54 protein-coding genes and 2 pseudogenes (1 of these 56 cut by a window edge) are annotated in these 56377 nt (G+C 72.3%); 35 read left to right on the forward strand and 21 right to left on the reverse strand.

What is annotated here, in order from left to right:
• Positions 1 to 16 precede the first annotated feature (16 nt).
• The gene (locus tag EAO72_RS06140) at positions 17 to 1654 is read right to left on the reverse strand and encodes a sulfite oxidase (RefSeq protein WP_148016161.1); all 1638 of its coding nucleotides are present in this window, start codon (positions 1652 to 1654) and stop codon (positions 17 to 19) included.
• A gap of 162 nt (positions 1655 to 1816) precedes the next feature.
• On the opposite strand from EAO72_RS06140, the gene EAO72_RS06145 reads away from it, so the two are divergent.
• Genes EAO72_RS06145 through EAO72_RS06165 form a run of 5 tightly spaced genes read left to right on the forward strand, consistent with a single transcriptional unit; the run spans position 1817 to position 7257 of the window.
• Entirely contained in the window at positions 1817 to 3091 is a 1275-nt protein-coding gene (locus EAO72_RS06145) for an NAD(P)/FAD-dependent oxidoreductase (protein WP_148016162.1), read from the forward strand.
• On the forward strand, positions 3085 to 3810 hold the full coding sequence (locus tag EAO72_RS06150; protein ID WP_148016448.1) for a DUF1365 domain-containing protein: 726 nt from the start codon (positions 3085 to 3087) through the stop codon (positions 3808 to 3810). The genes EAO72_RS06145 and EAO72_RS06150 overlap by 7 nt, the downstream gene beginning before the upstream one ends.
• A gap of 44 nt (positions 3811 to 3854) precedes the next feature.
• Entirely contained in the window at positions 3855 to 5096 is a 1242-nt protein-coding gene (locus EAO72_RS06155) for an SAM-dependent methyltransferase (RefSeq protein WP_261991356.1), read from the forward strand.
• Complete coding sequence (locus tag EAO72_RS06160; protein WP_148016164.1) at positions 5093 to 6460, forward strand: SAM-dependent methyltransferase; 1368 nt, start codon at positions 5093 to 5095, stop codon at positions 6458 to 6460. Before EAO72_RS06155 ends, EAO72_RS06160 begins: the two co-directional genes overlap by 4 nt.
• Positions 6457 to 7257 (forward strand): DUF1295 domain-containing protein, encoded by an 801-nt coding sequence (locus EAO72_RS06165; RefSeq protein ID WP_148016165.1) that lies wholly within the window; start codon positions 6457 to 6459, stop codon positions 7255 to 7257. Before EAO72_RS06160 ends, EAO72_RS06165 begins: the two co-directional genes overlap by 4 nt.
• Before the next feature lie 44 nt (positions 7258 to 7301).
• On the opposite strand, the gene EAO72_RS06170 is transcribed toward EAO72_RS06165, so the two are convergent.
• From EAO72_RS06170 to EAO72_RS06185, 4 genes are all read right to left on the reverse strand, one after another.
• Positions 7302 to 8075, reverse strand: coding sequence for an anti-sigma factor (locus tag EAO72_RS06170; protein ID WP_148016166.1), 774 nt, complete (start codon positions 8073 to 8075; stop codon positions 7302 to 7304).
• Positions 8072 to 8656 (reverse strand): sigma-70 family RNA polymerase sigma factor, encoded by a 585-nt coding sequence (locus tag EAO72_RS06175; protein WP_148016167.1) that lies wholly within the window; start codon positions 8654 to 8656, stop codon positions 8072 to 8074. The genes EAO72_RS06170 and EAO72_RS06175 overlap by 4 nt, the downstream gene beginning before the upstream one ends.
• Before the next feature lie 117 nt (positions 8657 to 8773).
• Positions 8774 to 9244, reverse strand: coding sequence for an ABA4-like family protein (locus tag EAO72_RS06180; RefSeq protein ID WP_148016168.1), 471 nt, complete (start codon positions 9242 to 9244; stop codon positions 8774 to 8776).
• Positions 9241 to 10203 carry a hypothetical protein gene (locus EAO72_RS06185; RefSeq protein ID WP_148016169.1) on the reverse strand — a complete coding sequence of 321 codons (963 nt, stop codon included), beginning with the start codon at positions 10201 to 10203 and terminating at the stop codon, positions 9241 to 9243. Before EAO72_RS06185 ends, EAO72_RS06180 begins: the two co-directional genes overlap by 4 nt.
• Before the next feature lie 106 nt (positions 10204 to 10309).
• Here EAO72_RS06185 and EAO72_RS06190 point away from each other — a divergent pair, with 106 nt between their 5' ends.
• Positions 10310 to 10948, forward strand: a complete 639-nt coding sequence (locus EAO72_RS06190; RefSeq protein ID WP_148016170.1) for a MerR family transcriptional regulator — start codon at positions 10310 to 10312, stop codon at positions 10946 to 10948.
• 230 nt (positions 10949 to 11178) lie between these two features.
• Here the strand turns inward: EAO72_RS06190 and EAO72_RS06195 are convergent, their stop codons facing one another.
• Both EAO72_RS06195 and EAO72_RS06200 read right to left on the reverse strand, forming a co-directional pair.
• Entirely contained in the window at positions 11179 to 12021 is an 843-nt protein-coding gene (locus EAO72_RS06195) for a siderophore-interacting protein (protein WP_148016171.1), read from the reverse strand.
• Positions 12022 to 12145: 124 nt separating this feature from the next.
• Positions 12146 to 13054, reverse strand: coding sequence for a 5'-3' exonuclease (locus EAO72_RS06200; protein ID WP_148016449.1), 909 nt, complete (start codon positions 13052 to 13054; stop codon positions 12146 to 12148).
• Between the two features lie 342 nt (positions 13055 to 13396).
• Here EAO72_RS06200 and EAO72_RS06205 point away from each other — a divergent pair, with 342 nt between their 5' ends.
• The 3 genes from EAO72_RS06205 (at position 13397) to EAO72_RS06215 (ending at position 17808) form a co-directional block, all read left to right on the forward strand.
• Positions 13397 to 14461, forward strand: a complete 1065-nt coding sequence (locus tag EAO72_RS06205) for a quaternary amine ABC transporter ATP-binding protein (RefSeq protein WP_148016172.1) — start codon at positions 13397 to 13399, stop codon at positions 14459 to 14461.
• A complete protein-coding gene (locus EAO72_RS06210) occupies positions 14454 to 17090 on the forward strand; it encodes an ABC transporter permease/substrate binding protein (RefSeq protein ID WP_148016173.1) in 2637 nt (878 codons plus the stop codon). Before EAO72_RS06205 ends, EAO72_RS06210 begins: the two co-directional genes overlap by 8 nt.
• A 172-nt stretch (positions 17091 to 17262) precedes the next feature.
• On the forward strand, positions 17263 to 17808 hold the full coding sequence (locus EAO72_RS06215; RefSeq protein ID WP_148016174.1) for a helix-turn-helix transcriptional regulator: 546 nt from the start codon (positions 17263 to 17265) through the stop codon (positions 17806 to 17808).
• Between the two features lie 13 nt (positions 17809 to 17821).
• Here EAO72_RS06215 and EAO72_RS06220 read toward each other — a convergent pair whose 3' ends face one another.
• The gene (locus EAO72_RS06220) at positions 17822 to 18958 is read right to left on the reverse strand and encodes a TDT family transporter (protein ID WP_148016175.1); all 1137 of its coding nucleotides are present in this window, start codon (positions 18956 to 18958) and stop codon (positions 17822 to 17824) included.
• A 70-nt stretch (positions 18959 to 19028) separates the two neighbouring features.
• Between EAO72_RS06220 and EAO72_RS06225 the strand changes: the two genes are divergently transcribed.
• A complete protein-coding gene (locus tag EAO72_RS06225; protein WP_148016176.1) occupies positions 19029 to 19961 on the forward strand; it encodes a LysR family transcriptional regulator in 933 nt (310 codons plus the stop codon).
• 65 nt (positions 19962 to 20026) lie between these two features.
• The gene (locus tag EAO72_RS06230; protein ID WP_148016177.1) at positions 20027 to 20986 is read left to right on the forward strand and encodes a phosphotransferase family protein; all 960 of its coding nucleotides are present in this window, start codon (positions 20027 to 20029) and stop codon (positions 20984 to 20986) included.
• 15 nt (positions 20987 to 21001) lie between these two features.
• On the opposite strand, the gene EAO72_RS06235 is transcribed toward EAO72_RS06230, so the two are convergent.
• Together EAO72_RS06235 and EAO72_RS06240 are read right to left on the reverse strand one after the other, a co-directional pair.
• Positions 21002 to 22066 carry a methyltransferase domain-containing protein gene (locus EAO72_RS06235; RefSeq protein ID WP_148016178.1) on the reverse strand — a complete coding sequence of 355 codons (1065 nt, stop codon included), beginning with the start codon at positions 22064 to 22066 and terminating at the stop codon, positions 21002 to 21004.
• 172 nt (positions 22067 to 22238) lie between these two features.
• Positions 22239 to 22931, reverse strand: coding sequence for a gamma-glutamyl-gamma-aminobutyrate hydrolase family protein (locus EAO72_RS06240; protein WP_148016179.1), 693 nt, complete (start codon positions 22929 to 22931; stop codon positions 22239 to 22241).
• A 114-nt stretch (positions 22932 to 23045) separates the two neighbouring features.
• On the opposite strand from EAO72_RS06240, the gene EAO72_RS06245 reads away from it, so the two are divergent.
• From EAO72_RS06245 to EAO72_RS06260, 5 genes and pseudogenes are all read left to right on the forward strand, one after another.
• Positions 23046 to 24413, forward strand: a complete 1368-nt coding sequence (locus tag EAO72_RS06245) for a glutamine synthetase family protein (RefSeq protein ID WP_148016180.1) — start codon at positions 23046 to 23048, stop codon at positions 24411 to 24413.
• Between the two features lie 8 nt (positions 24414 to 24421).
• The gene (locus EAO72_RS06250) at positions 24422 to 25786 is read left to right on the forward strand and encodes an aldehyde dehydrogenase family protein (protein WP_148016450.1); all 1365 of its coding nucleotides are present in this window, start codon (positions 24422 to 24424) and stop codon (positions 25784 to 25786) included.
• A gap of 6 nt (positions 25787 to 25792) precedes the next feature.
• Positions 25793 to 26581: a 3-oxoacyl-ACP reductase gene (locus tag EAO72_RS06255; protein ID WP_148016181.1), complete on the forward strand. Its 789-nt coding sequence runs from the start codon at positions 25793 to 25795 to the stop codon at positions 26579 to 26581.
• Positions 26582 to 26612: 31 nt separating this feature from the next.
• A pseudogene (locus tag EAO72_RS43995) lies at positions 26613 to 26678 on the forward strand (hypothetical protein); the annotation flags it as partial.
• The gene (locus EAO72_RS06260) at positions 26675 to 27115 is read left to right on the forward strand and encodes a hypothetical protein (RefSeq protein WP_410090078.1); all 441 of its coding nucleotides are present in this window, start codon (positions 26675 to 26677) and stop codon (positions 27113 to 27115) included. The pseudogene EAO72_RS43995 and the gene EAO72_RS06260, both read left to right, overlap by 4 nt.
• A gap of 16 nt (positions 27116 to 27131) precedes the next feature.
• Here the strand turns inward: EAO72_RS06260 and EAO72_RS06265 are convergent, their stop codons facing one another.
• Positions 27132 to 28334, reverse strand: a complete 1203-nt coding sequence (locus tag EAO72_RS06265; protein ID WP_148016182.1) for an amino acid deaminase/aldolase — start codon at positions 28332 to 28334, stop codon at positions 27132 to 27134.
• A gap of 183 nt (positions 28335 to 28517) precedes the next feature.
• On the opposite strand from EAO72_RS06265, the gene EAO72_RS06270 reads away from it, so the two are divergent.
• Entirely contained in the window at positions 28518 to 29399 is an 882-nt protein-coding gene (locus tag EAO72_RS06270; protein ID WP_261991339.1) for a hypothetical protein, read from the forward strand.
• Entirely contained in the window at positions 29396 to 30583 is a 1188-nt protein-coding gene (gene mycP, locus EAO72_RS06275) for a type VII secretion-associated serine protease mycosin (protein WP_148016183.1), read from the forward strand. The genes EAO72_RS06270 and mycP overlap by 4 nt, the downstream gene beginning before the upstream one ends.
• 12 nt (positions 30584 to 30595) lie before the next feature.
• Here mycP and EAO72_RS06280 read toward each other — a convergent pair whose 3' ends face one another.
• On the reverse strand, positions 30596 to 31522 hold the full coding sequence (locus EAO72_RS06280; RefSeq protein WP_148016184.1) for a serine hydrolase: 927 nt from the start codon (positions 31520 to 31522) through the stop codon (positions 30596 to 30598).
• Positions 31523 to 31608: 86 nt separating this feature from the next.
• On the opposite strand from EAO72_RS06280, the gene EAO72_RS06285 reads away from it, so the two are divergent.
• The gene (locus tag EAO72_RS06285) at positions 31609 to 32337 is read left to right on the forward strand and encodes an SseB family protein (RefSeq protein ID WP_148016185.1); all 729 of its coding nucleotides are present in this window, start codon (positions 31609 to 31611) and stop codon (positions 32335 to 32337) included.
• A 21-nt stretch (positions 32338 to 32358) separates the two neighbouring features.
• Positions 32359 to 32481: pseudogene (locus EAO72_RS42835) on the forward strand (aquaporin); the annotation flags it as partial.
• Between the two features lie 80 nt (positions 32482 to 32561).
• Here EAO72_RS42835 and EAO72_RS06295 read toward each other — a convergent pair.
• On the reverse strand, positions 32562 to 32924 hold the full coding sequence (locus EAO72_RS06295; RefSeq protein WP_148016186.1) for a DUF1844 domain-containing protein: 363 nt from the start codon (positions 32922 to 32924) through the stop codon (positions 32562 to 32564).
• A 341-nt stretch (positions 32925 to 33265) separates the two neighbouring features.
• Here EAO72_RS06295 and infC point away from each other — a divergent pair, with 341 nt between their 5' ends.
• From infC to EAO72_RS06340, 9 genes are all read left to right on the forward strand, one after another.
• Positions 33266 to 33982 carry a translation initiation factor IF-3 gene (gene infC, locus EAO72_RS06300; protein WP_222724066.1) on the forward strand — a complete coding sequence of 239 codons (717 nt, stop codon included), beginning with the start codon at positions 33266 to 33268 and terminating at the stop codon, positions 33980 to 33982.
• Between the two features lie 120 nt (positions 33983 to 34102).
• Positions 34103 to 34297, forward strand: coding sequence for a 50S ribosomal protein L35 (gene rpmI, locus EAO72_RS06305; RefSeq protein WP_003970213.1), 195 nt, complete (start codon positions 34103 to 34105; stop codon positions 34295 to 34297).
• A 107-nt stretch (positions 34298 to 34404) separates the two neighbouring features.
• Positions 34405 to 34788 (forward strand): 50S ribosomal protein L20, encoded by a 384-nt coding sequence (rplT, locus tag EAO72_RS06310; protein ID WP_003970214.1) that lies wholly within the window; start codon positions 34405 to 34407, stop codon positions 34786 to 34788.
• A 110-nt stretch (positions 34789 to 34898) separates the two neighbouring features.
• Positions 34899 to 35741 (forward strand): TrmH family RNA methyltransferase, encoded by an 843-nt coding sequence (locus tag EAO72_RS06315; RefSeq protein ID WP_148016188.1) that lies wholly within the window; start codon positions 34899 to 34901, stop codon positions 35739 to 35741.
• A 123-nt stretch (positions 35742 to 35864) separates the two neighbouring features.
• Entirely contained in the window at positions 35865 to 37016 is a 1152-nt protein-coding gene (locus EAO72_RS06320) for a sensor histidine kinase (RefSeq protein WP_148016189.1), read from the forward strand.
• Between the two features lie 126 nt (positions 37017 to 37142).
• Positions 37143 to 38270: a phenylalanine--tRNA ligase subunit alpha gene (gene pheS / locus EAO72_RS06325; protein ID WP_145762505.1), complete on the forward strand. Its 1128-nt coding sequence runs from the start codon at positions 37143 to 37145 to the stop codon at positions 38268 to 38270.
• On the forward strand, positions 38270 to 40780 hold the full coding sequence (pheT, locus tag EAO72_RS06330) for a phenylalanine--tRNA ligase subunit beta (RefSeq protein WP_148016190.1): 2511 nt from the start codon (positions 38270 to 38272) through the stop codon (positions 40778 to 40780). The genes pheS and pheT overlap by 1 nt, the downstream gene beginning before the upstream one ends.
• Before the next feature lie 428 nt (positions 40781 to 41208).
• Complete coding sequence (locus tag EAO72_RS06335) at positions 41209 to 42549, forward strand: transcriptional regulator (RefSeq protein WP_148016191.1); 1341 nt, start codon at positions 41209 to 41211, stop codon at positions 42547 to 42549.
• A 51-nt stretch (positions 42550 to 42600) separates the two neighbouring features.
• On the forward strand, positions 42601 to 43131 hold the full coding sequence (locus tag EAO72_RS06340) for an NUDIX domain-containing protein (RefSeq protein ID WP_148016192.1): 531 nt from the start codon (positions 42601 to 42603) through the stop codon (positions 43129 to 43131).
• Between the two features lie 57 nt (positions 43132 to 43188).
• Here the strand turns inward: EAO72_RS06340 and EAO72_RS06345 are convergent, their stop codons facing one another.
• Positions 43189 to 44049, reverse strand: coding sequence for a 3-hydroxybutyryl-CoA dehydrogenase (locus EAO72_RS06345; protein ID WP_148016193.1), 861 nt, complete (start codon positions 44047 to 44049; stop codon positions 43189 to 43191).
• Positions 44050 to 44236: 187 nt separating this feature from the next.
• On the opposite strand from EAO72_RS06345, the gene EAO72_RS06350 reads away from it, so the two are divergent.
• Positions 44237 to 45514, forward strand: coding sequence for a glycoside hydrolase family 10 protein (locus EAO72_RS06350; protein ID WP_187284942.1), 1278 nt, complete (start codon positions 44237 to 44239; stop codon positions 45512 to 45514).
• 10 nt (positions 45515 to 45524) lie between these two features.
• On the opposite strand, the gene EAO72_RS06355 is transcribed toward EAO72_RS06350, so the two are convergent.
• A complete protein-coding gene (locus tag EAO72_RS06355; RefSeq protein ID WP_148016194.1) occupies positions 45525 to 45731 on the reverse strand; it encodes a DUF1918 domain-containing protein in 207 nt (68 codons plus the stop codon).
• A 42-nt stretch (positions 45732 to 45773) separates the two neighbouring features.
• The gene (locus EAO72_RS06360) at positions 45774 to 46745 is read right to left on the reverse strand and encodes a DMT family transporter (RefSeq protein ID WP_148016195.1); all 972 of its coding nucleotides are present in this window, start codon (positions 46743 to 46745) and stop codon (positions 45774 to 45776) included.
• On the opposite strand from EAO72_RS06360, the gene EAO72_RS06365 reads away from it, so the two are divergent.
• The 4 genes from EAO72_RS06365 (at position 46744) to EAO72_RS06380 (ending at position 50549) form a co-directional block, all read left to right on the forward strand.
• Positions 46744 to 48213 (forward strand): aminotransferase-like domain-containing protein, encoded by a 1470-nt coding sequence (locus tag EAO72_RS06365; RefSeq protein ID WP_148016196.1) that lies wholly within the window; start codon positions 46744 to 46746, stop codon positions 48211 to 48213. The genes EAO72_RS06360 and EAO72_RS06365 overlap by 2 nt on opposite strands.
• The gene (locus EAO72_RS06370; RefSeq protein ID WP_148016197.1) at positions 48210 to 48641 is read left to right on the forward strand and encodes a GNAT family N-acetyltransferase; all 432 of its coding nucleotides are present in this window, start codon (positions 48210 to 48212) and stop codon (positions 48639 to 48641) included. Before EAO72_RS06365 ends, EAO72_RS06370 begins: the two co-directional genes overlap by 4 nt.
• Positions 48642 to 48702: 61 nt before the next feature.
• Complete coding sequence (locus EAO72_RS06375) at positions 48703 to 49278, forward strand: histidine phosphatase family protein (protein ID WP_148016198.1); 576 nt, start codon at positions 48703 to 48705, stop codon at positions 49276 to 49278.
• Positions 49279 to 49397: 119 nt separating this feature from the next.
• Entirely contained in the window at positions 49398 to 50549 is a 1152-nt protein-coding gene (locus tag EAO72_RS06380) for a serine hydrolase domain-containing protein (protein ID WP_261991340.1), read from the forward strand.
• 24 nt (positions 50550 to 50573) lie between these two features.
• On the opposite strand, the gene EAO72_RS06385 is transcribed toward EAO72_RS06380, so the two are convergent.
• The 5 genes from EAO72_RS06385 to EAO72_RS06405 all read right to left on the reverse strand — a co-directional run bounded on the left by EAO72_RS06385 (position 50574) and on the right by EAO72_RS06405 (position 55956).
• A complete protein-coding gene (locus tag EAO72_RS06385; RefSeq protein ID WP_148016200.1) occupies positions 50574 to 52817 on the reverse strand; it encodes an MMPL family transporter in 2244 nt (747 codons plus the stop codon).
• 190 nt (positions 52818 to 53007) lie between these two features.
• Positions 53008 to 53754 (reverse strand): Clp protease N-terminal domain-containing protein, encoded by a 747-nt coding sequence (locus EAO72_RS06390; RefSeq protein WP_148016201.1) that lies wholly within the window; start codon positions 53752 to 53754, stop codon positions 53008 to 53010.
• Between the two features lie 177 nt (positions 53755 to 53931).
• Entirely contained in the window at positions 53932 to 54429 is a 498-nt protein-coding gene (locus EAO72_RS06395; protein WP_148016202.1) for a peptidylprolyl isomerase, read from the reverse strand.
• Positions 54430 to 54558: 129 nt separating this feature from the next.
• Entirely contained in the window at positions 54559 to 55071 is a 513-nt protein-coding gene (locus tag EAO72_RS06400) for a DinB family protein (protein WP_148016203.1), read from the reverse strand.
• A gap of 66 nt (positions 55072 to 55137) precedes the next feature.
• Positions 55138 to 55956 carry a LysR family substrate-binding domain-containing protein gene (locus EAO72_RS06405; protein WP_148016204.1) on the reverse strand — a complete coding sequence of 273 codons (819 nt, stop codon included), beginning with the start codon at positions 55954 to 55956 and terminating at the stop codon, positions 55138 to 55140.
• A 58-nt stretch (positions 55957 to 56014) separates the two neighbouring features.
• Between EAO72_RS06405 and EAO72_RS06410 the strand changes: the two genes are divergently transcribed.
• Positions 56015 to 56377, forward strand: the 5' portion of a protein-coding gene (locus tag EAO72_RS06410) for a DUF5997 family protein (protein WP_148016205.1). The gene runs 27 nt beyond the window's last position; only the first 363 of its 390 coding nucleotides appear in the window; it begins with the start codon at positions 56015 to 56017; its stop codon lies off the right edge, out of view.

Genomic DNA, 56377 nt, shown 5'->3' on the forward strand with positions numbered 1-56377 from the left:
GGCCGGGAGGGCCCGTTCAGGACACGTCGACCACCACGGAGTGCCAGCCGGTCGCACCGTTGGGTACGGTGCCGACGCGTTCTTCGGTCTGGGTGGCGCCGGTGCGGTCCGTCGCGCGGACCTCCAGGGTGTGGCTGCCGGAGGTGGCCGGCCATTCCCACACCCACTGGCGCCAGGTGTCCCGGCTGTCCTCGGCGGCCAGCCGCGCGGTGTTCCACGGGCCGCCGTCGACCCGGACCTCGACCCGCTGGATGCCGCGGTGCTGGGCCCAGGCGACCCCGGCGACCGGGACGGTGCCGGCCTTCGGGGAGGCGAAGGGGCGGGGGGTGTCGATGCGGGACTCGGTCTTGACGGGCGCCTGCCGGGACCAGGACCGCTTGACCCAGTAGGCGTCGTAGTCGTCGAACGTGGTGAGCTCGATGTCCTTCAGCCACTTGCAGGCCGACACGTATCCGTACAGGCCGGGGACGACCATCCGGACCGGGAAGCCGTGCTCGAAGGGCAGCGGCTCACCGTTCATGCCGAGGGCGAGCATCGCGTCGCGGCCGTCCATGACGTCCTCGACCGGAGTGCCGATCGTCATGCCGTCCACCGAACGCGCCACGATCTGGTCGGCGGCTCCGCCCCGGGACGGGGGCTTCACCCCGGCCTCCCGCAGCAGATCGGCCAGCCGCACGCCGATCCACCGGGCGTTGCCGACGTACGGTCCGCCCACCTCGTTGGAGACGCAGGTCAGGGTGATGTCGCGCTCGATGATCTCCCGGCGCAGCAGATCCTGGAAGCTGAGCGTCAAGGGCCTCTTCACGCCCTTGCCGTGGATCCTCAGCCGCCACTCGCCGGCATCGACGCGTGGCACGACCAGCGCCGTGTCCACCCGGTAGAAGCTCTTGTTCGGCGTGACGAACGAGCTCAGCCCGCGGATCCCCAGATCCGCGCCCGCGGGCACGGCCGGCGCCGCTGAGGCGGGCACGGGCAGGACCAGGTCCCGCCGTGAGGCGGCGGCCCCGGCCTGCACGGCCGACGTGAGCCGCCGTCCCAGCAGCCCGGCTCCCGCCGAGGCCGCCGCAGCGGCGCTCGCCGCGATGACGAAGCGCCGCCGGTCGAAGGCGCCGTGGTCCGGCTCCGTGTCCCTCCCGCCAGCCGCGGGGGAGGGGCCCGGAACCGGGGCCAGCCGTCCCGCCAGGAGATACAGCACTCCCGCGGCCACCACGGCGCCCACCACCGAGGGCAGCGCGTCGGCCACCCGGCCCTCGGGCCGGGTGGTCGCCGCGACTGCCCCGACCACCCCGAAGACCAGGACGGCCGCCGAGCCGATCAGCCGGCGGTGCAGCGCCAGCACCCCGACCGCCATGGCGAAGACCGCCAGCAGGGCCAGGATGCCGAGTTGCAGCACCAGCTTGTCGTTCGTGCCGAAGTTCCGTACGGCGAAGTCCTTGAGCGCCGGGGGAGTGCGGTCGATCACCGCACCGCCCACCGCCGCGACCGGACCCGCCTCGGGACGTACGACCGCCGCGACGAGCTCGGCGACGGCCAGGGCACAGAACCCGGCGATCACACCGCTGAGCGCGGCGAAGGCCGCACGTGCCCAGCGGGACCGCCGGGACCCCCGGGCCCCGTTCCGCGTGTCGTTCTGATCTTCACTCACATCCGGCATTCGTTCCCCGAAGCCCGGCGGATTGGTCTCTCACTCGACCGAATGAGAATCGGCCCGGGCCAATCCGCGGCACGACCGGCAACGAACCACAGCCGAAAGGCATCGACGCTCCTCCGTGACGGCACGGGGAGCGGCCGGCGCCGGTGAGCCGAGGAGGGCACGATGACAGACAGGCGGCGACGCACGGCCGTCGTGGGAAGCGGGGTGGCGGGACTGACCGCCGCCCACATCCTGCGCAGGGCGCACGACGTGACGCTGTTCGAGGCGGACGACCGGGTGGGCGGCCACGCGCACACCCACGACCTGCCCGCGGCCGACGGCCGGGTCCACCGCGTGGACTCCGGTTTCATCGTGCACAACCGGCGCACCTATCCGCATCTGCTGCGGCTCTTCGCGGAACTCGCCGTCCCGACGCAGGAGTCGGAGATGAGCATGTCCGTACGGTGCGAGGAATGCGGCCTGGAGTACGCGGGCGCGCGCGGCCCGGCCGGTCTCCTCGCCCGGCCGGCGACGGTCCGCGACCCCGCCTATCTGCGGATGCTGGCCGCCGTGCCCCGCTTCCACCGGGCCGCCCGGCGCCTGCTGGCGGACGGCGGCCCGGACGCGGACTCGATGACGCTCGGCGACTTCGCGGCACGCGGCAGGTTCTCCCCGTACTTCACCGCCCATTTCCTCACCCCCGTGGTCTCCGCGGTCTGGTCCTGCGACCCGGCGACCGCGATGCGCTACCCCGCCCGCTACCTCTTCCGCTTCCTCGACCACCACGGGATGCTCAGCGTCGGCGGCTCCCCGGTGTGGCGGACCGTCACCGGCGGTTCGGCCGCCTACGTCGACCGGGTCACCAAGCAACTCGGCGCCGTCCGCACCTCGACCCCGGTCCGTACCGTGCGCCGACACGCGGACGGAGTCGACCTCGTCACCGCCGACGACACCACGGAGCCGTTCGACTCCGTCGTCATCGCCACCCACCCCGACCAGGCGCTGCGCATCCTCGCCGACCCGACCGACGAGGAGACCCGCACCCTGGGCGCCTTCCGCTACTCCCGCAACCCCACCCTGCTGCACACCGACACCCGGCTGCTGCCCGCCGCCCGCGGCGCCCGCGCCTCCTGGAACTACCTGATGCCGTCCTGCTCCGCCGACGCCGCCCACGTCACCGTCAGCTACGACATGAACCGGCTCCAGCGCCTCGACGCACCCGAGACCTTCGTCGTCACGCTGAACGGGGCCGACCGCGTCGCCCCCGGCCTGGTCCGCGCCCGCATGGTCTACGAGCACCCCGTCTTCACCCCCGGGTCCGTCGCCGCGCAGGCCGGACTGCCCGCCCTCTCGGGCCCCGTCACCGCCTACGCGGGGGCGTACCACGGCTGGGGCTTCCACGAGGACGGCTGCCGCTCGGGGGCCGAGGCGGCCGCCGCACTGGGGGTGGACTGGTGAACGCCCTCTACCCCTGCACGATCACGCACGTACGGACCGCGCCCGGCAGGTACGCCTTCCGGCACCGCACCTACCTGTGGCTGATCGACCCCGACCGGCCGCCACCGCTGCCCCGCGCCCTGCGCCCGCTGGCGGGCTTCGACCCGCGCGACCACTTCGGCGGTACGGCCCCGACCATCCGGGCCGGCCTCGACCGCTTCCTGGCCGCCCACGGCATCGACCTCGCCGACGGCTGCGTGCGGATGCTCACCCAGGCCCGGGTACTGGGCCACGTCTTCAACCCGCTGACCGTCTACTGGTGCCGCCGCGCCGACGGCACCCCGCTCTGCACGGTCGCCGAGGTCCACAACACCTACGGCGAACGCCACTGCTACCTGCTGCGGCCGGACGGCTCCGGACGGGCGGACACCGGCAAGGAGTTCTATGTGTCGCCGTTCTTCGGTACCGACGGCGCCTACCGGATGCGGCTGCCCGAACCCGGCCGGCGGCTCACCCTGACGGTCCATCTGGAACGGTCCGGAACCCGGCCCTTCACCGCCACCGTCCGGGGCGTACGAAGGCCCGCAGACCCGGCCGAACTGCTCCGCCTCGCCGTCCGCCACCCCTGGTCCACGGCCGTCGTGTCGGCCGCCATCCGGCTGCACGGCATCCGCCTCCTGCTCGGCGGACTGCGCGTACAGCCCCGTCCCCACCACCGCACCCAGGAAGGAATGCAGTGAGCGTGTCCACGTCCCACTCCCCGTCCCCCTCCGTCCCGCCTCCCGTGGACACCACCACGGGCACCGGCCCCGGCCGCCGGCCCGACGTCCTGCGGCCGCCGCGCGCCTCCCGGCTGCGCACCGCCGTCGCCGAACGGCTCGTCCGCCGCGCCCTGGCCCGCCTCCCGCTCCGGGTCCGCCTGGCGGGTCGCGGGGACCTCGGTCTCGGCGGTCCGCTGATGGACGTGACCGACCCCGCCACGTTCTTCCGCCGGATAGGGGCCGACGGCCTGATCGGCTTCGGGGAGTCCTACATGGCGGGTGAGTGGGACTCACCCGACCCGGTGGGGGTCCTGACCGTCCTCGCCGACCAGGTCGCCACCCTGATCCCGCCGCCCCTCCAGCGGCTGCGCGGACTCTGGGCCCGCCGCCGCCCCGCCGGACAGCTCGGCACGCAGGAAGGCGCCCGCGACAACATCAGCCACCACTACGACCTGTCCAACGAACTCTTCGCGCTCTTCCTCGACGAAACGCTCAGCTACTCCGCCGCCCTCTTCCGCGGCTTCCCCGCCGAACAGGCCCTGCTGCCCGCCGCCCAGCACCGCAAGATCGACCGGTTGCTCGACCTCGCCGAGGCCGGCCCCGGCACCTCACTCCTGGAGATCGGCACGGGATGGGGCGAACTCGCCATCCGTGCCGCCGCCCGGGGCGCCCGCGTCGTGTCCGTCACGCTCTCCCGGGAGCAGCGGGACCTGGCGCGCCACCGGATCAGGGACGCCGGATTCGAGGACCGCGTCGACGTCCGGCTCTGCGACTACCGGGACGTGGACGGGGTGTACGACGCGGTCGTCAGCGTCGAGATGATCGAGGCGGTCGGCGCGGAGTTCTGGCCCGTCTACTTCCGCACACTGGACCGGCTCCTGGCCCCCGGCGGACGGATCGCCCTCCAGGCCATCACCATGCCCGACGACCGGATGCGGGCGGCCCGGAACACCTACACCTGGATTCAGAAGTACATCTTCCCCGGCGGACTCCTCCCCTCGGTCGAGGCCATCGACGAGGTCACGGCCGCCCACACCGCCCTGCGCGTCGAGCGGTGCGACGACTTCGGCACGCACTACGCCGAGACCCTGCGCCTGTGGCGTGAACGGTTCACCGAACGGGCCGCCGACGTCGAGGCCCTCGGCTTCGACGCCACCTTCCGTCGCATGTGGACCTTCTATCTGGCCTACTCCGAAGCGGGATTCCGCTCCGGCTACCTCCATGTGCGGCAGATGCTGCTGACCCGTCAGGAATCGGCGCGATGACACTCACCGGCAAGCGGGTGGCCACCGGCGCCGCCCAGCGGCTCGAACCCCTCGTCGAGCAACTGCTCGGCGGTGAACTCCCGGTCAGGGCAAGGATGTGGGACGGCAGCGAGACGGGCGCCGCCGACGGCCCCGTGGTCCATGTCCGCTCCCGCCGGGCGCTGCGCCGGCTGCTCTGGGCACCGGGCGAACTCGGTCTCGCCGAGGCGTACATCACCGGGGACGTCGACATCGAGGGGGACCTCGCCGACGGGCTGCGGGCGATGCGCCACGCGGTGCGCGAGCGCGGCCTGCGCCCGCCGCGCGCCGGGGCCGGTGACCGGCTGCGGGCCGTCGGCACCGCGCTGCGCATGGGCGCCGTCGGCCCCCGGCCGCCGGTCCCCGCCGCCCGGGCCGGACTCCACGGCGTCCTGCACAGCAAGGCCCGCGACCGGGCCGCCATCAGCCACCACTACGACCTGTCCAACGACTTCTACGCGCTGCTCCTCGACGAGACCATGGCCTACTCGTGCGGCTACTGGACGAGCGACGCACCCGGTTACGGGCCCGCCGACGCGCAGCGCGACAAACTGGAGCTGATCTGCCGCAAGCTGGCTCTGCGTCCGGGCGCGCGGCTGCTGGACATCGGCTGCGGCTGGGGATCGCTGACGCTGTACACCGCGCGGCGGCACGGCGTCCGCGTCACCGCCGTCACCCTGGCCCGGGAACAGGCGGCGTACGTCCGGCAGCGGGTGGCCGAACAGCACCTGGAGGACCTGGTCGAGGTCCGCTGCTGCGACTACCGCGACATCGGCCGCGCGCCCGGCCACGAGGGCGGGTACGACGCGGTGTCCACCGTCGAGATGGGCGAGCACGTCGGCGACGCGCAGTACCCGGCCTTCGCCGGGACGCTGCACGGCATGGTGCGGCCGCGGGGCCGGGTACTCGTCCAGCAGATGTCGCGGGGGCGTCAGGCCCCGGGCGGCGGGGCGTTCATCGAGTCGTACATCGCCCCCGACATGCACATGCGGCCCCTCGGCGAGACCGTGGGGCTGCTGGAGGGCGCGGGACTCGAAGTGCGTGACGTGGAAGGACTGCGTGAGCACTACGTTCTTACCGTCGACGCGTGGCGGCGCACCCTGGAGGAGCGCCGGGCGGAGTTCGCCGCGCTCGTCGGCGAGGAGACCGTACGGGTGTGGCGACTCTATCTGGCGGGTGGCGCCCTGGCTTTCGAGGAGCGGCGCATGGGCGTGGACCAGATCCTCGCCGTGCGGCCGGACGCGACCGGTTCGGCCGGGATGCCGGCCACCCGGGCCGACTGGTACACGGGCGCGACCGAGGTCCCTGCCGCCCGTCACGGGGAGACGGCCGGAGCCGGCGGATGAGCGGCTTCTCGTGGGCGGCGTTCGCACAGGGCCTCGCGCCCTGCGCGGGCGCCGCGCTGGCCGTCATGCTCGCCACCTTCGCCGTCGGCCTGTACAAGGGCGTGCACCGGGTCGTCGACGTCGCGTGGGGGATCGGGTTCACCGTCGTCGCCGTCGTCTCGTACGTCCTGTCGGCGGGTGAGGGCGATGACGGCCGGCGGCTGCTGGCAGCGGTCCTCACGGCGGTCTGGGGGCTGCGTCTGGCCTGGCACATCGCCCGCCGGGGCCGGGGCCATGGCGAGGACCCGCGGTATGAGTCGATGCTCGCCAGGGCGCCGGGCAACCCCGACGTGTACGCCCTGCGGAAGGTCTACCTGCTCCAGGGCGCCCTGGTCTGGCTGATCTCGCTCCCGGTGCAGGCGGCCGGGTACCTCACGGGCCCGGTCGGCGCCTGGGCCTGGGCCGGGGCGGGGCTGTGGGCGGTCGGGCTGCTGTTCGAGGGTGTGGGCGACCGCCAGCTCGCCCGGTTCAAGTCCGATCCGGCCAACCGCGGGAAGATCATGGACCGGGGGCTGTGGGCGTGGACCCGGCACCCGAACTACTTCGGGGACTTCTGCGTGTGGTGGGGCCTGTTCCTGATCGTGTGCCAGGCGCCGGGACCGGCCGCCGCCACCGTGGTCTCGCCCGTCCTGATGAGCTTTCTGCTCATCGGCGGCAGCGGGAAGGCGCTCCTGGAACGGCACATGGCGCAGCGGCCCGGGTTCGCCGCCTACCGGGCCAGGACCAGTGGCTTCCTGCCCCGCCCGCCGCGCCGCTGAGCCGTTCCCCGCCCGGCCTCGTGCCACGAGGCCGGGCGGACCGCTCACGCCGGCAGGCTCATCAGGGCCAGCGGGGCCGATGTCGGCTGTGTCGAGCCGCCCGCGGGTTCGACGGTGACGCCCATGCCCGTGGCGCCGTCCACCGGCCCGTCGAGCAGGGTCGCGTATGTCGTGGGGGAGTCGCCCGACGCCCGCATCAGGCCCGCCGGGCGCATCGTGCCGCCGTCGTCGAACCACAGCTGATAGACCTTGCCGCCGGGCGCTTCGGCCAGTCCCGAGGCCAGGAACACGGCACGGTCCTGGCTCTCCGAGACCACCACGGTGCCCGTCGCGCCGTCCTTCAGCGTGCCGGACCGTGACTGCGCGTCGGGTGCGGCGAGGACCTGGGCGATCCGCGCGTTCTCCTCCTGTGCGGCGCGTGCCTCCTGCCGGGCGTCCTGCGCCACCCGGTTCTGCCAGACCGCCACGCCGCCGAAGCCCGCCGCCGCGGCCAGGCTCGCGGCGAGCGCGAACGCCGGCCAGCGCCGGGTCCGGCCCGCGCCACTGCGGCCGGTGGCCCCGTCGCGTGCCCGGCGGCCACCGGGCGGCGGCTCCTGGCGTACGGTCGCGATCTCCCGAAGCACCCGCTCGCGCAGCTCCCGCGGGGGCGCGGCGGACACGGCGAGCCCCAGCCGGGTCGCGGTCTCCGAGAGTTCGTGCACCTCCACGGAGCAGGCCTCGCAGTCGCCCAGATGCCTCTCGAAATCCCGCCGTTCCGGCTCCGGGAGGGCGTGCAGGGCGTAGGCCCCGGTCAGTGTGTGCAGTCCGGCGTCGCTCATGCGCTCACCCCGAGGCAGTCGCGCAGCCGGATCAGCCCGTCGCGCAGTCGAGTCTTGATCGTTCCGAGCGGTGCCGCGAGCAGCTCCGCCACCTCGCGATACGTCAGCCCCCGGTAGTACGCCAGGGTGACGGACTCCCGTTGCAGCTCGGAGAGCGTCCGCATGCAGCGGCGGACCTGCTCCCGCTCCAGCCGGGTCTCCACCTGTTCGGTGACGTCGTCGAACGCGGGGGTTCGGTCGAGCAGCGCGGCCTTGTGCTCACGGGCCGTCGTGGCCTCCACCGAGCGGACCCGGTCCACCGCCCGGTGATGGGCCAGCGTCAGCACCCAGTTCATGGCGCTCCCGCGGGCGGCCTGGAAGCGCGGCGCCGTACGCCACACCTCGACCAGGACCTCCTGGGCGACCTCCTCGGACTGGGCCGGGTCGCGCAGCACGCTGCGCACCAGTCCGAGTACGGGCCCGCACACCGCCTCGTACACCTGGGAGAAGGCGTCCTGATCGCCCCGGGCGACCCTCCCCAGGAGTTCCTGGAGATCGGGTCCCGCCGAGGCCAGTCCGCTGATGTGCACGGCTTCTTTCACGCGGGCGTCCTCCCAGGATGCTCATCGGTCTCGTGGGGTGATTCGGAGCCGAAGGCGGCGCGGATTGGTCAGGGACCGAAATCCTCGCACCCCGTACGAGACCGCCCGGCCCGTTCCTCAGCGGGCCGCCACCGCCCGGTCCGGGAGCCCGCTCCCGGACCGGGTCCCGCGTGTCCGGACCGCGCGCAGTCGCAGTACCAGGAAAAGCAGCAGTCCGAACGGTGACAGCAGGATCGTCAGCACCAGCAGCGGGCCCATCAGCCACGGAGAGATCCCCAGCCGGCGGCTCTCCAGGAACATCCACTGACCCAGCAGCAGGTCCCAGGCGATGACCTGCGCCCACACCGCTCCCGCCCCGTTCGCCAGCGCGGTCAGATCACGGAACGTGTCGATGTCCGGGCTGCTCACCGCCGTCCAGAGCTCGGGAAACACCGGAAGGGCCATCGCCAGGTACACGGCGAGCACCGGCAGGACGGTCAGCGGCGAGGTGGCGATCCGGGCCGTGACCGCCCGGCCCGGCAGGAAGATCATGAGCAGCCAGAACGGGGCCGCCAGGACGAACGCGATCTCGAACAGTGCACCGGTCATGACACGAGTTCCTTCGTGGTGGAGGCAGAGGGATGCGCTTCGGGGCGCCCCCGCAGCGCCCCGTACGTAGCGGCGGCGGTGGCGGCCACGACGGCCGCGGCGGCCGTGAGGGTCACGCCGTCGGGATGGACGAGCGGCTGGCCGCGCAGCGCCTGCCAGGTGACCAGGGCGGTGACCGCGGCATAGGAGCCGGAGGCCACCCGCACCAGGCGCAGCCGTACCGCGGGGTCACGCAGCCGGACGAAGCGCGGCGCCAGCGCCACCAGGGCGAGGAGGAAGAGCGGAAGCAGTTGGAGCGCGTGCATCCCCACGAAGTGCGGGATGCGCAGATCGCCGCCGGTCGTCGACCAGCCGGTCAGTGGCATCGAGGGCCCGCCGTCCGGCACGCCCACCGCGTGGGCGCCCACCACATCGGCCGTGTCGAGGTTTCCGGCCGCCCGTTGCTCCTTGGAGGGCTGCGTCATCAGGAAGCCGAAACCGGCTCCCACCAGGGCCAGCAGCACGCCCGAGCGGATGGCCCAGGCGGAGGCGCGGTCCGCGATGCGGGCGCGCAGCAGGAGGATCGCGATGACCAGCGTGCCGGCCCACAGGATGACCACGGTGACGCCCATCGCGGCGAACAGTGACGCGTCGAACGGAGTGGCGTTGTTGAAGTGGCTGCGCTTCCCGCGGACGACCTGCCCGACGATGACCGCCATCTCGACGACGCCGGCGAGCGCGACCACGGTCCCGGCCCACCAGCCGGTGCGCCGGCCCCGGGTGAGCAGCGTCAGCATCCAGGCGAGCGCGAGGGCGTACACCACGAACGAGACCGCGAACTTGAAGGGTTTGAACCAGATCGCCGAGCCCGCCAGGACCCGGTCGTCGACGAGCAGGCCCACGCCGGAGACCACGGTCGTCACGGCCATGGCGGCGGCGAAGAGAACTAATGGACGGTGCCAGGTACGCCAGTGCGGCATGAGATCCCCCTGAGGTGATTATGGATAGTGGCACTCCCCGCTATCCGATAGTGGAACTATCTAGGATGGGCGGCGGGTTGGCAAGCGGGATGAAGGAGAACGCGCGGTGCGCATCGGCGAGTTGAGCCGTAGGTCCGGGGTTCCGGTACCGACGATCAAGTTCTACGTACGGGAGGGGCTGCTGCCGGCCGGGCGGCTGACCAGCCCGAATCAGGCGAGCTACGACGACGGGCACGAGCGCAGGCTCCGGCTGATCCGCGCGCTGCTGGACGTCGGAGGGCTCCCGCTGGCGGCCATCGGGGAGGTGCTCCGGGTGATGGAGGACCCGCAGCAGCCGCTGTTCGACGTGCTGGGCGCGGCGGCGAAGAGCATCGCGCCGTCACGGGGCGGCGACCCCGGCCCCGACCTGGAGGACGCCCGTGAGGACGTCGCGGAACTGCTGAAGCGCAAGGGCTGGCTGTGCGAGGCGGGCAGCCCCGGTGGGGAGTCCCTGGCCGAGGTGCTGGTGGCGCTGCGCCGGGCCGGTCACGGCAGCTTCGTGGAACTGCTCGACCACTACGCGGCCGCCGCCGAACAGGTCGCGCGCGCCGATCTCGACTACGTCGGGCGCCGCGTGGCGCGGGAGGACCTGGTGGAAAGCGTGGTCGTCGGCACGGTGCTCGGTGAGGCCATGTTCGCCGCTTTGCGCCGGCTCGCGCATGTCGACGCGTCGGCGCGGGTGTTCGGCGAGGAGGCGCGCGGCTGAGTGCGCGGCGTGGTGGTGTTGCGGGGTGCGGGGCTGAGCTCGCGGCGCGGGGGAGGTGCCGCGGCGCGCGACCGGGTCAGCGGCGCGGTGGTGGTGTGACGGGGTGCGACCAGGCCTGCGGCGGGGCGGCGGCGCGCGACCGGCGGCGCGCGGCGGCCGACGTGATGGGCGGGCACGACTGTGCCCCGGTCCTGGAGGGGCCGGGGCACAGTGCTGTTCGTCTTCAGGCGCTACGCGGCGCTCTCCTGCTCGCGCTCCACCTGTGCGTTCCACTCGCGCTTGACGGAGCGCCAGGCGTCGTCGTTCTGGCCCAGCCGCCAGTAGCCGGAGATCGACAGCTGCGGCAGCGGGATCCCGCGGTCGAGCCGCAGATGGCGGCGGATCTCCTTGACGAAGCCGGCCTCGCCGTGGACGAAGGCCTGCACGTCGCCCGCGGGGAACTCCAGCTCCTTCACCGCGGCGGTGAGCGCCTCGCCCACCGGGCGTTCGCCCCGGTGCAGCCAAGTGACCTCGACGCCGTCCGGCGACGCGATCTTCTGCTCCTCCGAGGCGTCCGAGACCTCGATGAACGCGTGCACCACCGCGCCGGCGGGCATCTGCTCAAGTGCCGCGGCCACGGCCGGCAGCGCGCTCTCGTCGCCCACCAGAAGGTGCCAGTCGGCCGAGGCGTCGGGGCCGTAGCCGCCGCCGGGGCCCAGGAAGGTCACCTGGTCGCCCGCGGCCGCGCGGGCCGCCCACGGGCCTGCGAGGCCCTCGTCGCCGTGCACCACGAAGTCGATCGCGAGCTCCCGGCTGACCGGGTCCCAGGAGCGCACCGTGTACGTACGCGTCGTGGGCCAGAGCTCGCGCGGGTACTCCTCGCGGATGCGGGCCATGTCGAAGGGGTGGGCGTAGTCGGCGCCCTCGGGAGCGAAGCACAGCTTGACGTAGTGGTCGGTGTAGCCGGACAGCGCGAAGTCGGCGAGACCGTCGCCGCCGAGCACCACCCGGATCATGTGCGGGGTGATCTGCTCGGTGCGCAGGACCTGCGCACCCTGCGCCGTGGGTGCCTGCCGCGCCGGTCGTTCTGCCACGAGGTTGTCTCCCTGCTCCGGATGCCGGACCGATGGCCCATACACGCGACGATTGGTCTTAGGGTTACCTAACCTAACACCTCGGGCGGGCGGTGTGGAGACGATGGACCGCCCGGCGATGCGTTCAGGCGGCGAGGACGGAGAGCAGACGCGTCAGGGCCCCGCCCAGTCCCCACTGGTCCGCGAGCGCTTCGAGTGTCGCGGGGTCCCGGGGTTCGGCGGGCAGCGCGGGGTCGAATTCCGGCAGCGGTACGTCAGCGGCGACCCGGACCACGGTCGGTGCGACGGCCACGTAGTCACGGGCCTCGTCGAGCCGCTTGCGCTGCGAGGGCGTCAGCTTGGCGGCCGGATCGTCGACCGCCGCCATGATCCCGGCCAGATCGCCGAACGCGTCCAGCAGCTTCGCCGCGGTCTTCTCGCCGATCCCGGGAACGCCCGGCAGGCCGTCGCTCGGGTCGCCGCGCAGCAGCGCCAGGTCGACATAGCCGGAGCCGGCCACTCCGTACTTCTCGCGGAGCCAGGCCTCGTCCGTCATCTGGAGGGTGCCGACGCCCTTCAGGGGGTAGAGCACCCGCACTCCGCGGGCGTCGTCCACCAACTGGTAGAGGTCCCGGTCGCCGGTGACGATGTCGACCGGGCCGGTCGCCAGGCCGGTCAGCGTGCCGATCACGTCGTCGGCCTCGTATCCCGCGACGCCGACCCGGGCGATGCCCAGGGCGTCGAGGACGTCCGCGATCACCGGCACCTGCGGGGCCAGCGTGTCGGGCGTCTCCTCCTCGTCGGGCAGTCCCGCGCCCGTCTCCACGGCGACGCGGTGAGCCTTGTACGAGGGGATCAGGTCGACCCGCCACTGCGGCCGCCAGTCCGCGTCCCAGCAGGCGACCAGATCGTCCGGCCGGTGGTCGTGCACGAGGCGGCCGATGAAGTCCAGCAGTCCGCGCACGGCGTTGACGGGGGTCCCGTCCGGTGCGCGCACCGAGTCGGGCACCCCGAAGTAGGCGCGGAAGTAGAGGGAGGCGGTGTCGAGGAGCATCAGGCGTCGCGTCACACCCCGATGATGCCGCACCCCACTGACACCTGATGCCTTGCCGCACGGACGCCGGCCGCCGCGGGCGTGGTTCCCGAACCAGCGCCGCTCTTCTGTGACCTGGGTCACTCTTGTGTTTGCCCTGTGTAAGCGGGGGCAGGCGCGGCACCGGAGCGGACCACGTCGCATTTTCAACTGGTGCACGTGCCATGCGGACCGAATCCGCACCGCTCCACGGTCTGCCGGAGGGGGTGGCAGACCGTTTTCGGTTCAACGCGTGAGGTGTATGTGTCAAGGCTGCAAGCCGAACACTTGTACAAAGTATTCGGCAGACGACCCGATCAAGCCGTGCAGAAGCTGAAGAGCGGCACGGACCGCGAAGCGCTGCGCGCCGACGGAACGACCGCAGCGGTGATCGACGCATCGTTCACCGTGGAACCGGGCCAGATCTTCGTCGTGATGGGTCTGTCCGGATCCGGCAAGTCCACCTTGCTGCGCATGCTCAACGGGCTGCTGGAGCCCACCGCCGGCCAGGTGCTCTTCGACGGCCAGGACCTGACCGCCCTGAGCCCCGCCGAACTGCGCCATGTCCGCTCCACCAAGATCAGCATGGTGTTCCAGCACTTCGCGCTCTTCCCCCACCGGAGCGTTCTGGAGAACGCCGCGTACGGCCTCGAAGTGCAGGGTGTGCCGCGCGCCGAGCGCCACCGCCGGGCCACCGAGGCACTGGAGATGACCGGCCTCGCCGGCTGGGAGAAGTCCTGGCCCGACGAGCTCTCCGGCGGCATGCAGCAGCGCGTCGGCCTCGCCCGCGCGCTCGCCACCGACGCCGACCTGCTCCTCATGGACGAGTCCTTCAGCGCGCTCGACCCGCTGATCCGCCGCGATATGCAGGACCAGCTCCTGGAACTGCAGAAGCGGCTGAAGAAGACCATCGTCTTCATCACCCACGACCTCAACGAGGCCATGCGCCTCGGCGACCGCATCGCGGTGATGCGCGACGGCGAGATAGTCCAGCTCGGCACCGCCGAGGACATCCTCGTCACCCCGGCCAACGACTACGTCGCCTCCTTCACCCAGGACGTCGACCGCTCCCGGGTGCTGACCGCCGGCGCCATCATGGCCGAACCGCACACGGTGATGGGCACGAAGACGGACGACGGCAAGGAACTGCGTACCCCCGCCGACGTGCTGCGGGAGGCACCGGCCACCGTCGCCGAGTCCACCCCGATCATCGAGCTGTTCACCCCCTGCTCGCAGAGCGGGGTCGCGGTCGCCGTGACCGACGACAAGGGCAAGCTCGTCGGCGTCGTGCCGAGGGCCCGGCTGCTCGCCGTGCTCGGTGAGCCGATGACCCCCACCGAGGCTCCCCAGGACGCCGCTGCCCCGCTGAAGAAGGTGGCCAGTGTTTAGGCTCCATCTCGGCGACTGGGTCGACTCCGCCGTCGACTGGCTCCAGACCCACCTGGCCTGGCTCTTCGACGCCATCAGCTCCGTGGTGAGCGGCATGTTCGACGGCATCGCCGCCGTGCTCTCCGCTCCCGCACCCCTGCTCTTCGCGGGCATCGTCGCCGTCATCGCCTGGTGGCTGCGCGGCCTGCTCGCCGGTGTGCTCGCGTTCGTCGGCTTCGCCCTCATCGACTCGGTCGAGTTGTGGGACGAGGCGATGGACACCCTCACCCTGGTGCTCGTCGCGACCATCGTGACGCTGGTCCTGGCCATCCCTCTCGGTATCTGGGCGTCCCGCTCGAAGGCCGTCAGCGCGGTGACCCGGCCGGTCCTCGACTTCATGCAGACCATGCCCGCCATGGTCTACCTGATCCCGGGCGTCATCTTCTTCGGCGTCGGCGTCGTCCCCGGGATCATCGCCACCATCATCTTCGCGCTGCCCCCGGGCGTCCGGATGACCGAGCTCGGCATCCGCCAGGTCGACGGCGAACTCGTCGAGGCGGCCGAGGCCTTCGGCACCACCTCGCGCAACACCCTGATCCGGGTGCAGCTGCCGCTCGCGCTGCCCACGATCATGGCGGGCATCAACCAGGTCATCATGCTGGGCCTGTCCATGGTCGTCATCGCAGGCATGGTCGGCGGCGGCGGCCTCGGCGGCGCCGTCTACCGCGCCATCGGCAACGTCGACGTGGGCCTCGGCTTCGAAGCCGGCGTCTCCATCGTCGTCCTGGCGATGTACCTGGACCGCATGACCAGCGCCCTGGGCCGCGAGGTCTCCCCGCTCGCCCGCCGCGCGCTCGCCAAGGCACAGGCGGTGACCGGTGGGCTGAAGGTGTGGAACTACCGCCCGCAGCCCGTCGTCGCCCTGGTCGGCATCGTGGTCCTCGCCCTCGTCGCCGGCGGCATGGGCATGTTCGGTTCCTCGGACAAGGACAGCACCGCGGGCTCCGACTCCCAGAACATCGGGGCCGGCAAGAAGATCAGCATGGGCTACATCCCGTGGGACGAAGGCATCGCCTCCACCTTCCTGTGGAAGGAGATGCTGGAGCGGCGCGGCTTCGAGGTCGACGTCAAGCAGTACGAGGCCGGCGCGCTGTACACGGGTATGGCGGGCGGTCAGATCGACTTCGAGACCGACTCCTGGCTGCCGGTCACCCACGCCGCGTACTGGAAGAAGTACAAGGACCGCCTGGAGGACATGGGCTCCTGGTACGGCCCGACCTCCCTGGAGCTCGCCGTCCCCTCGTACGTGAAGGGCGTCGACTCGCTCGACGACCTGAAGGGCAAGGCGTCGGACTTCAAGGGCCGGATCGTCGGCATCGAGCCGAGCGCCGGTGAGACGGGCCTGCTCAAGGACAAGATCCTGCCGGGCTACGGCCTGGACAAGGAGTACAAGGTCGTCGACGGCTCCACGCCGTCCATGCTGGCCGAGCTGAAGCGCGCGTACGCCAAGAAGGAACCGATCGTCGTTCCCCTCTGGTCGCCGCACTGGGCCTACAACCAGTACGAGCTCACCAAGCTCAAGGACCCCAAGAACCTCTGGGGCCAGGGTGACGGGATCCACACGCTGACCCGCAAGGGTTTCGCGGCCGACAACCCCGAGGTCGGCAACTGGCTCAAGAACTTCAAGATGACCGAGGACCAGCTCACCAGTCTTGAGGCGCAGATCCAGAAGAGCGGCTCCGGCAAGGAGCAGGAGGCCGTCAAGACCTGGCTGAAGGCCAACCCGGGCGTCGCCGACAAGTGGACCCCCGTCAAGAAGGCCACCACCTCCAAGGGCGCCAACGGCAAGGACGAGCGCGACCGCGCCGTCGAGATGGCCTGGTTCCCCTGGGAGGAGGACATCGCCGCCACGTACCTGTGGAAGGCCGTCCTGGAGGACCGCGGTTACAAGATCAACCTCAAGCAGTTCGAGGTCGGACCGATGTACGCCGCGATGTCCCGCGGCCAGATCGACGTGCAGTTCGACGGCTGGCTGCCGTACACCCAGAAGAACTACTGGGACAAGTACGGCCCCAAGCTGACCGACATCGGTTCGTGGTACGGACCGACGTCTCTCGAGATCGCGGTGCCCGACTACGTCAAGGACGTGAAGTCCCTGGCGGACCTGAAGGGCAAGGCCTCGGAGTTCAAGGGCCGGATCGTCGGCATCGAACCGGGTACGGCCACGATGGAGAACCTCAAGAAGAACGTGCTGCCGGCCTACGGGCTCGACAAGGAGTACAAGGTCGTCGACGGCTCGACGCCGGCGATGCTGGCCGAGCTGAAGCGCGCGTACGCCAAGAAGGAGCCCATCGCCGTCATGCTGTGGACCCCGCACTGGGCCTACAGCGAGTACAGCATGACCAAGCTCCAGGACCCGAAGAAGGCCTTCGGTGACGGCGACCGGCTGCACACCATCGCCTCCAAGGAGTTCCCCCGGAACTACCCGCAGCTGACCAAGTGGTTCAAGGACTTCAAGCTCGGCGAGGACCAGCTCGCCGGCCTGGAGAACCAGATCCAGAAGCACGGCGCGGGTCACGAGGAGGAAGCCGTGAAGGCCTGGATGGACAAGAATCCGGGCATCGCGGACAAGATCGCTCCTCAGCAGTAGCCGCGGCCGGGCCCTCACGAAGGGGCGCGGCACGGAAAGGGGTGGGCACCGCCGGTGGCGGTGCCCACCCCTTTCGGGCTGTCGGAACGTCTCTTTACCGGCCTTCCTCGCCCAACGGTGTGCGTAAGGTGCTCGCAGCCGGAAGGATGGCGAGTCGGGAGGGAGCCGGACAATGGACGACAAGGAAACACTCCGGGTGGGTGCCGCGGTCCGCCGACAGCGCAGATCCCTGGGACTCACCCTGGCCGCGGTCGCCGCGCGCAGCGGCCTGTCCGTGCCGTTCCTCAGCCAGATCGAGAACGAGCGGGCCAGGCCCAGCGCCCGTTCCCTGGACCGGGTCGCCGAGGCCCTGGAGACCACTACCGCGCGCCTGCGCGCGGCGGCGGACTCGGCGCGCGCGGTCGACGTCGTGCGCGGCGGGCAGGAGGACGGCGTGCGCCGGGTGGTGCGCGGCCGCCATCAGCTCAGTGCCCTCGAATTCACCGGGGAGCTCGACCTGGGGCGCGAGTTCCAGCACCGCAACGACGAGGTCCTGTACGTCGCGGAGGGCGCCGCCGAGGTCGAGGCCGAGGGCCAGGCCTACCGGCTGGAGCGCGGCGACACCCTGTTCCTCTCGGGCGGGGTACGCCACCGCTGGCGCGCCACCGTTCCCGGCACCCGGCTGCTGTTCGTCGCCGTCGCCGAACACATCGACGCCACCTTCGACCCGCGGCGCTGAGGCCCGGAGCCTGTCACGCCGGGCTCGCGGCCACCCGCGGCGGCGCGAGCAGCGCCCCGCTGAGCAGCCCGCGCACGGTCCGCACCCCGGCCACCGCCCAGGCCGCCACCAGCAGCACGTACAGGGCCACCGCCAGCCAGGTGAACGCCACGAGACCGGTGTGCCGGGCCAGACCGGCTGCCCCCGTCACACACGTACCGACGGGGAAGGTGAAGCCCCACCACGTCATCGCGAACGTCATCCCGCCCCGCACCGCCCGCACCACGAGGGCGCCGGACAGGGCCAGCCACAACAGGGCGAACCCCATGACCGGCACCCCGTACAGCACCGCGAACGCGCCGAGCGCGGAGGCGTACGGTGCCTGGATCGCACCCGGCGCCACATCGGCCAGCGCGTTGACCGCGGTCGTCGACTGGCCCAGCGGCCCGAGCACCAGGAACAGCGTGGGCGTCAGCGCGAGCGGCAGCGGCCCCTGGTGGACCAGCCGGGCGAAGACCAGCGGCAGCATCACCAGCGTCGCCAGCAGGCTCATCCCGAACATCGCGTAGCAGGCGAGCAGCAGCGCCTCCCGCCACTGGCCCGCCGGAAGCTCCGGCACCAGCAGCGGCCCGAGCGCGGCCGAGACCATGGGTGCCACCACCGGCAGCAGCCACACCGGGGACGCGGTGCCCGGCTCCGTCCGGTGGCGCACGATCATCAGATACGGGATCGCCACGGCTGCGGCCAGCCCGGTCAGGGTGCCCGCGGTGTACAGCAGCACATCCAGGGCGAGTGCCGCCCGATGCCCGATCACGTCCTTGCCGACCACCATCCCGGACCCGCCGACGGCCAGCAGCGCCATCGGGAGGCAGCCGTAGAAGGGTGCGACCGCGGGGTCCATGAGGTGGGCGCGGGCCTGGTCGCGGTGGGCCGACCAGTGTCCGGCGCGGGCCGCGAGCACGGCGGCGAGCAGAACAGCGGAGAGCAGCCACACCGTCGCGCAGGCCGCCCGCAGCCCGGGTATGCGCACGGGCAGGGCGACGCCCGCACTCGCCACGATCGCGGTGCCCATGACGGTCGCGTACCAGTTGGGGCCGAAGTGCCGCAGGGCCGGCCGCCGGGCGGCGGCGGAGTACGGGGGCGCGGTGCGGGTCTGCGGAAAGGTGGCCATGCCACGATTCTCGGCACCCGGGCCGCCCCCCACCAGGGAGTCCCGCCCTATGAGGTCATAAGGTGGACTTATGACCAGCGACGCGCCCGCGCTCCTCTCCCACCGGGTACCCGACCTCGGCGCCCTGGAACTGCTCCTCGCCGTCGCCCGGCACGGCAGCCTGGGACGGGCCGCCCGGGACGTCGGCATCACCCAGCCCGCCGCCAGCAGCCGCATCCGCTCGATGGAACGACAGCTGGGCCTCGCCCTCCTCGACCGCTCGCCCCGCGGCTCCCGGCTCACCGACGCCGGAGCCCTCGTCACCGACTGGGCGCGCCGCGTCGTCGAGGCCGCCGAGGCGTTCGACGCGGGCGCCCAGGCGCTGCGGGACCGCCGCGACTCCCGGCTGCGGGTCGCCGCGTCCATGACCATCGCCGAATACCTGCTCCCGGGCTGGCTGATCGCGCTGCGCGGCGCACGCCCCGGCACCGCGGTCTCGCTGCTCGCCGGCAACTCCGCGGTGGTCGCGCAGCGCCTGCTCGCCGGTGAGGCCGACCTAGGCTTCGTCGAAGGGCTGTCCGTGCCCGAGGGTCTCGACGGCACCGTCATCGCGCACGACCGCCTCGTCGTCGTGGTCGCCCCCTCGCACGCCTGGGCCCGCCGCCGTACCCCGCTGACCCCGGGCGAGCTGGCCGCGACCCCGCTGATCCTGCGCGAGCGCGGCTCCGGCACCCGCCAGGTCCTGGACGCCGCCCTCGCCGTGCACGGGGGACTGGCCCAGCCGCTCCTGGAGCTCTCCTCCACCACGGCGGTGAAGGGCGCGGCGGAGAGCGGCGCCGGGCCCTGCGTCCTGAGCGAACTGGCCCTCGGCGAGGAACTCTCGGCCCGGCGGCTGGTCAAGATCCCGATCGCCGGGGTCCGCCTGCGCCGCCAGCTCCGCGCCGTCTGGCCCGCAGGCCACCGCCCCACGGGCCCGGCCCGCGACCTGCTCTCCCTGACACGGTCGGGCCCGTCGGGGGACTGAGCGGCACGGTCCGGCCTTCGGAAAAGCGCTGGCCCGCCCCTGCGCCGGACATGAAGGATGGGCCCATGACCGTGACCGCACCGCCCGCCACAGGCGTCCGCCATCACTGGGCCGATCTGCCCGGCACCGTGCGCGACGCCGTCCAGGACATCCTCGGGTCGCCGGTCGTCGAGGCCCGCAGCCAGAGCGGCGGCTTCTCGCCCGGGGTCGCCGCCCGGGTCAGGCTCGCGGACGGACGCCGTGCCTTCGTGAAGGCCGTGAGCGCCGAGGTCAACCCCGACAGCCCGGACCAGCACCGTGCCGAGGCCCGGAACACCGCGGCGCTCCCGCCGCACGCCCCCGTACCGGAACTGCTCGGCTCGTACGACGACGGCAGCTGCGTCGCCCTCGTCCTGGAGGACGTCGAGGGCCGCCAGCCCCGCGTCCCCTGGGACCCGGCCGAACTGGAGCGCGTCCTGTCGGCTGTCGGCGACCTGTCCCGCACCCTCACACCGGCCCCGGTCGACGCACCCTCCGCCGCCACCGGCAAGACCACGATGTTCACCGGCTGGCGGACCCTGCACGCGGCGGGTGACACCGCGCGGCTCGATCCCTGGGTGGCCCGCCGGCTGGGCGCACTCGCGGAACTGGAGTCCGGCTGGGAGGAGCCCGCGAGCGGCGACACCCTCGTCCACGGCGACCTGCGCGCCGACAACATCCTGCTCACCGAGGACCGCGTCGTCTTCGTCGACTGGCCCCACGCCCTGCGCGCGGCGCCCTGGTTCGACCTGGTGACGATGCTGCCGTGCGTGGCGGCCCAGGGCGGCCCGGACCCGGAAGCCACCTTCGCCGCCCACCCGCTCGGCCGGGACGCCGACCCCGCCGGGGTCACCGCCGTACTCGCCGCGCTGGCCGGCTACTTCGTCGCGCACTCGCTGCGCCCGGACCCGCCGGGCCTGCCGACGCTCAGGGCGTTCCAGGCGGCCCAGGGCGCGGCCGCGGTGGACTGGCTGCGGGCCCGGCCCGGCCACGGGCTCGACGGCTGACCGCGTGGACACCGTTCAGCGCCGCGCCACGTAATACACGTTCAGGATGTCGCCCTCGACCCGCTGGGCGTCGATCCGGCCGAACCCGGCCTCGCCGAGCATCTTCCGGGCCCTCTGCTCACCCCATACGGTGCCCAGACCCTCACCGCCCTCGCCCAGCGAGACGCTCATGCAGTAGAAGACCGAGAACGTGTACAGCGCCGGGCCCAGCGGGTGGTCGATGTTCTCCTCCAGACGGCTGGACGCCGCGATGTCCCCCATCAGGAAGACACCGTCCTCGGCCAGGGCCGCGGCGACGCAGGCCAGCGCGCGGGCCGGGCGGGCCAGGTCGTGGATGACGTCGAACGCCGTGATCAGGTCGTACGAGCCCGACACCTCGGCGCAGTCGCCGATGTCGAAGGCGGTGTTGGCAAGCCCCAGCGCGGCGGCCTCGGCACGCGCGGCGGCGATGCCCTCCTCGGACATGTCGAGCCCCTGGAAACGGCTCGCCGGGAAGGTCCTCGCCAGGACGTTGACCGCGTGACCGTGACCGGTACCGATGTCCAGCACCTCGATGCCCGCGCGCAGCCGCTCCGTGAGACCGGGCACCAGCGGAACGATGCCGTTCACGAGAGCCAGGTCGAAGACCTCGCCGGACTCCTCCGCCTGAAGGGACTGGAACCGCGGATACGCGGAGTACGGCAGCCCGTCCCCGGTGCGGAACGCCTCCAGCACCTGCTGCTCGACCTCGCCCATCATGCCGAAGTCCTGCGCGATCCTGGCCAGGTTGTCCGGCCCGGCCGCCCGCGTCAGCGAGGCGGCGTGCTCGGGCGGCAGCGCGTACGTCTCCTGCTCGGGCACGTAGTCCACGAAGCCGCCGACGACCATCGCGCCCAGCCACTCCCGGACGTATCGCTCGTTCAGACCGGCGGCCTGCGCGATCTCCGCACTCGTGGCCGGCGCCATCCCGGCCATCGTGTCGAACAGACCGCTCCGGTGGCCCAGGCCCGCCATCAGACCCAGGCAGGTGTCGTTCACCACCTGGACCATGCGGCCCGCGAACGCTTCCTGCTTCACCGCGTCCGGTGCTGTGACGGACATCGTTCCTCCTCTCGGCACCGGGCCACGGGGAGGAGGCGCACCATACGGGCGGCCGCGCTCACGGCGGGCGGCCCGACGAGACGGCGACGCATGCTCTTCTTCCCGTCACGCTACGCCGCACGGGCGCCGGCGGCCGCCCGGGCCGCAGGCCTTTTCCGCGGGTCCACCCGCCTCAGTCGGCCGCCGCCGCCACCAACGCCTCCATCACCCGCACGTCGTCGCCCATCTCCGGATGCCACTGCACCCCGAGCACCCACCCCGGCCCCGGCAGCTCGACCGCCTCCACCGTGCCGTCCGCCGCATGCGCCGACACCACCAGCCCCGCGCCGAGCCGGTCCACGGCCTGGTGGTGGTAGGTGGGTACGTCGCAGGGGCCGGGCGCCACCGAGGCGTACAGCGTTCCCGCGACCGGCGTCACCGTGTGCGTACCGAACACCCCTGCCGCCCCGCCCGGCCCCGTGTGCCCGTCCAGATGCTGCGTCAGCGTGCCGCCGAGCGCCACGTTCAGCAGTTGCAKCCCGCGGCAGATCCCGAGCAGCGGCGTGCCCGACTCCAGCGCCGCCCCGATCAGTGCCGCCTCCCAGCCGTCCCGCTCCGGCGCGGGCGGCCCGGTCCGCGGGTCGCGCTCCGCCCCGTACCGCGCGGGATCCACATCCGGCCCGCCCGCCACCACCACCGCGTCGAGCCGGGCCACCACCGACGCCGCGCACTCCGGCGCGTCCGGCGGCAGCAGCACCGCCAGCCCGCCCGCCTCCCGCACCAGCCGGGCGTAACCGGCGGGCAGGAGCGTCGCCGGAAGGTCCCAGACGCCCCAGCGCGCCGAAGCCACCAGATAGGTACTGATCCCGATCACAGGACGGTTCATCGGACGCCTCACTTCACTGGCACGGCACGCGGAACGAACCGGCACCGTATCCAAATCCCTTGCCCCGCCCGTAGATTTGGATCATCTGTCGGCCCGCGAGGAGAGGATCCATCCGTGTCCGACCGAACAGCCCCGCTCGCCGTCGAGGAACTCCGCCTCCTCGTCGACAGCGGTGAGATCGACACCGTGGTCCTGGCCTTCCCCGACATGCAGGGCCGCCTCCAGGGCAAACGCTTCGACGCCGCGTTCTTCCTCGACGAAGTCGTCGCACACGGCACCGAGGGCTGCAACTACCTCCTCGCCGTCGACACCGACATGAACACCGTCGACGGGTACGCCATGTCCTCGTGGGACCGCGGCTACGGCGACTTCGCCATGCGCCCCGACCTCACCACCCTGCGCATCGTGCCGTGGAACGAGGCCACCGCGATGGTCACCGCCGACCTCGCCTGGGCCGACGGCTCACCCGTCACCGCCGCGCCCCGCCAGATCCTGCGCCGCCAGCTGGAGCGCCTGGCCGAGCACGGCTACACGGCCCACGCCGGCACCGAGCTCGAGTTCATCGTCTTCAAGGACACCTACGAACAGGCCTGGGACCGCGGCTACCGCGACCTGACCCCCGTCAACCAGTACAACGTCGACTACTCCGTCCTCGGTACCGGCCGCGTCGAGCCGCTGCTGCGCCGCATCCGCAACGAGATGACGGGCGCGGGACTCACCGTCGAGTCCGCGAAGGGCGAGTGCAACCCCGGCCAGCACGAGATCGTGTTCCGCTACGACGAGGCCCTGGTCACCTGCGACCAGCACGCCGTCTACAAGACGGGCGCCAAGGAGATCGCCGCGCAGGAGGGCGTCGCGCTCACCTTCATGGCCAAGTTCAACGAGCGCGAGGGCAACTCCTGCCACATCCACCTCTCGCTCCGGCCCACCGCCGAACCCGGCCGCAGCGCCATGGCGGACACCGACGGCACCATGGCCCCGGTGATGCGCCACTTCCTGGCCGGCCAGCTCGCCGCCCTGCGCGACTTCTCGCTCCTGTACGCGCCGAACATCAACTCCTACAAGCGCTTCCAGCCGGGCTCCTTCGCGCCGACCGCCGTCGCCTGGGGCCACGACAACCGCACCTGCGCGCTGCGCGTCGTCGGCCACGGTCCGTCCCTGCGCCTGGAGAACCGCCTTCCCGGCGGCGACGTCAACCCGTACCTCGCCGTCGCCGGACTCGTCGCCGCGGGCCTGTACGGCATCGAACACGCGCTGGAACTCCCCGAACCGTGCGAGGGCAACGCCTACGCCGCCGCGTACGACCACGTCCCCACCACTCTGCGCGAGGCGGCCGGACTCTGGGAGCACAGCGAGATCGCCCGCGAGGCCTTCGGCGACGAAGTCGTCGCCCACTACCGCAACATGGCACGTGTCGAACTCGACGCCTTCGACGCAGCGGTGACCGACTGGGAGCTCCGACGCTCCTTCGAACGCCTGTGAGGACCCTCTTGATCCGCGAGCACCAGGTACTGAACCCGGCGACGGAGGAACTCCTCGCCACCGTCCCCGCGACCACGGCGGCCGAGGTGGACGCAGCCGTCACCCGTGCCGCCGCGGCCCAGCACGTCTGGGCCGCCCTCGCCCCCGCCGACCGGGCCCGGCTGCTGCGCCGGTTCGCTGCCGCCGTCGACTCCCACACCGAGGAACTGGCCGGGCTGGAGGTCCGCGAGGCCGGGCACACGATCGGCAACGCGCGCTGGGAGGCGGGCAACGTCCGCGATCTGCTCGACTTCGCCGCGGGGGGAGTCGAGCGGCTCAGCGGGCGGCAGATCCCCGTCCCCGGCGGCATCGACCTCACCCTGCTCGAACCCCTCGGCGTCATCGGGGTGATCGCCCCGTGGAACTTCCCCATGCCGATCGCCGCCTGGGGCACGGCCCCCGCCCTCGCGGCGGGCAACGCCGTGATCCTCAAACCCGCCGAGACCACGCCGCTGACCGCGCTCCGGCTCGCGGAACTCGCCCGGGAGGCGGGCCTTCCCGAGAACCTCTTCCAGGTACTGCCGGGTGCCGGAGACGAGGCCGGCAACGCCCTCGTCGAGCACCCCCACGTAGCCAAGATCGTCTTCACGGGCTCCACCCGCGTCGGCAAACAGATCATGGCCAAGTGCGCCGGACACGTGAAACGGATCACCCTCGAACTCGGCGGCAAGAGTCCCAACATCGTCTTCGCCGACGCCGACCTCGAAACCGCCGCTGCCGCCGCCCCGCTGTCCTTCCTGGACAACGCCGGCCAGGACTGCTGCGCCCGCACCCGGATCCTCGTCCAGCGCTCCGCCTACGACCGCTTCCTGGAACTGCTCGCCCCGGCCCTCGCCGCGGTCGTCGTCGGCGACCCCGCCGACGAGAAGACACAGATGGGCCCGCTCATCTCCCGTACCCAGCTGGAACGAGTACGGGGTTACGTTCCCGAGGACGCCGCCGCGCTCCGTGGCAGCGCGCCCGAGGGCCCCGGCTTCTGGTTCCCGCCGACCGTCCTCACCGGCGTGCCCGCACACGCGCCCGTCGCCACCGAGGAGGTCTTCGGACCGGTCGCCGTCGTCCTGCCCTTCGAGGACGAGGCGGACGCCGTCCGGCTCGCCAACGCCACCGAGTACGGTCTCGCTGGCTCTCTCTGGACCCGTGACGTGGGACGCGCCCTGCGCGTCGCGCAAGCCGTCCGGGCGGGCAACCTCTCCGTCAACTCCCACTCCGCCGTCCGCTACTGGACCCCGTTCGGCGGCTTCAAACAGTCCGGACTCGGCCGCGAACTGGGCCCGGACGCCCTCACCGCCTTCACCGAAACCAAGAACGTCTTCCTCAGTACGGAGGCCTGAACCGGTATGACCACGGACCACGGGAACATCTGCCGCCGCCTCGTAGGCCGCACCGCCGTCATCACCGGCGCCGGCAGCGGTATCGGCCTCGCCACCGCCCACCGGCTCGCCTCCGAGGGGGCGCACGTGGTCTGCGGCGACATCGACGAGACCGCGGGCAAGGCGGCCGCCGAAGCGGTCGGCGGCCTCTTCGTACGGGTGGACGTCACCGAGCCCGAACAGGTCGAGGCCCTGTTCAAGGCGGCGTACGACACCTACGGCTCCGTCGACATCGCCTTCAACAACGCGGGCATCTCACCGCCCGACGACGACTCCATCCTCACCACCGGACTGGAGGCGTGGAAGCGCGTCCAGGACGTCAACCTCACCTCCGTCTACCTGTGCTGCAAGGCGGCCCTGCCCTACATGCGGCGCCAGGGCCGGGGCTCGATCATCAACACCGCCTCCTTCGTCGCCAGGATGGGGGCCGCGACCTCCCAGATCTCGTACACCGCCTCCAAGGGCGGCGTGCTGGCGATGTCGCGCGAACTGGGCGTCCAGTTCGCCCGCGAGGGCATCCGGGTCAACGCCGTGTGCCCGGGGCCGGTGAACACCCCGCTGCTCCAGGAACTCTTCGCCAAGGACCCGGAGCGCGCGGCCCGCCGGCTCGTGCACATCCCGCTCGGCCGGTTCGCCGAGGCGACCGAGATCGCGGCCGCCGTCGCGTTCCTGGCGAGCGACGACTCCTCGTTCGTCAACGCCACCGACTTCCTCGTCGACGGCGGGATCTCCGGGGCGTACGTCACACCGCTGTAGGGCCCCGGCGCCGGGAACCCAAGGTGGGGCGATGAGCAACGCGACACCGCCCGGCTGGTACCCGGACACGGCCGCTCCCGGCAACGAGCGGTGGTGGGACGGGACCGCCTGGACCGCCCACACGCGCCCGTCCGCCACCGTGATCCAGCGGAACGTGTCCGGCCGGGGCGACGGCGGGGGCAGGACATCGGAGCCGCCGCCGACCGGGCGTACGAGGAGGACGCCGTCGGCCGGCGGATCCACGGCGGCATCGTCTCCCACCGGGAGATGGCCGCAGGCCCGGTCAGCGTCGCCGGACGCACCGGCTACCGGGTGCGCCGGCGGGTCGTCACCGCCAAGGGGCCGGGCGGCTACGTGCAGTCGCTCGTCTTCCCGTCGGCCGTCGGCAGCGAGTCGCCCGTCGTCGTCCGCTACGCCTTCGACGCCGGCCCCGACGGTCCGCCGCTCGCCCTCATGGACACCCTCACCCAGGGCATCCGGCCGATCGGCGACAGCGGGACGGGCGGGGGTGTCGGCAGCTCCGTCGGCCCCTGAGGAACCGGCGGGCGGCTCAGAGGAACGTGCGGCCCTCGCCGCGGTACGTCGGCACGGTCGCCGTCACCCGGTCCCCCTCGATCAGCTGGAGCTCGTCGAACCGCTCGCACAGCTCACCGGCCTTCGCGTGCCGGAACCACACCTTGTCGCCGATCAGCAGATCGTCGGCCGCGGCGCCGAGCAGCGGGGTCTGCACCTCGCCGGGGCCCTCCTGCGGGTCGTAACGCAGGCCCTCCGGCAGATACGGGACCGGCAGCCGGTCCGCGCCCGCTGCCCCGGACGCCGGATAGCCGCCACCGAGCACCGTCACCACGCCCACCCCGGGCCGGCGCACCACGGGCTGGGCGAACAGGGCCGCCGGACGCGCCGTGAACGAGGTGTAGTTGTCGAACAGCCGCGGCACGTACAGGCCGGAACCGGCCGCGATCTCCGTGACCGCGGCCTCCGCCGCGGTGTGCTGCACGCTCCCGGTGCCACCGCCGTTCACGAACTCCAGGTCCGGCGCCACGGCCCGTACCGCCCGCACCACCTCGGCCCGCCGGGCCGCCAGCTCCCGGCGGCCCGTGGCCTGCATCAGCCGGATCGCACGCGAGCGCAGCGGCCGTCCCGCGAGCGAGTCGCCGACCCCGGCGATATGCCCCTCGTACGCCATCAGCCCCACCAGCCGGAAACCGGGCCGGCGGGCGACGGACCTGGCCAGCTCCGCCAGTTGGGCGGGGGAGCGCAGCGGCGAACGCAGCGCCCCGATCCTGACCCGGCCGCCGAGCATCCGCAACGAGGTGTCCAGCTCCAGACAGACCCGGATCTCCTCCGTGCCCCCGGCCCGCGCCGCGTCGATCAGCTCCAGCTGGGAGTGGTCGTCCACCATCACGGTCACGGCGGCGGCCAGTTTCGGATCGGCGGCCAGTTCCGCGAAGGCCGAGCGGTCGGCCGAGGGATAGGCGAGCAGGACGTCCTCGAACCCGGCCCGCGCCAGCCACAGCGACTCGGCGAGGGTGAAGGACATGATCCCGGCGAATCCGGGACGGGCCAGCACCCGCTCCAACAGGGCGCGGCAGCGCACCGACTTGCTCGCCACCCGGATCGGCTTCCCCGCCGCACGCCGGACGAGGTCGTCGGCGTTGGCGTCGAACGCCTCCAGATCGACGACGGCGATCGGGGCGTCGAGATGGGCGGTGGCCCGGTTGTAACGGGTCCGGTCAGCGGCACGGGCAGTCATGGCCGCAGCTTGCCAGACGGCTGTACCGCTGGGTAGGGGGACGATCTGTGCAGATCGCTCGCCGGCCCGGCGGCCCGCTCCCACCACGGCCTGCGCAGCCCGTAGAGTGACGGACACGCGGCGAGCAACAGGCCTGCCGGTGCAGCCGATCCGCGTGCGGTACGGAACGGACCAGGGGGGCGGATGAGTACCGAGGCGCAGCGCGCTCCCGTCCCGCCACGCCCGACGTACCCGTACCGGCCCCCGCACACCCACCCGCCGGCCGAGACGCCCGCCGAGACCACCGCCCGGCTCCGGCCCGTACGCACCCGGCACCCCTTCAGGACGGCGGCCGCCGCGGTCTGCGTCGTGCTGGGCCTCGGGCTGATCGGCGGGGCCGCCACGGGCAGCTGGCTCATCAGCGACTCCTCGGCCGATCCCGCGGCCGACAGCGCCTACACCGTGGGCCGCGAGGCCTGGCACAGCGTCCCGGTCGACACGCTCTTCCCCCGCACGCTCAAGGGCGACGGCGCGGGTCCCGGCGGCGCCGACCGGGTCTGGACCAGGATCGCCGTGGCCCCGGACAGCGGATGCACGGGCGCACTGGACCCGCTGCTGCTCAAGGCCCTCCGACCGGTCGGTTGCGCCCGCCTGCTCCGCGCCACGTACACCGACGCGACGAGCAGCAGCGTCACCACGGTCGGACTCGTCTTCACCGAGGGCGACACCGGCGCGATGCGCGCGCTCGGTTCCCGGTACGCCGCAGAACACCTCGACGCCCGCACCGACCTGATGCCGCGCGCGTACCCGGTGAAGAACAGCCCCGCTGCCGGATTCGGCGACCGGCAGCGTGCCAGCTGGACCGTGCACGTACTGACCGAGGTACCCGTCGTGGTGTTCGCCGTGTCCGGTTTCGCCGACGGGCGCAAGGTCGCCGATCCGCAGCCGGCCGAGAAGGCCATGGCGGCGAACGCGACGACGGCGGCGGCCCAGGCCGGACTCGGGCACGAGGCCAAGGGCGTGGCCGACCGCGTCGAGCGGGGACTGCGCAGAACCGTCGCCGACCTCACGGAGAAGCCCGAATGACCCGCCGCGTCCGCCCCCGCAGACTCCTCGGCGCGGTCTGTGCCGCCACCGCGTTCGCGCTGCTGCCCGCCGCCCCGGCCGGAGCGGACACCATCCGGGCCCAGCAGTGGGGCCTGGACGCCCTTCACACGGACCGGGCCTGGCAGACCACCCGCGGCAAGGGCATCACCGTCGCCGTCGTCGACACCGGGGTCGACGGCAGCCTGCCCGATCTGGCGGGCCAGGTGCTCCCCGGCAAGGACCTGATCGGATTCGGCGCCGGACGCGGCGACCGGTCATGGGCCAGGCACGGCACCGCGATGGCCGGGATCATCGCAGGCCGGGGCCACGGCAGCGGCGACGGCGAGGGCGTCATCGGCATCGCGCCCGAGGCGAGGATCCTCCCCGTCCGGGTCATCCTCGAAGCGAGCGACCCGGCCCGCGCCAAGGCCCGCAAGACCCGTGGCACCGCCCTCGCCGACGGCATCCGCTGGGCCGCCGACCACGGCGCCGACGTCATCAACCTCTCCCTCGGCGACGACAGCGAGTCCGCCCACCCCGAACCCGGCGAGGACGCCGCCATCCAGTACGCGCTGAAGAAGGGCGCGGTCGTCGTCGCCTCCTCCGGCAACGGGGGCGAGAAGGGCGACCACATCTCCTACCCGGCCGCCTACCCGGGCGTGATCGCGGTCGCCGCGGTCGACCGGTACGGCACCCACGCCTCGTTCTCCACCCGCCGCTGGTACGCCACCGTGAGCGCGCCCGGGGTCGACATCGTCGTCCCCGCACCCGACCGCAAGTACTACGTGGAGTGGGGCACCTCCGCGGCCTCGGCGTTCGTCTCGGGCGCGGTCGCGCTGGTGCGTGCCGCGCACCCCGGCCTGACGCCCGCCCAGATCAAGAAGCTCCTCACGGACACCGCCCGCAACTCCCCGTCCGCCGGCCGGGACGACGCCCGGGGCTACGGCATCGTCGACCCGGCCGCGGCCATCAAGGCGGGTGGCTCGCTGCCCCGCGCCGCGCTGCGTACCGACTCCGCCGCGGCCGGCTACCGCGAGCGGTACTTCGGTGCCGGCCCCACCCCGGCCCGCGCGGACGGCGGCCCCGCCGGCTGGTTCGCCCCGGCGGCCGGCGGACTCGGCGCGGTCCTGCTGGCCCTGGCCGTCGTCCTGTGGCGCGGCCGTTTCCGAGCCTTCCGACGCTGACCGGGCCGGGCCTCACCCGGCGGCGCGGGTCCGCACCACGTCCACAGCCGCCTTGGCCACCGACTCCACGAGCGCGACGCCCGCCTCCTTGGACGGCTGACCGCCGGACAGCACCGCCACCAGGTAGGTCCGCCCGTCCGCCGTCACCTGCCCGATGCTGTTGATGTTCCACAGCCCGGTGGCGGTACGCGGCATCCAGCCGTTCTTGAGCGCCCAGGCACTGCCCGCCGCCGACACCCCCCACTGCTGGTCGGCCTCGACCTGCGTCATCAGCCCCCGCAGATACGTCCGGGACGCCTGACTCAGCTCCGTGTCCGGGGCCGTGCCGAACACCGCCTCCAGCAGCGTCAGCTGATCGGCCGCGGTCGTCCGGGTCAGCCCCCAGGCCTGCGCGGCGGTCGTCGCGGTGAGACCGAGCCGCTCGTTGGCCGCGTCCAGGGCGGACGCCCCGCCCACGGCCGCCAGCAGCGCGGTGGCGGCTTCGTTGTCGCTCCGCTCGATCATCGCGACCGCGTGGGCGCGTTCGCCGGCCGTCAGCACCCGGTCCTCGTCCTGGGCCCGGAGCAGCAGCGCCGCGAGGATGTCGACCTTGACGATGCTCGCGGTGTCGTACGTCGCGTCCTCGCCCCCGTACACCGCCCGCGTTCCGCTGTCACCGTCCAGGACGGCCACCGACACGGCCGCCGTGCCCGAACCGGCCAGCAGCGGCTCGACGGCCCCGGCCAGTTCCGCGTCGAGTTCCACCACCGGCTCCTCGTTCGCCGCCGCGACCGGAGCGGTCGCGGCCGAGGGGACGGACGATACGGAAGTGGCGGCGGCGGGCGCGTGATCCGGCGACCGGCCGGCCAGAAAGGCGCCTCCGGCGGCCGAACCGGCGAGCACGACCGTGGCCGCCGCGGTCGCGGACAGGGCGGATCTGCGGATTCTGTGTCGGGGCATGACCCGGACGCTAGGAACCGCAGCTGAGAGCGGGCTGAGTCCGACCTGTCGGCGGGATGAGAATGCCCAGGCACTACGCTCGCCCTGTGGCGCAGAAGAACATTCCGGACCCCGGATACTCCGACGACGACGGCACGGCCGACCCCGCCCTCACCGCGGCGCTCGCCGCCTGGGCCGAGGACCGCAAGGCCGTGGGCCCGGTACTCGAAGCCCTCAAGGGGGCCCGCCTCCTCGTTCCCGTGGTGGCCGTCCTCGGTGAGGTGGAGGAGGACGAGAAGGGGCTGCGCCGGGAGAAGACCAGCGACATGGCGGTCCCCACCCTCCAGGCCGGTGACCGCCGCGCCCTGCCCGCCTTCACCTCCACCGCCTCGCTGGCCCGCTGGGACCCGCAGGCCCGCCCCGTCGCCGTACCCCTGCACCAGGCGCTCCAGGCCGCCGCGCACGAGAAGGCCGACACGGTGGTGCTCGACCTCGCCGGGCCGGTCGCCTTCGAGCTGGCCGGATCCGCCCTGCGCGCCCTCGCCGAGGGCCGTACCAGTGCCGACCCGCTCGACGACCCCGCCGTCACGGAGGCGGTGCGTGACGCCGTCGCCGCGGAGCCGGCGGTGCTGCGCGCCCACCTCGGACCGGGCCGTGCCGACGGCACCCTCGCCCTGGTGCTGGCGGCGGACGCCGATCCCGCGGAGGCGGCCGGCCGGGTCGCGCGGTCGCTGGCGGCGAACGAGGTGCTGCGTGCCCGGCTGGTCCGCGGCCTGGACCTCGCGCTGCTCCCGGCCGACACGCACACGCCCGGTGAGGCACTCTTCACGCGCTGATCTCCCGGCCGGCCCCACGCGACCCACGAGGCCGCCGTCATGGGGCTCGACGGCCGGCCCATCGGCATCGCGCTCGCCGTGAACCGGCCGGCCGGCATCCCGCTCACCGGCATTCCGGTCAATCCGGCGCGGAGTCCGGTCCCGACCCCGCCGCGGACGCCGTGAGCCCCCTGCCCGGATCGGGCAGGGGGCTCACGGGGTGGAAGAGGCGGAACGGAGCAGGATCAGCCGAAGACCGGGCCGGTGTACTTCTCGCCGGGGCCGTGGCCGGGCTCGTCCGGTACGAGCGAGGCCTCGCGGAACGCGAGCTGCAGGGACTTCAGGCCGTCACGCAGCGGTGCCGCGTGGAAGGAGCTGATCTCGGTCGTGCTGGCGTCCAGCAGGCCGGCCAGCGCGTGGACCAGCTTGCGGGCCTCGTCGAGGTCCTTGTGGTCGTCGCCGTCCTCGGTCAGTCCGAGTTTCACGGCGGCGGCGCTCATCAGATTGACCGCGACCGTCACGATCACCTCGACCGCCGGCACCTCCGCGATGTCGCGGGCCATCTCGTCGAAGCCGGGGGAATCACTGGTGGGGGTCGCGTCGCTCATGCGCCATACGATAGGCCCACGGCAGACCCGTTCCGTCCGCGGGAGTGCCGTACCACCACTGGTTAGCGCACGCCCGGCGGAGCTGCTAACCTTGTGTAACGACCGGCTGGGCATCTATGTGCCCGGCCCACAAGTGGAGGCTCCGATCTCCCACCTGACCGTCCCCAGGACGGCGGGTCATCCGGTCAGGTGGCGCCCATCGTTCCGTACGGACGATGGAGCCGCCCGATGCGCCCCGCGGTTGACCGCGGCGGTGTTCCGGTTGTTCAGGAGCCCCGCCTGTGTCCCGGTGGGGCTTTTTTCATGGTCCTGCACGGTTGGTCTGTCGAAACAGACGTTACGTGGCTGTCCGCCAGGCGGCCGCGTGGTGCTACCGAGGAGGATCCATCAGCGCCGAGCCCCGCATCAACGACCGGATTCGCGTACCCGAGGTGCGACTTGTCGGTCCCAGCGGCGAGCAGGTCGGGATTGTTCCGCTTGCCAAGGCCCTGGAACTCGCACAGGAGTACGACCTCGACCTGGTCGAGGTGGCGGCTACCGCCCGTCCGCCCGTGTGCAAGCTCATGGACTACGGGAAGTTCAAGTACGAGTCGGCCATGAAGGCCCGTGAGGCGCGCAAGAACCAGGCGCACACGGTCATCAAGGAGATGAAGCTCCGGCCGAAGATCGACCCGCACGACTATGACACCAAGAAGGGTCACGTCGTTCGGTTCCTCAAGCAGGGCGACAAGGTCAAGATCACGATCATGTTCCGTGGTCGTGAGCAGTCCCGCCCCGAGCTTGGCTTCCGACTGCTTCAGCGTCTGGCTTCGGACGTGGAGGAACTCGGCTTCATCGAGTCCAACCCGAAGCAGGACGGCCGGAACATGATCATGGTTCTGGGCCCGCACAAGAAGAAGACCGAAGCCATGGCCGAGGCCCGCGAGGCCCAGGCCGCCCGCAAGGCGGAGCGTCAGGGATACACCCCCGACGCCGATGCCGAAGCTGCGGACGAGGCAGTCGAGGCTCCGGCCGAGACGACCTCCGAGGCTCCGGCCGAGACACCTTCCGAGGCGTGACCTCAGGGGGCTGCCATCCAGGCGCCCCCGGGTCCCCCCGGAATCCCACCAAGATCTGACGCCCCTGCAGTCCGGTGCCCGCACCGAGAGGGGCGCCACTGACGAGGAGAGAACGGCGCGATGCCGAAGAACAAGACGCACAGCGGTGCCAGCAAGCGCTTCAAGATCACCGGCTCCGGCAAGGTGCTCCGTGAGAGGGCCGGCAAGCGCCACCTTCTCGAGCACAAGTCGTCCAAGAAGACCCGCTCGCTGACCGGCACGGTCGTCGTGGCTCCGGCCGACGCCAAGAAGATCAAGAAGCTTCTCGGCAAGTGAGGCCGTCGTCCCCGGTGACACCGGGGACGCGCCCTCGATCCGACCGGGACCAATTCGTTTCCGGGCCGTGTGAGTACGACCACGGCCCCGCTACAAGGAGTTAACAAGTGGCACGCGTCAAGCGGGCAGTCAACGCCCACAAGAAGCGCCGGGCAATCCTCGAGGCCGCCAGCGGTTACCGCGGTCAGCGCTCGCGCCTGTACCGCAAGGCCAAGGAGCAGGTCACCCACTCCCTGGTCTACAACTACAACGACCGCAAGAAGCGCAAGGGCGACTTCCGTCAGCTGTGGATCCAGCGCATCAACGCCGCTGCCCGCCAGAACGGCATGACGTACAACCGCCTCATCCAGGGTCTGAAGGCCGCCAACATCGAGGTGGACCGCAAGATCCTGGCCGAGCTCGCGGTCAACGACGCCAACGCGTTCGCCGCTCTCGTCGAGGTTGCCCAGAAGGCCCTCCCGAGCGACGTCAACGCCCCGAAGGCCGCCTGATCCAGGCTGCACTTCCTGGCTTTCGATCCGGACCCGCAGGCGCACGCCGCCTGCGGGTCCGGTGCGTTGCAGATCCAGCACCTTCGTACGCAGAGAGGCTCGCCGCCGACATGGGCACCCCCGAACTGATCTCCCCGCGATCGCCACGGGTCGCCGCCGCCCGGCGGCTGGCCAGGCGCAACTTCCGCGGCAAGGAGCGCAGGTTCATCGCCGAGGGGCCGCAGGCCGTACGCGAGGCCGCGGACCACCGCGGCAGCGACGGCGCGCCGACCCTCATCGAGCTCTTCGTCACCGTCGAGGCCGCCGAGCGGTACGAAGCCATCGTCGACGCCGCCCACGCGGCCGGCGCCCGGATCCACCTCGCCGACAGCGAGGTCCTGGCCGACGTGTCCCAGACCGTCACCCCGCAGGGCCTGATCGGAGTCTGCCGCTTCCTGGACACGCCCTTCGAGGCGGTCATCGCCGCCCGGCCGAAGCTGGTGGCCGTCCTGGCGAACGTCCGCGACCCCGGGAACGCCGGCACGGTGCTGCGCTGCGCCGACGCCGCGGGCGCCGACGCGGTCGTCCTCACCGACGCCTCCGTGGACCTGTACAACCCGAAGTCCGTGCGCGCGTCCGTCGGCTCGCTCTTCCATCTGCCGGTCGCCGTCGGTGTGCCCGTCGAGCAGGCCGTGCAGGGGCTGCGGGACGCGGGTGTCCGGATCCTCGCCGCCGACGGCGCGGGCGAGGACGACCTCGACGACGAGCTCGACGCCGGCACCATGGGCGGGCCCACCGCCTGGGTCTTCGGCAACGAGGCCTGGGGGCTGCCCGAGGAGACCCGGGCGCTGGCCGACGCCGTCGTACGCGTACCGATCCACGGCAAGGCGGAGAGCCTCAACCTCGCCACCGCAGCCGCCGTCTGCCTGTACGCCTCCGCACGCGCCCAGCGCACCCGCCCCGGCGCCGTCTGAACCGTCCCGCGCCCACGCCACCGGCCCACGGTCCCCCGCAGGGTGTCGCTCCGTCACCGGCGACTAGTAGGGTGACGAACTCGGGGGCCCACTGCACCGGTTCGAGAGGTGGGGTACGGGAATATGGCTGTCGGCATGAGCGGGCCGAGGGCGCGCGCGGAGGCCGTCGTGCGCCCCGTCGAGGAGCCGGACGGGGACACCGTCGCGGGCATCGGATCCGGTGGCCAGGCCGTGGATCCGGACGACCTGCCCGACGGACTCGTCGTCGCGGACGAGACCGGCCGGGTCATCTGTTTCAACTCCGCCGCCGCGCGGATCACCGCCGTGCCCCGGGCCGCCGCACTCGGCCGCCCACTGGAACACGCCCTCCCGTTGGAGGACCTCAAGGGCCGGCGCTGGTGGGAGCTGACCGACCCCTACGGCGGCCTCGCCACCCGCGTCGGCCAGCCCGAACGCAATCTGCTGCTGCCCGGCGGCCGCGAGGTCCTCGTCTCCGCCCGCTACGTACGCGAGAGCCCGACCGGCCCCGTACGGCGGCTGGTGGTCAGCCTGCGCGGCACCGAGGCCCGCCGCCGCAACGAACGCAGCGACGCCGAACTCATCGCGACCGTCGCCCATGAACTGCGCTCGCCCCTGACGTCCGTGAAGGGCTTCACCGCCACGCTGCTGGCCAAGTGGGAGCGGTTCACCGACGACCAGAAGCGGCTGATGCTGGAGACCGTCTACGCGGACGCCAACCGGGTCACCCGCCTGATCACCGAACTCCTGGACATCTCCCGGATCGACTCGGGGCGCCTGGAGCTGCGCCGCCAGCCCGTGGACCTCTCCGCCGCCGTGGAACGCCACGTCCAGGCGCTCACCGCCGCCGGTCAGGACCCCGGCCGGTTCCTCGTCCGCACCTGCCAGCCGCTGCCCGTCGTGTGGGCGGACCCGGACAAGGTCGACCAGGTCCTCGGCAACCTGCTGGAAAACGCGGTGCGCCACGGCGAGGGAACCGTCACCATCGAGGTGGCACCCGCACCGGCCAAGAGCGACGAGAAGGGAACGGCGGTCACCGTGAGCGACGAAGGCCCCGGCATCCCCGAGGAGTCGATGGCCCGTGTCTTCACCCGTTTCTGGCGGGGGAGCAAGCGCGGCGGCACCGGCCTCGGCCTCTACATCGTCAAGGGCATCGTCGAGGCGCACGGCGGCACCATCACGGTCGGCCGCGGCCCCGGGGGCGGCGCCGAGTTCCGATTTATTCTGCCCGTGAGCACGCCGGCCTACATGAAGTAGCGGGGCCTGAGCGGACCACGGGCGGCCCACACATCCTGTGGCCCTTAGACTCGACCTTTGGCACCTTTGCGTCCTCCAGTCGTCGAGCGGGGCCGCGCCACCAGCCAATCGGAAGTACGGGAAGAGATGTCGGCACCGAACAAGTCGTACGACCCAGTCGAGGTCGAGGCACTGAAACCGGAAGAGATCGAGCGCATCCGGGACGAGGCGTTCGCCGCCTTCGCCGCCGCGGGCGACCTCGACGCGCTCGCCCAGGCGAAGACCGCGCACACCGGTGGAACCTCGCCCCTGTCACTCGCCAACCGCGAGATCGGCGCGCTGCCGCCGCAGGCCAAGGCCGAGGCCGGCAAGCGCGTGGGCCAGGCCCGCGCCGCCGTGGGCAGGGCGCTCGCCGCCCGCCAGACGGAGCTGGAGGCCGAGCGGGACGCCCGGGTCCTGGTCGAGGAGGCGGTGGACGTCACGCTGCCGTACGACCGCACCCCGGCCGGCGCACGCCACCCGCTGACGACGATCATGGAGCGCGTCGCCGACGTCTTCGTGGCCATGGGCTACGAGGTCGCCGAGGGCCCCGAGGCCGAGGCCGAGTGGTTCAACTTCGACGCCCTGAACTTCGTGCCCGACCACCCGGCCCGGCAGATGCAGGACACCTTCTTCGTCGAGGGCGCCGACGGCGCGAAGAACGACGAGTCCGGTGTCGTACTGCGTACGCACACCTCGCCGGTCCAGGCCCGCACCCTGCTCGACCGCGAGCCCCCCGTGTACGTAGTCTGCCCCGGCCGGGTCTACCGGACCGACGAGCTCGACGCCACGCACACCCCGGTCTTCCACCAGATCGAGCTGCTCGCCGTGGACGAGGGCCTCACCATGGCCGACCTGAAGGGCACCCTCGACCACATGGTCCAGGCACTCTTCGGCCCGGACATGAAGACCCGGCTGCGACCGAACTTCTTCCCGTTCACCGAGCCGTCCGCCGAGATGGACATGGTCTGCTACGTCTGCCGCGGCGAGTCCGTCGGCAACCCGGACCGTCCCTGCCGCACCTGCGGCAGCGAGGGCTGGATCGAGCTCGGCGGCTGCGGCATGGTCAACCCCAAGGTGCTCATCGCCTGCGGCGTGGACCCCCAGAAGTACAGCGGATTCGCCTTCGGGTTCGGCATCGAGCGGATGCTGATGTTCCGCCACAACGTAGAAGACATGCGAGACATGGTCGAAGGCGACGTCCGGTTCACCCGGCCCTTCGGGATGGAGATCTGATGCGCGTCCCGCTTTCCTGGCTGCGGGAGTACGTCGACCTGCCGCCCACCGAGACCGGCCGTGACGTACAGGCCAAGCTCGTCGCGGTCGGCCTGGAGGTCGAGACCGTCGAGCAGATCGGCGCCGGCCTCAAGGGCCCGCTCGTCGTCGGCAAGGTACTGACCATCGAGGAGCTGGAGGGCTTCAAGAAGCCCATCCGCTTCTGCACGGTCGACGTCGGCTCCGCCAACGGCACCGGTGAGCCGCAGGAGATCGTCTGCGGCGCCCGTAACTTCGCCGTCGGCGACAAGGTCGTCGTGGTCCTGCCCGGCGCCGTGCTGCCCGGCGACTTCGCGATCGCCGCTCGCAAGACGTACGGCCGGACCTCGCACGGCATGATCTGCTCCACCGACGAGCTCGGCATGGGCGACGACGGCACGCACGGCATCATCGTGCTGCCGCCGGAGCACGAGGCCGGCACCGACGCGATCGAGCTGCTCGAGCTCGTCGACGAGGTCCTCGACATCGCCGTCACGCCCGACCGCGGCTACTGCCTGTCGATGCGCGGCGTCGCCCGCGAGACCGCCATCGCCTACGGCCTGCCGCTGCGCGACCCGGCGCTCCTGGACGTGCCCGCGCCCAACGCGTACGGCTACCCGGTCAAGGTCGCCGACCCGATCGGCTGCGACCGCTTCACCGCGCGCACCGTCGTCGGTCTCCAGCCCGAGGCCCGGTCCCCGATCTGGATGCAGCGCCGGCTCCAGAAGGCCGGAATGCGCCCGATCTCGCTCGCCGTCGACGTCACCAACTACGTGATGCTCGAACTCGGCCAGCCGCTGCACGCCTACGACCGGACCCGGATCGACGGTCCGATCGGGGTGCGCCGCGCCGAGCAGGGCGAGAAGCTCACCACGCTCGACGGCACGGTCCGCGTCCTGGACGCCGCCGACCTCGTCATCACCGACAACCGCGGTCCGATCGGCCTCGCTGGTGTCATGGGCGGTGCCAACACCGAGATCGCCGATGCCTCCGAGGACGCGCACACCACCGAGGTCGTCATCGAGGCCGCGCACTTCGACGCGATCTCGATCGCCCGGACCGCGCGCCGCCACAAGCTGGCCTCCGAGGCGTCCAAGCGCTTCGAGCGCGGCGTCGACCCGCAGGCCGCGGCAGCGGCGGCGCAGCGCACCGTCGACCTGCTGGTGCTGCTCGCCGGCGGCACCGCCGAGGCGGGCGTCACCGAGGTGAGCGCCCCGTCCGGCCCCCGCACCATCACGATGGCCGCCGACCACCCGGACAGGGTGGCGGGTGTCGCGTACGGCCGCGAGACCGTCGTACGCCGCCTCCAGGAGGTCGGCTGCGACGTCTACGGGCAGGACGAGCTCCTCGTCACCGCCCCGTCCTGGCGGCCCGACCTGAACGAGCCGAACGACCTCGCCGAAGAGGTCATCCGGCTGGAGGGTTACGAGAACCTCCCGTCCACGCTCCCGACCCCGCCGTCGGGCCGCGGGCTCACCGACCGCCAGCGGCTCCACCGCCGCGTCGGCCGGGCCCTCGCGGGCGCGGGCTACGTCGAGGCGCTGAACTACCCGTTCACCGGCGAGGCGGTCCTGGACCAGCTGGGCCTGGAGGCGGACGACGCCCGCCGCCGCACGGTCAGGCTCGTCAACCCGCTCTCCGACGAGGAGCCGTCGCTGCGCACCACGCTGCTGCCGGGCCTCCTCGGCGCACTGCGGCGCAACGACGGCCGCGGCAGCCACGACCTCGCGCTCTTCGAGACCGGCCTGGTCTTCCGGCCCACCGGCCAGGAGACGAAGCCCGTCCGGCTGCCCGTCGACCGGCGCCCCTCCGACGAGGAGATCGCCGCGCTCGACGCCGCGCTGCCGCGTCAGCCGCGCCGCGCCGCCGTCGTCCTCGCGGGCGCCCGCGAGCAGGCCGGCTGGTGGGGCAAGGGCCGCCCGGCCGACTGGGCGGACTCCGTCGAGGCCGCCCGGACCATCGCCCGTGAGGCCGGTGTCGACCTCACGGTCCGCGCCGACCAGCACGCGCCCTGGCACCCGGGCCGCTGCGCCGCGCTGTATGTGACGGTCGCCGGCGAGGAGACCCTCTTCGGGCACGCCGGCGAGCTGCATCCGCGCGTCATCAAGGAGCTCCACCTGCCCGAGCGCACCTGCGCCATGGAGGTCGAGCTCGACGTCCTGGAGCAGGCCGTGGACGGCGCGCTCCAGGCGCCGCGGATCTCCACCTTCCCGGTGGCGACCCAGGACGTCGCGCTCGTCGTCGACGCGCGCGTACCCGCCGCAGAGGTGGAGCAGGCGCTCCGCGAAGGCGCCGGGGAACTCCTGGAGTCGCTGCGCCTGTTCGACGTGTTCACCGGCGAGCAGATCGGCGAGGGCCGCAAGTCCCTGGCGTACGCGCTGCGGTTCCGTGCCGCGGACCGCACGCTGACCGTCGACGAGGCGAGCGCCGCCCGTGACGCGGCGGTGGCGCTGGCCGCCGAGCGTACGGGCGCGGTGCTGCGCGGCGCGTAACGGCGCATCCGCACACTGAGGAGGGGCGTATCCGGCCACCGGATACGCCCCTCCTGTGTGCTCGCCCAGAGGCGGTGGACCGCACGCGGGCTCCGGCCCGGCCCGGGAGAACCCGGATCCCGGCCGGCCCCGCAACAACCCTCCGATCCGTGGGCAGTGGGTCGTGCGATCCGGCGCCGTCCGTTCTGCCACGGAGTGTCGGGCAGGTCGGCAGAGCGGACGGCGCGGGAGCGGGTCGTCGTGCTGTACGAGGGGGAGCAGACGACCCGGCCGCCTCTTGCGAGGGACTCATTCAAGCGATTCGCGGACCGGTGCGGCAGGGTGCGCAGCGGGACGGTTCGGGCATTCCGTTCACACCCCGTGTGAATCGTGCTCCACTGGGGCGACACGTCCTGGCGTGCCGAACCGTCGGAGGGGCAATGGGGGCAATGGAGCCCAACACGATGCTGGAGGCTCTGATCGACGAGGCGGGTGTCTCCCGGGCCGGGCTCGCCGCGCATGTGAACCAGGCCGGCCGTGCCCGGGGGCTGTGCCTGCGGTACGAACACACCGCCGTCGCCCGCTGGCTGAAGGGCCAGCGGCCGCGCGGCCAGGTGCCCGACCTGATCTGTGAGGTGCTGGGGAACCGGCTGCGCAGGGCGCTCTCGCTCGACGACATCGGCATGACGGCCCTCGGCGGTCACCCGGCCGTGCGGAGCTCCTCGCTCACCGGATTCGTGGAGCGGGCCACCGCTCTGTGGCGCTCCGACGAACAGCAGCGCCCCCATGTCGTCGCCGCCCCGGCCGTCACCGGGACCACCGCGGTGATGCCCGTCTGGGAGTGGGAGAACCCGCCGGAGGACACGGATGTGTCCCGTACCGGCCCGCAGCGCGTCGGTCCGGCGGACATAGCAACGTTGCGTGCCGCCCGTGCCCACTACGAACTGATGTATCGCAGGGCGGGCGGAATCGCGACGCGTTCGCGCATCGTCGGCTTCCTCAACGCGGAGACGGCCCCGCTGCTGCGCGGCGGCTACAGCGACGCGATGGGGCGTCAACTGCACCGCGCCACGGGCGGTCTGGTGGCCGTGGCCGGTATCTGCGCGTACGACTCCGACGCGCACGGCCTGGCCCAGCGCTACTTCCACCAGGCGCTGCGGCTGGCCAAGGCGAGCGGGGACCGGGGCCTCGGGGGCTATGTGATCGCCCTGCTGGTGAACCAGTCGCTCTTTCTCGCCGACTTCCGGCAGTCCGTCGCCTTCGCCGAAGCGGCGCTGCGGGCCGCCGGGCGCGACATCACGCCCGCGCTCGCGGCCGACCTCCACGCGATGCAGGCCAAGGCGTACGCCCATCTCGGCGACGGGCCGAGCGCCCTGCGGTGCATCCGGCGTGCGGAGTGCGAGGCGGATCGGATCCGTCCCGGTCAGGAGCCGGACGAGACGGGGTACGTCCAGCCCGGACTGGTCAACGTCCAGGTGGCGGAGGCGCTGCTTCGTCTCGGGGACCTGCCGGCCGCCAGGGAGCACGCCGCGGCGGCGGTGCGGACCCCCGCGCACGACCGGGGCAGGGTGCACCGGCTGGCGATGCTGACCACGATCGAGCTGCGGCAGGGCGAGGCCGACCGGGCCGCGGTCACGGCGGCGGAGATGGCGGAGTGCGCCCGGGGGATGGAGTCGCAGCGGCTGCGTGACCGGCTGCGGACCGTACGCGAACGCCTGGTCGCGAGCGGCAGCGCGGAGGCGGCACGCGCCGCGGATCTCGTCGACGGCGCTCTGCGCGTACCGCTGTGAGCCTCGGTCTGCTGCGATATGGCCACCTACTAGTCAGAAGGTGGCAGAACTGTGCAGTGGACGAATATGAACGAACAAACTGTGTATGAGAACCGCTGGTTCCGGGTCAATCTGGCGGACGTCGCGCTGCCGGACGGTCACCACCTCGACCACTTCGTGATCCGGCTCCGCGCCGTCGCGGCGGCCACCGTGGTCAACGAGGCGAACGAGGTCCTGCTCCTGTGGCGGCACCGGTTCATCACGGACAGCTGGGGCTGGGAGATCGCCGCGGGAGTGGTCGAGGACGGTGAGCAGCCGGCGGCCGCGGCCGCCCGGGAGATGGAGGAGGAGACCGGCTGGCGTCCCGGCCCGCTCCAGCCGCTGCTGACCGTGGAGCCGTCGAACGGCCTCACCGACGCCCGGCACCACTTCTACTGGGGCGAGGAGGCCGACTGGACCGGTGACCCGGTCGACGGCTTCGAGTCCTCGCGCCGTGAGTGGATACCGCTGAAGCTGGTGCCCGACATGATCGCCCGCGGCGAGGTCCCGGCCGCGGGGATGGCCGCCGGGCTGATGATGCTGCACCACTTACGGCTGGGCTGAGACCGTCCCGCTCGTGTGCGAGGGGCCGCGGACCCCTCGCACACACGGCTGAGCGGATCAGCCGTACGGGTAGAACCCCGACCCCGTCTTCCGGCCGAGCCGGCCCGCGTCGACCATCCGCTGCAGCAGCGGGGGAGCGGCGTACAGGGGCTCCTTGTACTCGGCGTACATCGAGTCCGCGACCGAGGCCACCGTGTCCAGACCGATCAGGTCGGCGAGCTTGAGCGGGCCCATCGGGTGGGCGCAGCCCATCTCCATGCCGTTGTCGATGTCCTCGCGGCTGGCGATACCCGACTCGAACATCCGGATCGCGGAGAGCAGGTACGGGATCAGCAGCGCGTTGACGACGAAGCCGGAGCGGTCCTGGGCGCGGATCGGGTGCTTGCCCAGTATGTCCTGCACCATCGCCTCGGCACGCTTGACCGTCTCGTCCGAGGTGGTCAGCGCGGGGATCAGCTCGACGAGCTTCTGCACCGGCGCCGGGTTGAAGAAGTGGATACCGATGACCTGGTCCGGCCGGGACGTCGCGACGGCCAGCTTCACCAGCGGGATCGAGGAGGTGTTGGAGGCCAGGATCGCGTCCTGCCGGGTCACCACCTGGTCGAGCACCTGGAAGATCTCGGTCTTGACCTGCTCGTTCTCCACGACGGCCTCGATGACGAGGTCGCGGTCGGCGAACTCGCCGAGGTCGGTGGTGAAGCTGAGGCGGCCGAGGGTCTCGTCGCGCTCCTCCTCGGTGATCTTGCCGCGCTCGGCGGCCTTCGAGAGGGAATTGTGGAGCCGGGTGCGGCCGATCTCCAGCGCCTCGCCCGTGGTCTCGGCCACCTTGACGTCGAGGCCGCTGCGGGCGCACACCTCCGCGATGCCTGCGCCCATCTGGCCACAGCCCACCACTCCGACGCGTGCAATGTCGGCCATAGAGTCCGTCACCTCGTGCCTTTCGCTGTTCTCCGGTCGGCGGCTTCCGTACGATTCCGGGCTCCACCACGACCCCACGACGTTACTCCGCGCCTTGCCGGGGTTTGCGGGCCGGGGCGGGCATGCTCACCTCCGGGCCCGGAATTCCGGGGCGCGGGACACGTATGGAAACGGCAGGTACGGCGGAATGCGGCAAATGGACCGACGGAAATTCGTGACGGGTGCGGCCGGGACGGTCGCTGGGGTGCTGGCCCCGGTCGCGGTGGCCGGTGACGCCGCCGCGATCCCGCGGGGCGGTGGCGGCCGGGGCGCGCCCGGCGGGCCCCGTGATGTGCTGCGGCGCGAGCTGCGGGGCATGTGGGTGGCCACCGTGGCGAACATCGACTGGCCGTCGAAGCCGGGTCTGCCGGCCGCGGAGCAGCGGGCCGGGCTGATCGCGTACCTCGACGAGGCCGTCGCCCGGCGGCTGAACGCGGTGATCCTCCAGGTCCGTCCCAGCGCCGACGCGCTGTGGCCCTCACCGTACGAACCGTGGGCCCAGTACCTCACCGGCGTCCAGGGCAAGGACCCCGGCTGGGACCCCCTGGGTACGGCGGTCCAGGAGGCCCACGACCGCGGCCTGGAGCTGCACGCCTGGTTCAACCCGTACCGCGTCGCCAACCACACCGACCCGTCCCGGCTGTCGGCCGGCCACCCGGCTCGGCTGCACCCCGAATGGGTCCTGCCGTACGGCGGGAAGCTCTACTACAACCCGGGACTGCCCGAGGTCCGTGCGTTCGTCCAGGACGCGATGCTCGACGCGGTCCGCCGCTACGACATCGACGCCGTCCACTGGGACGACTACTTCTATCCGTACCCCGTGGCGGGCCAGACCTTCGCCGACGGCGCGGCGTACGCGAAGTACGGAGCGGGCTTCCCCGACCGGGCCGCCTGGCGGCGCTCCAACACCGACAAGCTGGTACGGGAGATGTCCGAGCGGATCAAGGCGCTCAAGCCGGACGTCCGGTTCGGCATCAGCCCGTTCGGCGTGTGGCGCAACGCCTCCACCGACCCGCTCGGCTCACGGACCGAGGCCGGTGTGCAGACGTACGACGATCTGTACGCCGACACCCGGGGCTGGGTCAAGAAGGGCTGGATCGATCACGTCTGCCCGCAGCTGTACTGGAACATCGGCTTCGCGGCCGCCGACTACGCGGCCCTGGTGCCCTGGTGGGACGACGTGGTCCGGGGCACGGGCGTCGACCTCTTCATCGGTGAGGCCCTCTACAAGTCAGGCGACCCCGCCCAGCCCGCCGCCTGGCAGGACCCCGCCGAACTGTCCCGGCACATCGACTTCGCCGCCGGATACGACCAGGTCCGCGGCCACGCCTACTTCTCGGGGAAGAGCGTGGTCGCGGACCGGATCGGTGCGATGGACCGGGTGGTGGCCGACCACTACCGGTCGCGGGCGCGCCCGCCCCGCTGACCGGCGGCCGTCATCGGGTTCCCGGGTCCCGGCCGGGAGTGTGCTGGACGACGCTGTCGGGGCCGGGTGCGATCAGGTGTTCGTGTCCGTCCTCGAAGCGGACGCGGTACGGGGGAGTGCCCCCGTCCCCGAGCACTTCGAGGATCTCTGCGACCCGGTCGTGCTGCCCCACGGTCCTGCCGTGCGTCAGCAGCCGGTCGCCCGTGTGTGCCTCCATCGGGAGTGACCTCCTCACGGGTGGCGTTCCATGTCGACAAGTCTATGACCGGCCGGCTGCGGCGCGCTGGGTGACGGCGATGCAGAGGAGGACGGCGACCGCCGCCACCGGGGCCGCCGCAGCGACCTCCTCGCCGAGCACCAGGAACGACCAGACGAGCGTCAGCAGGGGCTGGGCGAGCTGAAGCTGGCTGGCCCGGGCGACACCGATCTCGGCCATGCCGCGGTACCAGACGTACAGGCCGAAGAAGGTCGAGGCGACGGACACCCAGACCAGTCCGATCACCCCGTGCCCGGTCCACCGCACCGGTTCGGACGGCAACGCGAGGGCCGCGCCCGCCACCGCGAGCGGCACGGTGAGGAGCAGCGCCCAGCCGGTCACCTGCCAGCCCGGCATCACCTTCGCCAGCCTGCCGCCCTCGGTGTACCCCGCCGCACAGACCAGCAGCGCACAGAACAGGTAGGCGTCCCCGGCCGACAGGCCGCCGCCGCTCTGCGTCACGGTGAAGGCGATCACCACCGCCGCCCCGGCGACGGCCGCCGCCCAGAAGGCGCGGGGAGGCCGTGATCCGGTGCGGAGCGAGGAGAACACCGCGGTGGTCAGCGGCAGAAGGCCGACCACCACGGCCGCGTGCGACGTCGTCGATGTCCGCAGAGCCAGCGTGGTCAGCAGGGGGAACCCCACCACCACTCCGCCCGCCACCACCGCGAGCCCGGCCCAGTGCTTTCGCTCGGGCACCCGCACCCGGGCCGCGAGCATCACGGCACCAGCGATCGCGGCAGCCAGCAGGGTGCGCAGGGCCACCAGCGACCAGGGGCCGAAGCTCTCCAGGCCCCAGGCGGTGGAGGGGAAGGTCAGCGAGAAGGAGACGACTCCGAGCAGGGCGAGCAGCGTGCCGTTCCGGCCTGCCGGGACGCGGCCGGGGGAGTCGGGGGCGGCGAGGGGCGAGGACCCGTTCATCGTCGGGCCGACCGCTATCGTGGGGCCCGGAGTAGCGCTATCCTGTGCTGTCATGCAAGAGCGTAGCAGTGTCGCCGAGTTGACCGCAGTGCTGCGGAGTGAGCTCAACCGCTACTCGCCGGGTGAGAAGCTGCCGTCGAGTCGCGCTCTGGTCGAACGGTTCAGGGCCGGCCCCGTCACCGTCTCGCGCGCTGTCGCGCAGCTCGCCGCCGAAGGCCTCGTCGTCACCCGTCCCGGATCCGGCGCGTTCCGGGCGCATCCCCGGACCGGGACGCGGCCGCCCGCCGACACCTCCTGGCAGGAGGTCTCGCTCAACGGTGACGGCGGCCCCGACGTGGTGCCCCGCACGGTCGACGCCTCCGGGCTGCTGGTCACCCTGACACCTCCGCCCACGGGCGTCGTCGAGTTCAACGGCGGCTATCTGCACAGCTCGCTCCAGCCCGAGCGGGCGATGGCGGCGGCCCTCGCCCGGGCCGGGCGCCGCCCCGGAGCGTGGAGCCGCCCGCCCACCGACGGGCTCACCGAACTGCGGGCCTGGTTCGCCCAGCAGATCGGGCCCGCGGTCACCGCGGCCGATGTCCTCATCACCGCGGGTGGCCAGAGCGCCCTGGCCACCGCGCTGCGGGCGCTCGCCCAGCCCGGCGCGCCCGTGCTCGTCGAATCGCCCACGTATCCCGGCATGCTCGCGGCCGCACGGGCCGCCGGCCTGCGGCCCGTACCCGTGCCCATGGACGCCGACGGTGTGCGGCCCGCACTGCTGGCGGCCGCCTTCGCGGCCACCGGCGCCCGCGTCCTGGTGTGCCAGCCGCTCTTCCACAACCCGACGGGCACGGTCCTCGCCGAAGCCCGGCGCGGCGAGGTCGTCCGGATCGCCAGGGAGGCGGGGGCGTTCGTCGTCGAGGACGACTTCGCCCGCCATCTCGTCCACGACGACGCCGGACCGCTCCCCGCGGCTCTGGCGGCCGACGACCCCGACGGTGTCGTCGTCCACGTCTGTTCGCTGACCAAGGCCACCTCGCCCAGCTTCCGGGTGGGCGCCCTCGCCGCCCGGGGGCCGGTCCTGGAAAGGCTGCGGGCCATCCAGGTCGTGGACAGCCTCTTCGTGCCCAGGCCGCTCCAGGAGGCCGCCCTGGAGCTCGTCGGCTCGCCCGCCTGGGGCCGCCATCTGCGCTCCGTCTCGGCGGAGCTGCGTATCCGCCGCACCGCCATGGTCGCCGAGCTGCGCCGCGGACTGCCCGGCCTCGCGCTGCCCCACCTCCCCGCAGGCGGCGGAAACCTCTGGGTGCGGCTGCCCGATGCGGGTGCCGGTGCGGACGAGTCCGCCATGGTCGCGGCGGCGCTGCGGGCCGGCGTCGCCATCGCGCCGGGCCGGCCCTACTTCTGCGCCGAATCCCCCTCGCCCCAGGTCCGGTTGAGCTTCGTCGCGGTCGCCGGCCTCGCCGAGATCACCGAAGGCGTACGGCGCCTGTGCACTGCCTGGGAAGGTGTGCTCGACGCTTCGCCGGTTAGTCTCCGGCCATGACCGAAACGCCTCAGGAACGTTACGAGATCTCGTCCGACCCCGCCCGCCTGGACGCCGCCCGCATCCACGACTGGCTCTCCAACGACGCCTACTGGGCGAAAGGGCGCACCCGGGAACACCAGGACCGGGCCATCGCCGGCTCGCTCAACTTCGGCGCCTACGACCTCGCCTCCGGCGAACAGGCCGGGTACGCCCGCGTGGTGACCGATCTGGCCACCTTCGCCTGGCTCTGCGACGTGTACGTCGACCCCGCGGCCCGCGGGCACGGCCTGGGTGGACGGCTCGTCGCGGCGGCGCGCGACCACCTCGCCCCGACCGGTGTGCGCAGGTTCCTGCTCGCCACGGCCGATGCGCACGGTGTGTACGAGAAGGCCGGTTTCCAGCCGCTCGACCACCCGGACCAGTGGATGGGCCTGCGGTTCCACTGAACGGGAACCGCCCGCGGCGGCGCTCTTGACCTGCGCGGCAATCGGCTCCACGATCGCGGCCATGAGTGTTCGAGTCTCGCTCGTCGCCGCGGCGCGCAGTTCCTCCCTGCTCGGCGAGCGCTTCGACGACGACCGGCCGCTCGACGAGGCCGGCTGGCACGAGGTGCAGTTCGCCGCGCCCGCCCTGGTGCCCCTGGGCGCGGCCGAACTGCGCTACTGCTCGCCGACCGCCCGCAGCCGCGCCACCGGAGAGCTGCTCGGCTTCGCGCCGCTGGTCCAGCCCGCCCTGCGCGACTGCGACATGGGACGCTGGCGGGGCTGCACGCTCTCCGACGTCACCGCGCGCGAACCGGCCGCCGTGGACGCCTGGCTGGCGGACCCGCGCTCCGCGCCGCACGGCGGCGAACCCCTGCTCGCGTTCATCTCCCGGATCGGCAACTGGCTGGACACCCGCCCCGCCTGCGACGGATCCATCGTCGCCGTCGCCGAACCCGCCGTCGTCCGGGCCGCCCTGGTCTACGCGCTGAAGGCCCCGCCGTCGACGTACTGGAACGTCGACGTCCGCCCGCTCTCCACCGTCACGCTCACCGGTCTGCCGCGCCGCTGGAGCTTCCGTCTGGAGACCGGGGCCCGCTGACCGGAGCCGCCCGCAGGAGAAGGTTCGGTGCGTGCCACGTCTTCCCGCCGGTCCGACCAGTCGGTATGTTGACCTGGGTCCGAGTCCGACCAGGCGTGTTCCAGGCGAGGGAGGCCATCGTGCCGCAGATCCACGGCCACTGCGACGAACGGTTCGCCGCGGTGCGCGGCGCGTTCGAGGCGAATTTCCTCGAGCGTGACGAACTGGGCGCGGCGGTCACCGTTTTGGTCGACGGGCAGCCCGTCGCCGACCTCTGGGGAGGCTGGGCGGACGGCGCCCGTACCCGCCTCTGGGAACAGGACACCCTGGTCAACGTCTGGTCCACCACCAAGGGCCCGGTCGCGCTCTGCGCGCACATCCTCGTCGACCGCGGCCTGCTCGACCTCGACGCCCCGGTCGCCGCGTACTGGCCCGAATTCGCCGCAGCCGGCAAGGAGGACGTACGCGTACGGCATCTGCTCTCCCACCGCGCCGGCCTCGCGGGCCTGCGCGCACCGCACACCCTGGCGGAGCTCTACGACTGGGAGCTGACGACCGCCCGGCTCGCCGCGACCGAGCCGTGGTGGGAGCCCGGCACCCGGTCCGGCTACCACGCCCTGACGTACGGCTTCCTGGTCGGCGAGGTCATCCGGAGGGTCAGCGGACTGCTGCCGGGGGAGTTCCTCCGGCAGGAGGTGACCGGTCCGCTCGGCATCGACTTCACCGTCGGACTGCCGGAGAAGGAGGCGGAGCGCGTCGCCGAACTCGTCGTCCCCAAGACGGACCGGGCCCAGCAGGCAGCGCTCTTCGCGCAGATGGAGCCGGTCGCCGTCGCCTCGCTGCTCAATCCGCCCACGGGAGCGGCCGCCGCCAACACCGCCGAGTGGCGGGAGGCGGAGATCCCTGCCGCCAACGGCCACGGCACGGCCCGCGCGGTCGCGTCGCTCTACGGGATCCTCGCGGGACGCGGCAGCTCCGGCGGGCTGCGGATCCTGTCCGAGGAGGCGGCCGAACGGGTCCGCGAGGGTCAGGGCAGCTGCCGCGACCTGGTGCTGGGCGCCGGGTTCGTCCACGAGACGGAGATCGCGCTCGGTCTGTGGCTGAGTGGACCCGACGCCAGTTACGGGCCCAATCCGCGGGCCTTCGGCCACGACGGCGCGGGCGGTTCCTGCGGCCTGGCCGACCCGGAGAACGGGATCGCCCTCGGCTACGTGATGAACCGGATGGGCCCCCACATCGCGAACGACCCGCGCAAGACGGCGCTGGTCGAGGCGGTGTACGCGTCCCTGTGACCGGCCCGCACCGCGACGGCCGTATCACGGGGCCGGCAGCGGCGGGACCGACTCGCCCTCGGTGTCGACGCGGGGGAGCACCCGGTCCAGCCACCGGGGCATCCACCAGGCGCTGCGGCCCAGCAGCGTCATCACCGCGGGGACCAGCAGCAGCCGCACGATCGTGGCGTCGACGAGCACGCTGACCGCCAGCCCGAGCCCCAGCATCTTGACCACGATGTTGTCGCTGATGACGAAGGCCGCGAAGACGCTGACCATGATGAGCGCCGCACACGTGATCACCCGCGCGGTGATCTCCAGCCCGTGTGCCACCGCGCCCTTGCTGTCCCGGGTCCGCAGCCAGGCCTCGTGCACCCGCGCGATCAGGAACACCTCGTAGTCCATGCTCAGGCCGAAGACGATGGCGAACATCATCATCGGCACGTAGCTCTCGATGGGCACGGTTCCGGAGACCCCCAGGGACGGCCCGCCCCAGCCCCACTGGAAGACCGCCACCACCACTCCGTACGAGGCCGCGATGGACAGGAGGTTGAGAACGGCGGCCTTGACGGCGACGAGGACGCCCCGGAACACGATCAGGATGATGACGAAGGCGAGCCCCACCACGACGGCGATGATCAGCGGGAGCCTGCGGGCGATGATGTCCAGGAAGTCCTCCTGGGCGGCGGTCGTGCCGGTCACATAGGCGGAGGCGCCTGTGCCGGCGATGCCCTGCGGCAGGACGTCGTCCTTGAGGTGGTTGAAGAGAGTGGTCGTGCCGGCGTCCTGCGGGGCCTCCTTGGACAGGGCGGTGCCGACGAGCAGCGCCCCGTCGTCCGTCGGCTGCAACGGACTGATGCTCGCCGCGCCGGGCACGCCGGTGAGCGCCTTCTGGAGGCTGCTCGCCAGCGCCGAGCGGTCGGCGCCCGGCACCGACCGCTGATCGACGACCAGGGTGAACGGGCCGTTCGCCCCGGGCCCGAAACCCGTGGAGATCAGGTCGAACGCGCGCCGGTCGGTGAAGCTCGTCGGATCGGCCCCGTCGTCGATGTGGCCCAGCCGGATGGAGAACAGCGGGATCGCGAGGACGCCCACCACGACGAGCCCGCCGAGCAGGAACCACCAGGGCCGCCGCTCCACCCGCTGGGCGTAGCGGTGCCAGCCGCCCACCGACTCGGTGCCGGGACCCGCTCCGCCCTCGGCGACCGGAGGCCGTACCCGGTAGCGGTCGATCCGCCGGCCGATGAGGCCGAGCAGGGCCGGGACCAGGGTGATGGCGCCGATGACCGCGGTGATCACGGTCACCGCGGCCGCGGCCCCCAGCTTGCCGATGAAACTCACCCGGGAGACGTACAGACCGGCCAGCGCGACGATGACGGTGCAGCCGGAGACCAGGACGGCCCGTCCGCTGGTGGCCACCGCGCGGCCGGCGGCCCGGACCGGGTCGGCGCCGTCCATGACGAGCTGGCGGTGCCGGGTGATCAGGAAGAGCGCGTAGTCGATGCCGACACCCAGCCCGATCATGGTGGCGAGCGTGGGCGAGACACTGGCGAAGGTGGTGGCCGCGGCCACCAACGACAGACAGCTCAGCCCGACGATCACGCTGATCAGCGCCGTGAGCAGCGGGACACCGGCGGCGATGACGCTGCCGAAACCGATGAGCAGCACCACCACCGCGACGGCGAATCCGACGGCCTCGCTGGTGAGGTCCGTGGTCTCGGGCCGGGCGAGCTCTCCCAGCGGTCCGCCGTACTCGACCTCCACGCCGGCGGAGCGCAGCGGCTTCACCGCCGTGTCGACCTGGTCGAGATAGGCGTCGTCCAGCGAGGTCGGGTTCACGTCGAACCGCACGGTGATGTACCCGGTCATGCCGTCCTTGGACAGCGAGGTGGACGTCGACGAGGAGGACGCGGGCAGCGGGTTCTGGGCGGAGAGGACGTGCGGCAGCTTCTGGAGGTTGCCCACCACCTGGTCGACCTGGCTCCGCACGTCGGTCAGGGGCTTCTGCCCGTCGTGGAGGACCACCTGCGCCCCGGTGCCTCCCGCTGCCGGATCGTGGGCCTTCAGGAGTTCGGCGCCGGTGTTGGACTGGGTGCCGGGCAGGCCGAAGTCGTCGGAGTACGTGCCTCCGAAGGCGCTCTGCAGCGCGTGCAGCCCGCCGAGGGCGATCACCCACAGCACGATCACGACGACGAAGTGGCGCGCGCACCATTCGCCCAGCSGCAGCAGCCACCCCCTTCCGGAGCGGGCGGGTGGTGCGTACGTGCTGCTGCCGCTGGGCGGGACCATGCGCTCTCCCGGGGAAGGGGACCTGCCGTTGAGGAGGGCGTTGCGCACCCCGGGGTCCACTTCGCGAAGGTAGAGGTGCGTGCGGCGCCCTCGGCCCGCGACACGTGCCACGGCGTGCCCGTTCCGCCGCACGGCCGGTAGTCGCCGCGGGGAGCCGTTCGCGGCCTCGCCGCGAACGGCCCCGGTCCGGTCAGTTCTTCTTCTGCTGTGCGTCGACGATGAGGGTGAGCGCCTCGGTGATGGCCGTCTCCGCGGTGGCCTTGTCGATCCCGAGGCCGGTCAGCAGCCCCGCGCCGTCCTCGTGCTCCAGCAGGGCCAGCAGGATGTGCTCCGTTCCGATGTAGTTGTGCCCCATGCGCAGGGCCTCCCGGAAGGTGAGTTCCAGGGCCTTGCGCGCATCGGCGTTGTACGGGATGAGCTCGGGCACCTCGCCCTCCGCGGCTGCCGGGAGCGCCTGCTCGGCCGCCTGGCGCACGGTGTCCAGGGCGATGCCCTGCGCCTTGATGAACGCCCCCGCGAGGGCCTCCGGCTCGCTGAGCAGCCCCAGCACGATGTGCTCGGTGCCGATCTCGGCGTTGCCGGCGGCGCGCGCCTCGTTCTGCGCGGCCATCACCACGTTCTTCGCGCGCAGCGTGAAGCGGCTGAAGCCCTGGCTGGGGTCGAGTTCGGACAGCTCGCCGGGGTCCTTGGCCACGAACCGCTTCTGGGCGGCCTGCCGGGTCACCCCCATGCTCTTGCCGATCTCCGTCCAGGAGGCGCCGGACCGCCGGGCCTGGTCCACGAAGTGGCCGATCAGGTGGTCGGCGACGTCGCCGAGGTGGTCCGCCGCGATGACGGCGTCCTGGAGCTGGTCGAGTGCGTCGGGGTGGACCTTCTTGATGGCTGCGATGAGGTCGTCCAGACGGACGGGCTGCGTCATGCCTACGGGATTCGTCATGTGTCAACGGTAGGTTGACAGTAGGTAGCTGTCAACCGAAGGTTGACATGCGTGCTCGGTGCGCGATCACAGGTGCGACGACCTCCCGGGAACCGCGTCCCGCAACGACGCAACGCGCCGGCCGACGTTGTTCGTCGGCCGACGCGTTGCGGTGAGGTTCGGTGCGGGTGGACCGGGTCAGAGCGTCCCGGAGTCGGCGATGGTGACCTTCGCCTTGGTGCGGCCGCTCTGCGAACCGAGACCCTCGATCTTCGTGACCAGGTCCATGCTCTGCTGGTCGGCGACCTCGCCGAAGACCACGTGCTTGCCGTCCAGCCAGGAGGTCACGATGGTCGTGATGAAGAACTGCGAGCCGTTGGAGTTCGGGCCGCTGTTCGCCATCGAGAGGAGGCCGGGCTTGGTGTGCGCCAGCTTGAAGTTCTCGTCGTCGAACTTCGCGCCGTAGATGCTCTTGCCGCCGGTGCCGTCACCGCGCGTGAAGTCGCCGCCCTGCAGCATGAACTCGGGGATGACGCGGTGGAAGGAGGAACCCTTGTAGCCGTAGCCGTGCTCGCCGGTGGCCAGCTGGCGGAAGTTCTCCGCGGTCTTGGGGACCACGTCGTCGTACAGGTTGAAGACGATCCGCCCGGCGGGCTCGTCGTTGATGGTGATGTCGAAGTAAACCTTGCTCGTCATGGAACCATCCTGACATCTGCCCGGCCGGACCCGACGGGCGGGCGCGTCCAAACACCGCTCACGAGTGAGGGCCGGGGGCCTGTGGTCGACACCCTGCCCGGGGCGCCCGCCCCGCCGTGCCCCGCACCGTCACACCCCCGTGTGGCCGTCGATCCGCTCCCGCAGCAGGTCGGCGTGGCCGCTGTGGCGGGCGTACTCACCGATCATGTGCGTGTAGATCCACCGCAGATTCACCTCGCCGCCCATGAACGGGGCCGTGTCCTCCAGTGACCGTGCGGCGCAGTTGGCCCGGGACACGGCGATCTCCTCCTGCCAGCGCGCGCAGGCTCCCGCGAAGGTCTCGTCCCCGGAGAGCTCGAACCCTCCGTCATGGCCCTCGGTCTTGGCCGGTCCTCCATGCGCGGGCGGGACGTCCTCGCCGGTCAGCACCCGGCGGAACCAGTTCCGCTCGACCTCGGTGAGGTGCTGGACGAGTCCCATCAAGGTCAGCGTCGACGGTGCCACGGAGGTCTCACGCACCTGCTGGTCGGTGAGGCCCTCGCACTTCATCGCCACGGTGGCCCGGTAGAAGTCGAGCCAGGAGGCCAGGTTCGTTCGTTCGTCGGCGTTCAGGGGCGGCATCGGCCGTTCGGTGTGCGTCATGATCACCGATGCTGCCATGAGGGTCTGACATCGAGCCGCCGCGACGTCACCCCGCGGCCCCGCGGCCTACGGCCGCCGTCGGGGCTTGCCGCGCTTCGCGCCGGCGGCCCCCTTGGCGCCGCGGGCGCCCTTCGCTCCCTTGGCTCCGCCCGAACCGCCACGGGAGTTCTTCCCCGCCGACGAACCGGACGCGGGCTTGCGCCCGGCGCCGCTCCCGTCGGTGCGCTTCGCCTTGGCCTTTGCCTTTGCCTTCGGCTGTTCGGCGGGCGCCGTGCCGCGGCCCCGGGAACTGTTCACGGTCCGTCCGCGGACGATCCCGATGAAGTCCTCCACCAGGTCGGTGGTCCTGTCCTCGGGCCAGGACAGGGCGATCCGCGACTCCGGGGCTTCCGACAGCGGACGGTAGGTGAGGTCCTTGCGGTGGTGCAGCCGGGCGAGTGACTGCGGAACGGCGAGGACACCGATCCCGGCGGCCACCAGCTCGATGGCGTCGGCCGTCGTGGCCGGGCGCTCGATCGCGGGCTTGCCGGGGAGCTCCTCCCAGCCGAGGGTGTCGTCGAGCGGATGCAGCACGATGTCGTCGGCCAGCTCCGCGAGCGAGACCTGGTCGACCGCCGCCGCCACGTGGTCCTTGGGGATCACGACCACGGTCTGCTCGGTGTAGAGCGGGATCGCGCTGAGGTCCGCCCCGTCGACCGGCAGCCGTACGAAGCCCGCGTCGGCCTCGCCGGCGCGCAGCAGGGCCGGCGCCTCGGCGGCGGGCACCGCGACGAGCGTCAGGGGGATGTCCGGCAGGCGCTCGTTCCAGATCCGCACCCACTTGGTGGGTGTCACCCCGGGGACGTACGCGAGCCGGAATGAAGGGGATGCTTCCGAGCCTGTCACCCCGCCAGGTTACCGGTCGTGGTCAGAGGTGGCGCACACGCTCGATACTCTTGACCTCATGACGTCGCACCAGACCACCCAGACCATGAAGCCCGCGACCGCGGCGAAGAAACTGGGTGTGTACCTCGAGGCCACCCCCACCGAGTTCCAGGAGGGTGTCGTCTCGCGCGCCGAGCTGGCGGCCCTCCAGACCGATCCGCCCGAGTGGCTGCAGGAACTGCGGCGCAACGGCCCGCACCCGCGGCCGGTGGTGGCGTCCAAGCTGGGCGTCTCCATCTCCGGCCTCGCCCGCGGGGGAGTCACGGACGCCCTCACCACGGAGCAGATCGACGCGCTGAAGCAGGACAACCCCGAGTGGCTGCAGAAGGAGCGCGCCACCCAGGCGGAGGTCCGGAAGGAAACCGTACGCATCAAGGAGCGG

It is taken from the genome of Streptomyces sp. OR43 (genome assembly GCF_008042275.1).
In the GTDB taxonomy this organism is placed as follows: domain Bacteria; phylum Actinomycetota; class Actinomycetes; order Streptomycetales; family Streptomycetaceae; genus Streptomyces.

Excerpts from the sequence above, each read along its gene's own strand:
- EAO72_RS06140 (WP_148016161.1), bottom strand. The coding sequence starts at position 1,654 with ATGCCGGATGTGAGTGAAGATCAGAACGACACGCGGAACGGGGCCCGG.
- EAO72_RS06145 (WP_148016162.1), top strand. The coding sequence starts at position 1,817 with ATGACAGACAGGCGGCGACGCACGGCCGTCGTGGGAAGCGGGGTGGCG.
- EAO72_RS06160 (WP_148016164.1), top strand. The coding sequence starts at position 5,093 with ATGACACTCACCGGCAAGCGGGTGGCCACCGGCGCCGCCCAGCGGCTC.
- EAO72_RS06165 (WP_148016165.1), top strand. The coding sequence starts at position 6,457 with ATGAGCGGCTTCTCGTGGGCGGCGTTCGCACAGGGCCTCGCGCCCTGC.
- EAO72_RS06170 (WP_148016166.1), bottom strand. The coding sequence starts at position 8,075 with ATGAGCGACGCCGGACTGCACACACTGACCGGGGCCTACGCCCTGCAC.
- EAO72_RS06180 (WP_148016168.1), bottom strand. The coding sequence starts at position 9,244 with ATGACCGGTGCACTGTTCGAGATCGCGTTCGTCCTGGCGGCCCCGTTC.
- EAO72_RS06185 (WP_148016169.1), bottom strand. The coding sequence starts at position 10,203 with ATGCCGCACTGGCGTACCTGGCACCGTCCATTAGTTCTCTTCGCCGCC.
- EAO72_RS06200 (WP_148016449.1), bottom strand. The coding sequence starts at position 13,054 with ATGCTCCTCGACACCGCCTCCCTCTACTTCCGCGCCTACTTCGGGGTG.
- EAO72_RS06215 (WP_148016174.1), top strand. The coding sequence starts at position 17,263 with ATGGACGACAAGGAAACACTCCGGGTGGGTGCCGCGGTCCGCCGACAG.
- EAO72_RS06220 (WP_148016175.1), bottom strand. The coding sequence starts at position 18,958 with ATGGCCACCTTTCCGCAGACCCGCACCGCGCCCCCGTACTCCGCCGCC.
- EAO72_RS06225 (WP_148016176.1), top strand. The coding sequence starts at position 19,029 with ATGACCAGCGACGCGCCCGCGCTCCTCTCCCACCGGGTACCCGACCTC.
- EAO72_RS06230 (WP_148016177.1), top strand. The coding sequence starts at position 20,027 with ATGACCGTGACCGCACCGCCCGCCACAGGCGTCCGCCATCACTGGGCC.
- EAO72_RS06235 (WP_148016178.1), bottom strand. The coding sequence starts at position 22,066 with ATGTCCGTCACAGCACCGGACGCGGTGAAGCAGGAAGCGTTCGCGGGC.
- EAO72_RS06255 (WP_148016181.1), top strand. The coding sequence starts at position 25,793 with ATGACCACGGACCACGGGAACATCTGCCGCCGCCTCGTAGGCCGCACC.
- EAO72_RS06265 (WP_148016182.1), bottom strand. The coding sequence starts at position 28,334 with ATGACTGCCCGTGCCGCTGACCGGACCCGTTACAACCGGGCCACCGCC.
- EAO72_RS06270 (WP_261991339.1), top strand. The coding sequence starts at position 28,518 with ATGAGTACCGAGGCGCAGCGCGCTCCCGTCCCGCCACGCCCGACGTAC.
- mycP (WP_148016183.1), top strand. The coding sequence starts at position 29,396 with ATGACCCGCCGCGTCCGCCCCCGCAGACTCCTCGGCGCGGTCTGTGCC.
- EAO72_RS06280 (WP_148016184.1), bottom strand. The coding sequence starts at position 31,522 with ATGCCCCGACACAGAATCCGCAGATCCGCCCTGTCCGCGACCGCGGCG.
- EAO72_RS06295 (WP_148016186.1), bottom strand. The coding sequence starts at position 32,924 with ATGAGCGACGCGACCCCCACCAGTGATTCCCCCGGCTTCGACGAGATG.
- rpmI (WP_003970213.1), top strand. The coding sequence starts at position 34,103 with ATGCCGAAGAACAAGACGCACAGCGGTGCCAGCAAGCGCTTCAAGATC.
- EAO72_RS06315 (WP_148016188.1), top strand. The coding sequence starts at position 34,899 with ATGGGCACCCCCGAACTGATCTCCCCGCGATCGCCACGGGTCGCCGCC.
- EAO72_RS06320 (WP_148016189.1), top strand. The coding sequence starts at position 35,865 with ATGGCTGTCGGCATGAGCGGGCCGAGGGCGCGCGCGGAGGCCGTCGTG.
- pheS (WP_145762505.1), top strand. The coding sequence starts at position 37,143 with ATGTCGGCACCGAACAAGTCGTACGACCCAGTCGAGGTCGAGGCACTG.
- pheT (WP_148016190.1), top strand. The coding sequence starts at position 38,270 with ATGCGCGTCCCGCTTTCCTGGCTGCGGGAGTACGTCGACCTGCCGCCC.
- EAO72_RS06335 (WP_148016191.1), top strand. The coding sequence starts at position 41,209 with ATGGAGCCCAACACGATGCTGGAGGCTCTGATCGACGAGGCGGGTGTC.
- EAO72_RS06345 (WP_148016193.1), bottom strand. The coding sequence starts at position 44,049 with ATGGCCGACATTGCACGCGTCGGAGTGGTGGGCTGTGGCCAGATGGGC.
- EAO72_RS06350 (WP_187284942.1), top strand. The coding sequence starts at position 44,237 with ATGCGGCAAATGGACCGACGGAAATTCGTGACGGGTGCGGCCGGGACG.
- EAO72_RS06355 (WP_148016194.1), bottom strand. The coding sequence starts at position 45,731 with ATGGAGGCACACACGGGCGACCGGCTGCTGACGCACGGCAGGACCGTG.
- EAO72_RS06365 (WP_148016196.1), top strand. The coding sequence starts at position 46,744 with ATGCAAGAGCGTAGCAGTGTCGCCGAGTTGACCGCAGTGCTGCGGAGT.
- EAO72_RS06360 (WP_148016195.1), bottom strand. The coding sequence starts at position 46,745 with ATGACAGCACAGGATAGCGCTACTCCGGGCCCCACGATAGCGGTCGGC.
- EAO72_RS06370 (WP_148016197.1), top strand. The coding sequence starts at position 48,210 with ATGACCGAAACGCCTCAGGAACGTTACGAGATCTCGTCCGACCCCGCC.
- EAO72_RS06375 (WP_148016198.1), top strand. The coding sequence starts at position 48,703 with ATGAGTGTTCGAGTCTCGCTCGTCGCCGCGGCGCGCAGTTCCTCCCTG.
- EAO72_RS06390 (WP_148016201.1), bottom strand. The coding sequence starts at position 53,754 with ATGACGAATCCCGTAGGCATGACGCAGCCCGTCCGTCTGGACGACCTC.
- EAO72_RS06395 (WP_148016202.1), bottom strand. The coding sequence starts at position 54,429 with ATGACGAGCAAGGTTTACTTCGACATCACCATCAACGACGAGCCCGCC.
- EAO72_RS06400 (WP_148016203.1), bottom strand. The coding sequence starts at position 55,071 with ATGACGCACACCGAACGGCCGATGCCGCCCCTGAACGCCGACGAACGA.